This window comes from Rhodobacter sp. Har01 (assembly GCF_020564565.1).
GTDB lineage: Bacteria > Pseudomonadota > Alphaproteobacteria > Rhodobacterales > Rhodobacteraceae > Pseudogemmobacter.
On record NZ_JAJCTD010000006.1, the window covers coordinates 54,779 to 107,936 of the forward strand.

Genomic DNA, 53,158 nt, shown 5'->3' on the forward strand with positions numbered 1-53,158 from the left:
TGCCGGAACGGCGCCGGTTTCGCCCCGTGCCGGTCGAGCCAGCGGATTGCGCTTCGGGCGCCAAGGATGCCGGCGGTCATGGCCGCCAGAAAGATCAGCACCCCGGTGTTGCCGGTGCCCAGCATCGGCAAGGCGCCGCCGGGGCAAAAGCCGGTGATCCCCCAGCCGATGCCGAAGACGGCCGAGCCGCCCAGCAGGCGGGCGTCAATCACCCTGGACTTCGGCAGGTGGAAAGCCCTGTCCAGCAAAGGCGCGGGGCGGCGCAGGACAGCGCGATAGCCAAGGTAGGTGACGGCAAGCGCCCCACCCATGACCAGGATCAGGCTGGGGTCCCAGCCGCCGGCGAGATCGAAGAAATTGAGGACTTTGGCCGGGTTGCCCATGCCCGAAAGCACGATCCCGCAGCCGAAGACCAGGCCGATCAGAAGGGCGGAGAGGATGCGCATGTCTCAGGCCGTCAGATGCCGAAGGGCATAGACCGTCAGCCCGGTGAACAGCATGAACGTCGCCGTCGCCACGATGGACCGGATCGACAATCGGGCCATGCCGCAGACGCCGTGGCCCGAGGTGCAGCCGCCGCCGAACGTGACCCCGATGCCCACCAGAAGCCCACCCAGAACCATGAGGCCGCTGCCGACCGGAACCTGCACGGCGGGCATCTGGCCACTGAGAGCCCAGAACAACCCCGGCGCTGCGGCCATGCCGGCAAGCAGGGCGGCGCGCCAGGCCCAGTCGCGCAGGGTCTCGGGGAAGAACACCCCGGCGACGATGCCGGTGGCGCCGTAGATCCGGCCCAGCGTGGCCATCAATAGCACCGAAGCGGTGCCGATCAGCAGGCCTCCGGCCAGCGAGGCCCAAGGGGTGAATTCGGTTTCCATGGCCAGCAGCGGTCCTTGCCTGTAAGCCGTGCCCCTCTGCCTTGTTTTCCTGGCGAAGGCCAGAGGCATGAAAAAGGGGGCGAAGGCTGCTCATCCCTTCGCCCCCCAGTCCGGACACCGCGGTCAAGGGCCTGCGGTGCCGTCCCCGGGCCCCAAGCGGCCCGGAAACCCTGTGTCAGCGGCCGCGGTCCTCGCGCACCTCGAACCCGGCTTCGCGCAGGCAGTCGACGCCGTAGATCCGGTCCCATTTGCCGTAGATGCGGGCCTCATGGCTGCAATGGCGGGGCAGCTTGGCGCGGACGCCTTCGTCGCGCAGGCAGCTTTCGGGATAGACCGTCACGCTGCGGCGCTGGCCGTCGATCTGGATGGCGCAGACGGCGGGGATGCGGGGACGGTCGGCCTTGTGCTTCTTCTTGTGCACCGGCGCGGGGGCGGGCTTGCGGTCATTGTCGTTCAGTTCGTTCACGATGGCGCCCAGCACGATGATGCCCAGAAGTGCCTTGGCCAGGTCGTCGCTGCGCTTGTCGGCGCGGGCCGGAAGGGCGCTGGCAAGAACCAGCGCCAGCACCGCGGCGGCGGCGGCGAGGCCGGCGAAGAAGCGGCCGGGCGCGGGGGCGGGAACAGCGCGCGAGATGCGGGCGGCGGGGATGATCCGGGGCGGGTGCATTGCGGCCTCCTTGTCAGAATTGTTGTTTGTGTTCTGGGGGTTCGCCAGGCCGATCCGGGCCGTGGGAACCTTGAGGACAGCATCCGGCCAATCGCGCCGGACAGGCAATATCGCCGCGGTGTTATGCGATAGCAGCCGGGGGCAGGGGCGTGGATATTGAATATCCGGGGGCTTGTGCGCAGAGTGCGTCAGGACGAGCAGTTCTGCGCCATGGAGCCGGACAATGAAGAGCCTGATGATCTTGATCGCAGTCGCTGCGCTGACGCTGGCCGGGCCGGCGGCAGCGGAATGCTATGCCGATTACAAGGCCAAGAAGAAAGATCCAACCAGGTATCACTACGGTGTGGCGCAGATCAGCGACGCAAATTGCAGCGTGGGGGCCGCGTTGGGCGAATTGGCGCCGCGTCTTGCCGGCGACGGCTGGACCTTGCTGGACGTTGTATCCACATTCGGGCCCGAGGGTCTGGAGAAAAGGAAAGCGAATGCCGGGGAGTATTTCCTCCGTTACTGACAGCCTGAGGCAGGGCAACCGCGTGGTTGCCTTCGGCATTGCCGGCATCGTGCTGATCCTGTTCGGAGTGGCGCTGTTCCTGTTCCTGAACCTGCCCGACGCCAACGCCTTCAATGCCCGGGTCGAGCGGATTTTCGTCGAGAACGATGACCTGACTTCGGGCGCCGAGATCAAGCTCTTGGAAATTCTGGCGCAATCGGGCACCTCGTTCTCGGAAGTTCTGATCAGCTACCGCGTTGTGATCTTCGTGCTGCTGGTCTTTTCCACCGCCCTTCTGGTGGCGGCGCTGGTGTTTCTGGTGATGATCATCGCGCTGAACCGGCGGATTTCGGCGATACAACGGTCGGGCATCCAGGTGGCCAGCCTGATGATTTCTCGCGAGGCGCGGGCCGTCTACATCAACGACCTCGAGTTCCAGTTGACCGAGGCCGCGCTGGAGACGCTGAGCGTTCTGGCCGAGGCGCGGATGGATGACGAGGTGTTGACCGGGGCGCAGATCGAGGCGGTGATCTCTGGCCGCAACGAGGTGGACTGCGACGAGGCGGCGGGGGCGACGCGGGTCAAGCGGCTGCGCGACACGCTGGGCAACCAGCTGGTCAGCGAGCTGCTGGTCAAGACCATCGCGCGGCGCGGCTATGTGCTGGCGGTGGGCAAAGAGACGATTCGGATGATCTGACCCGATCACAGGGTTAACGAGCTGATTCCGCAAAGAATTTCATGAATGGTCTGCGTTTGGTCCACGTCTGGCTGACGTATGGCAGGCGTATGGCTGCTTTTGCCGCCGCGGCGGGTGAATGCGGCGGGCGTCATGCAACCTTCAAGAGCCTTGCATAGGGGAAATGGGGGGCCTAAGGAACGCGTTTCCTGTTGGTCCCTTGACCGCCTTGGGGGATGCGATGATCCAGACACCCTATTACCTGATCGACCGCGCCCGGCTGGCCCGGAACATGGCGGTGATGGACGAATTGCGCGTCGCCTCGGGGGCGAAGTGCCTGCTGGCGCTGAAGTGCTTTGCGACCTGGGGCGTGTTCGGCCAGATGCGGGCGCACATGGACGGGACCACCAGTTCCAGCCTGTACGAATTGCGGCTGGGGCGCGAGGAGTTCGGCGGCGAGACCCATGCCTATTCGGTGGGCTGGGCCGACCATGAGATCGCCGAAGCGGTGGGCTATGCCGACAAGATCATCTTCAATTCCATCGGGCAGCTTGAGCGGTTCGACAATGCCTCGGCCCATATCGCGCGGGGGCTGCGGCTGAACCCGCGGTTTTCGACCAGCGGGTTCGACCTGGCCGATCCGGCGCGGCCGTTCAGTCGCCTGGGGGAATGGGATGCCGGCAAGATCAAGCGGGTGATGGACCGGATCAGCGGCTTCATGATCCACTACAACTGCGAGAACGCCGATTTCGACCTGTTCGACCGGCAGCTTTCGCAGATCGAAGAGGAATTCGGCGGGCTGCTGCGGCGGTTGAAGTGGGTCTCCCTGGGCGGCGGCATCCACTTCACAGGCGAGGGTTATCCCGTGGCGAAGCTGGCGGCACGGCTGAAGGCGTTTTCCGACCGCTTCGGGGTGCAGGTCTATCTTGAGCCGGGCGAGGCGGCGATCACCGGGGCGGCAAGCCTTGAGGTGACGGTTCTGGACGTGATGAACAACGGCAAGGACCTGGCCATTGTGGATTCCTCGGTCGAGGCCCATATGCTGGACCTGCTGATCTATCGCCAGCCGGCGAAGATGGAGACGGAGGGCGAGCATCCGTTCATGATCTGCGGCAAGTCCTGTCTGGCGGGCGACGTGTTCGGCGAGTTCAACTTTCCCAAGCCCTTGCAGGTGGGCGACCGGCTGAGCATCACCGATGCGGCGGGATACACCATGGTCAAGAAGAACTGGTTCAATGGCGTGAAGATGCCGTCGATTGTCATCCGCGAACTGGACGGCAGCCTGACCGTCGCGCGCGCCTTCGGTTACGCCGATTACAAGGCGTCCCTGGGCTGACCGCCCTTCCCCGACATGCGAGGAGGTTTCCGATGAAACGGAATGTTCTGATCATTGGCGCCGGCGGCGTGGCGCAGGTGGTGGCGCACAAGGCGGCGCAGCACAACGACCGGCTGGGGGATCTGCACATCGCCAGCCGCACGGTGGCGAAGGCGCAGGCGATCATCGACAGCGTGCAGGACAAGGGCGCGATGAAGGTGCCGGGGGTGTTCGTGGCCCATGCCGTGGATGCGATGGATACCGGCGCGGTGGCGCATCTGATCCGGCATACCGGCTGCCAGATCGTCATCAACGTCGGCAGTTCCTTCGTCAACATGACGGTGCTCGAAGCCTGCATCGAGACCGGCGCGGCCTATATGGACACCGCCATTCACGAAGACCCCGCGCAGATCTGCGAGACGCCGCCGTGGTATGCCAACCACGAGTGGAAGCGGCGCGAGCGGTGCCGCGCGGCGGGGGTGACGGCGGTGCTGGGCATCGGCTTTGACCCCGGCGTGGTGAACGCCTGGGCGCGGGTGGCCGAGGGGATGCTGGACCGGATCGACAGTATCGACATCGTGGACATCAACGCCGGCAGCCACGGCAAGTATTTCGCCACCAACTTCGACCCCGAGATCAATTTCCGCGAGTTCACCGGGACGGTGTGGTCGTGGCAGGGCGGGGCCTGGGTGCCGAACGAGATGTTCGAGGTGGGCAAGGACTGGACCCTGCCGGTGGTGGGGCCGCAAAGGGCCTATCTGACCGGGCACGATGAGGTGCACAGCCTGTCGGCGCGCTATCCGCAGGCGGATGTGCGGTTCTGGATGGGCTTCGGCGACCACTACATCAACGTCTTCACAGTGCTGAAGAATCTGGGGCTGCTGAGCGAGCAGCCGGTGCGCACGGCCGAGGGCCTTGAGGTGGTGCCGCTGAAGGTGGTCAAGGCGGTGCTGCCCGATCCGGCCAGCCTGGCGCCGACCTATACCGGCAAGACCTGCATCGCCGATGTGGTGCGGGGGGTGAAGGACGGCCGGCCGGTCGAGTTGACGATCTACAACGTCGCCGACCATGCCGAGGCCTATGCCGAGGTGGGCAGTCAGGGCATTTCCTACACCGCCGGCGTGCCCCCGGTGGTGGCGGCGCTGCTGATCGCGGACGGCACCTGGGACGTCGGCCGCATGGTCAATGTCGAGGAACTGGACCCGCGACCCTTCATCAGCCTGTTGAACGGCATGGGCCTGCCCAGCCGGATCATCGACGGGCAGGGCGACCGGCTGCTGACGTTCTGAGGCGTCACTGCCCCAGGTAGCGGGCCAGCGTAGCGGCGGTTCCGTCCTGCCAGAGGCGGCCCAGCGCGTTGGTGAAGGCTGCCCGGAAACGCGGATCGTCGGCCACATCGCCATAGATCGCCCGCTGCGACAGCCAGGCGGCGGGGTCGGCCTTGGCTTGGCGAGCCAGTGGCACCAGCATGTCCCAGTTGGGGTCGTTCGGAGCGATCACAGTGCCGTTTTCGGTTGTGCCAAAGCAGTAGCGGCACCACAGCGCCGACACCAGCGCCAGGCCGTCGACCGGGCCGCTCGCTGCCAGAGCATCACGGATCGAGGGGACGATGAACTTGGGTTGGCGGTTGGAGCCGTCGAGGCAGAGGCGGCGTTCGGTGTCGGCGACCTCGGGGTTCGAGAAACGCTCGACGATCAGGGCGTAGTAGGCGGCAAGGTCGGTGCCGGGCACCGGGGGCACATAGGGGATGATCTCCTCGCGTTCCACCTTGTGCAGCAGGCCGCGGATCAGCGGGTGCGCCATGGCCTGATGCACGAATTCAACATCCATCAGCCCGCCGGGATAGGCGATGGTGGCATGACCGCCGTTCAGGATGCGGATCTTCATCTTCTCGAAGGCGTGGACGTGGGGGGTGAAGGTGACGCCGACCTTCTCCAGCGCCGGGCGGCCCTGCGGGAAGTGGTCTTCGACCACCCATTGCCGGAACGGCTCGCAGGTCACCGGGACCGGGTCGTCGGCTAGGCCGAAGGTGGCCGCGATGGCGCGTTCGCGCGGGCCGGTGGCGGGGGTGATGCGGTCGACCATGCCGTTGGGGAAGGCGACGTTGGCGCGGACCCAGGCGGCAAGGGCGGGGTCGGACAGTTCGGCCAGGCCAGCGACGGCGGCGCGGGTGACGTCGCCGTTGCCGGGGATGTTGTCGCAGGACAGTACGGTGAAGGGCGGGTGGCCCGCGGCGCGGCGGGCCTTCAGCGCGGCGACGATGGCGCCAAAGGCGGTGCGGTGGGGGCTTGCCGCATCGGCGGCGATCTCGGAGGCTTCGGGGTCGAAGGCGCCGGTTGCCGGGTTGATGAAATAGCCGCCCTCGGTGACGGTCAGGCTGACGATGCGGATCTCGGGGCGCGACATGGCGGCGATCAGCGCGGCGTTGTCGGGCTGGACCTCGATGAAATCGACCATGGCGCCGATGCGGCGGGCGGTCTTGCCGGCCGGGTCCAGCTCGATGATGGTCGAGAGGCAATCCTGCGATTTCAGCGCGTCGCGCATGGCGGCATCGGCGGGGCGGACGCCGGCGCCGAGGATGGCCCAGTCGTGGCCCTGCCCCAGCGCGAAGAGGTCGTCCAGATAGACCGCCATGTGGGCGCGGTGGAAGTTGCCCAGCCCGATGTGGACGATGCCGGGCGTCAGACGGCTGCGGTCATAGGCGGGCAGGCTTGCGGTGGGGGTCATGTGCGGGCCTCAGACGGTTTTCAACATGCCGCCGTCGACATGGTAGGTCGCGCCGGTGCAGTAGGACGCGCGCGGCGACAGCAGGAAGGCGATGACCTCGGCCAGCTCCTCGGGGGTGCCGAAGCGGCGGATGGCGGCGTGTTCGTCGGCGACGCCTTGCAGGTAGGCCTGCCAGTCGCCGCCGGGGGCCAGCTTCTTCGCGGTGTTGATCCAGTCGGGGGTGAGGATCAGGCCGGGGTTCAGGGTGTTGACGCGGATGCCCATGGGAATGAACTCGGTCGACATGGTCTTCGACAGCATCATCAGCGCGGCCTTGGTGGTGTTGTAGATCGGCTCATACCAAAGTGGCTGGACGGCGCAGATCGAGGCGTTGTTGAGGATCGCGCCGCCGCCATGCGCCTGCATCTGCGGCACCAGCCCGCGCGCCAGCCGCACCGCGGCCATGACGTGCAGGTTCCAATAGGACAGCCACTTGTCATCCGGCGCCTGAAGGATGGTTTCGTTCGAGCCGGTGCCGGCGTTGTTGAACAACAGCACTGCCCCGCCCATCTCGGCCGCCGCCTTGACCACGGCGGCGCAGCCTTCGGCGGTCGAGACATCGGCGGCGACCGACTGCGCCTCGGTGCCGAAATCGGCCAGGATGCGGGCGGCTTCGCCGGCGGCGCGGGCGCCGTCACGCGCCGCGATCAGCACGCGGGCGCCTTCGCGGGCCAGCGTGCGGGAGGCGGCAAGGCCGATGCCGATGGAACCGCCCGAGATGACGGCGAGTTTTCCGGTGAGTCCAAGATCCATGGTCATGCCATCCAGTTGCCGCCGTCCACGCCGAAGCACTGGGCGACGATGTATTTTGCCTCATCCGTGGCGAGGAAGACCGCCATGCCGGTCAGGTCGGCGGCGGTGCCCATGCGGCCGAAGGGAACGGCGGCGCCGACCTCGCGCTTCTTCTGGCCCGGCGCCTTGCCTTCGTATCTGGCGAAGAAGGCGTCGACGCCGTCCCAGTGTTCGCCATCCACCACGCCGGGGGCGATGGCGTTGACGTTGATGCCGTGGCGGATCAGGTCCAGCCCGGCGGATTGAGTCAGCGAGATGACGGCGGCCTTGGTGGCGCAGTAGACGGCCACCAGCCCCTCGCCGCGGCGGCCGGCCTGGCTGGCCATGTTGATGATGGTGCCCTGCCCGCGCGGGATCATGTGGCGCGCGGCGGCCTGCAGACAGAACAGCGTGCCGGCAACGTTGACGGCGAACAGACGTTCATAATCGGCGCGGGTGATCTCGGCGATGGGCGCGGCGCTGAAGAGGGCTGCGTTGTTGATCAGGATATCCAGGTGGCCCATGCGGGTGACGGCCTCAGCAAAGGCGGCGTCAATGCTGTCCTGGCGGGTGACGTCCAGCGCGATGGCATGGGCTTGCGGGCCGATGCTGTTCGCGGCCTTGCGGGCGGCGTCGATGGCGATGTCGGCGATGGCCACCTGCGCGCCTTCGGCCACGTAAGCGCGGGCGAATTCCAGGCCAATGCCGCGGGCGGCGCCGGTGATCAGGGCGGTCTTGCCTTGCAGTCTCATCGGATGGCCTTTCCGTCGGCATCGAAGCGGTGGATCTTGTCGGGTTCGGGGTTCAACCGGATGCGGTCGCCATGGTGGACGCCGATCTCGCCGCCGGCGCGGACGTTCAGCACGCCGATGCCGTCCACCTGCACCTTGACGAAACTGTCGGAGCCGAGGTGTTCGGACAGCTGCACCGTGCCCTCCCATGGGCCGGAGCCGACACCGATATGCTCGGGCCGGATGCCGATGGTCCGGGCATTGTGGCGGGCGGCCTCGGCGCCTTCGATCAGGTTCATCTTCGGGCTGCCGATGAAGCCCGCGACGAACAGGTTGTCGGGGAAGTGATACAGGTCCAGGGGACTGCCCACCTGCTCGATCCGGCCGGCGTTCAGCACCACGATCTTGTCGGCCATTGTCATCGCTTCGACCTGGTCGTGGGTGACGTAGATCATTGTCGTCTTCAGCGCCTGGTGCAGTTCACTGATTTCCTGCCGCATGGTCACCCGCAGGGCGGCATCCAGGTTCGACAGCGGTTCGTCGAACAGGAACGCCGCCGGTTCGCGCACGATCGCGCGGCCGATGGCGACGCGCTGGCGCTGGCCGCCCGACAACTGGCCGGGGCGGCGGTCGAGGTAGGCGGTGAGGTTCAGCACTTTCGCGGCGGCCTCCACCTTCTTCGCCTGCTCGGCTTCGGAAAGCCCAGCCATCTTGAGCGGGAAAGCGATGTTCTTGCGCACCGTCATGTGCGGGTAAAGCGCGTAGCTCTGGAACACCATCGCCAGGCCGCGGCGAGCGGGGGGCAGGTCGGTGGCGTCCTTGCCGTCGATCAGGATTTGTCCGGCGGTGGTATCCTCCAGCCCCGCGATCAGCCGCAGAAGGGTGGACTTGCCGCAGCCCGAGGGGCCGACGAAGACGACGAACTCGCCATCGCGGATTTCCAGGTCCACGCCGGGGATGACATGGACATCGCCGAACGATTTGCGGACCGATTTGAGGGTGATCTGTCCCATGTCTTCCTCACTTCACCGCGCCGAAGGTCAGGCCGCGGACCAGTTGTTTCTGGCTGAACCAGCCCAGGATCAGGATCGGCGCGATGGCCATGGTCGAGGCCGCCGAAAGTTTCGCGTAGAACAGGCCCTGCGGTGCGGAAAAGCTGGCGATGAAGGCCGACAGGGGTGCTGCCTTGGTGGTGGTCAGGGTGATGGTCCAGAATGCCTCGTTCCAGGCCAGGATGACGTTCAGCAGCAGCGTCGACGCGATGCCGGGCAGCGCCATCGGCGTCAGCACATACAGGATTTCCGACCGCAGGCCGGCCCCGTCCATCCGCGCGGCTTCAAGGATTTCGCCGGGGATTTCCTTGAAGTAGGTGTAGAGCATCCAGGTGATGATCGGCAGGTTCATCAGCATCAGCGCCAGGATCAGGCCGGTCTTGGTGTCGAACAGGCCCAGCCGCTGGAACAAGAGGTAGATCGGGATCATCACCGCCACGGCGGGCATCATCTTGGTCGAGAGCATCCACATCAGCAGGTCCTTGGTGCGCTTGCCGGGCACGAAGGCCATGGCCCAGGCGGCAGGAATGGCGACGGCCAGGCCCAGAAGGGTGGAGCCGATCGAGATGACGACCGAGTTCCAGAAGAACCGCGGATAGTCCGAGCGCGCCCAGACCTCGGCATAGTTCTCCAGCGTCCAGCTGGCCGACAGCAGCTCTGGCGGGTTGGCCACGGCCGAGGCTTCGGTCTTGAAGCTGGTCAGGATCATCCACAGCACGGGGAAGAAGATCAGCAGCGCCACGCCCCAGGCGGCGAGGGTGGTCAGGATCATTCGGCGGGGGGATGAGGCGCGGGCCATCGGTGTCTCCTCACGCGTCCAGGTTCTTGCCGATGCCGCGCATCAGGAAGTAGGCGACGATGTTGGCCAGGATCACCGCGATGATCCCGCCGGCGGCGGCGCGGCCGATGTCCTTGGCGGCGATGGCCTGCTTGAAGATCATGTAGGGCAGCGTGGTGGACGCAGACCCAGGCCCGCCCTGGGTGGTGGTGAAGATCTCGCCGAAGATGCCCAAGAGGAAGATGGTCTGGATCAGGATGACCACGGTGATCGCCCGGGTCAGGTGCGGCAGGATGATATGGCGAAAGCGCGAGACGGCACCGGCGCCGTCCATTTCGGCCGCCTCAAGCTGTTCCGACGACAGCGATTGCAGCGCGGTGAGAAGGATGAGCGTGGCGAAGGGCAGCCATTCCCAGGAGACGATGCCGATGACCGACAGCATCGGGTAATTCTCAAGGAACAGGATCGGTTGCGCGCCGAAGCCGCGGGCGAAGGCAGCGAACAGCCCGTTCTGCGGGTGCATGAACAGGTTTTCCCAGATCGAGGCGGCGACGGGCGGCATCACGAAGAAGGGCGCGATGACCAGGATGCGCAGCACGCCCTGCCCCTTGACAGGCTGGTCGATGAGAAGGGCAATCAGCGTGCCCAGGACCACCGTGATCACCAGCACGCCGCCGACCAGGGCGAGGGTGTTGAAGATCGCCAGCCAGAAGTCGGGCGAATTCAGGAACCAGGTGTAGTTGTCGAAGCTGGTCCAGCGGGTCCGGTCCGGCGTGAGCAGCCGATAGAACCGGAACGAGTAATACAGAGTCATCGCCAGCGGAACGATCATCCAGACAAACAGCAGGATGACCGATGGGGCAACCATCAGGCGCGCGGCCAGACGGGTGGAATGCGTGGACATGGCTCGGGTCTCCAAAGGCCAGGGGGCCGGGCCGAGCTTGCGGGCCGCAAAGGACCCGCAAGCCGGGAGGACGCCTTGGGCCGGCCGGAACCGGCCCGGCGCGTTTGCCTACTGGATGTAGCCCGAGGCCTTCATCTCGTCGGTGACGGCGGTCTGGGCTTCGGCCAGCGCCTCATCGGCGGTCTTCTGGCCCGCAAGTGCTGCCGAGAAGATTTCACCCACGGTGGTGCCGAGACCCTGGAATTCCGGGATCGCCACGAACTGCACGCCGACATAGGGCACCGGCTTGACAGTCGGCGCGTTCGGATCGGCCGAGTTGATCGAATCCAGTGTCATCTTGGCGAACGGGACCTTGGCGTATTCCTCATTGGCGTAGAGCGAGGAGCGCGTTCCCGGCGGCACGTTGGCCCAGCCTTCCTTGCTGGCGACCAGCGCCAGATAGTCCTTGTTCGTGGCCCAGTTGATGAAGGCCTTGGCGGCATCCTGCTTCTGGCTGGATGCCGGAATCGCCAGCGACCAGGCCCAGAGCCAGTTGCCACGCTTGCCCAACCCGTTGTCGGGGGCCAGGGCGAAGCCCACCTTGTCGGCCACGGTGCTGTCCTTGCCGGTGACGAAGCTGGCGGCCACGGTGGCGTCGATCCACATGCCGCACTTGCCTTGTTGGAACAGCGTCAGGTTTTCGTTGAAGCCGTTGTTGCTGGCGCCGGGCGGGCCGTAATTGTTCATCAGGTTCAGATAGAAGTCGAGTGTCGCCTTCCATTCCGGCTGGTCGAACTGCGGCATCCAGGCCTCGTCGAACCAGCGCGCGCCGAACGAGTTGGACATGGCCGTCAGGAAGGCCATGTTCTCGCCCCAGCCGGCCTTGCCACGCAGGCAGACGCCGTAGACGCCGGTCTCGGTGTTGGTCATCGCCTTGGCGGCGGTCTCGATGTCGGCCCAGGTCGGCGCGTCGGGCATGGTCAGGCCGGCGGCTTCCATCAGGTCGGTGCGATACATCACCATCGAGCTTTCGCCATAGAACGGCGAGGCCATCAGGTTTCCGTCAACCGTCAGGCCGCCACGGATGGCGGGCAAGAGGTCATCCACGTCGTATTCGGCGGGCAGGTCGTTGAGGCTGACCAGCCAGCCCTGCTTGCCCCAGATCGGAACCTCGTAGGTGCCGATGGTCAGCACGTCATACTGGCCGCCGCCGGTGGCGATGTCGGTGGTGACGTTCTGGCGCAGGACGTTTTCCTCAAGCGTCACCCATTCGACCTTGATGTCGGGGTTCTTGGCATAGAAGTCGTCCATCAGACCCTGCATGCGGATCATGTCGCCATTGTTCACGGTGGCGACGGTGATGGTGGTTTCGGCCATCGCAGCGCCGGACAGCGCAAGCAAAGCCGTCGCGCCCATTAGCGCGCGCAGCGATACAGTCATGGTTTCCTCCCTTGGCAGCGATTGAGCATTTCATCGCCTACCGAAAAAATGCTCACCCAAATGCCGAATCGTCAAGCGTGTTCTTCACGCTCCGTTACAAATCCGTGCAGACGGGTGCGTTTGTTGGGCAGAACTCAGCCGGCCAGCGCCAGAACGGCGCGCGCAGTGGGCTCGTCTGTCACCAGACCGTTGACAATGCGTGAGGTCAGGGCCCCGACGATGGCGGGCGCCTTGGTCTCGCCCGCTGCGATGCCGATGGCCGGACGGTCAAGGCCAGGGTCCACCCGCACGCCGCCGGTGCGGCGGTTGGTGCCGAGGTCAAGGTAGCGTCCGGCGCGGTCGAAGACCCAGCCGGCCACCTCGCCCGCCGCGCCGGCGGCCTGCATCTCATCAAGTTCGGCGCGGGAAACGAAGCCGTCCTTCAACAGTGGCGCGTCTTCGGACATCTGGCCGATGCCGACAAAGATCACATCCGCCCGCTGTGCCAGTTCGACCACCTTCTTCACCGGCGGCAGGGCGTGAAATGCATCGTTCTCTTCCGGCGTCGTGCTGATCACCGGCACCGGCATCGGGTAATGCGGCGCGTGCACCTTGTCGGCCAGCCGCATCACCACGTCGAAGAAGCTGGCCGAACCGTCCGGAGCAATGTTGCCGATCAGCGAGACCAGGCGATGATGCTCGGCCACGATGCCATCGGTCAGTGCGTCCACCATGCCGCGCATCGCCCGGCCGGTGCCCAGAGCCAGCACCAGCGGCCTGTCCATCCTCAGGAAGCGCTCGAACTCGGCCGCGGCGGTGGGGGCGATGCTGCGCACGCCGTCGCCGCCAGGCCCCAGGCCGGGCGACACCCGACATCGTTGCAGCCCGAACCGGGCGGTCAGCGCATGTTCAAGATCAAGGCAGGCGCCGATGCGGTGGTTCAGCCGGACATGGATCAGCCCTTCCGCCATGGCGCGAGACACCAGGCGCTGCGCACGCTGGCGGCTGACCCCCAGATCCTGGGCGATCTGGTCCTGCGTCAGGCCGCCGACGTAGTACAGCCAGCCGGCCCGGGCGGCTTCGTCCTGCAAGCTGGGTTCGGGATCGGGGCGGCTGCTCATGGGGGTCCCGTCATGGTTGGGTCAATCTGGAAGAAATCGGCAAAGGAATCAAACCGGCGGTGCGGGCGGGCGTCCTCGGTCTCTTGCGCGTCGGTTCCGCGCAGGTGGCTGCCGCCGGTAAAACGCCAGACCTGCATCCCTGCCGCAAGGCCCGCGCGCAGGCCGGTCAGGCTGTCCTCGATCACCAGTGTCCGTGCCGCGTCGGCGCCACAGACGCGGGCCGCATGCAGGAACAGGTCTGGCGCGGGCTTGCCGTTCGCCACCATCGAGGCGGTGAACAACCGAGGCCCGACCAGATCGCCCAGGCCCACAAGCCGCAGCGACATCTCGGCCCGCTTCGGGCTGGAGGAGGTGGCGACGCAGAACGGCACCCGCAGCCGGTCCAGCACTCCCTTTACCTGCGGCATGATCCGCAACTCGCGCTCGAAGGCGGCCAGCAGGCGGGTGCGGTAGTCGGCTTCAAAGGCGGTCGGCAGGTCCAGGCCAAAGTCTTGCCGGATGGTGGCCATCACGGTGGGGTAGCTGCGGCCCAGGAAATGCCGGGCCACATAGGGCAGGTCGATCCGTACGCCCAGGTCGGCCAGCGCCTCGACCAGCATGGTGGCGGATATGATCTCGCTGTCGATCAGCACTCCGTCGCAATCGAAGATGACCAGATCCAGCACGTTTCCCTCGGCGCAGCTTGCGCGGCAGCTAATCAGACTGTCCCGGGAATGGACAGACCATCAGGCGCGCAGCTGGTTCAGGATCGCGCCATGCAGCGCCGGCGGCGCGGCGATCACGCCGGGCGCACGGGGATGCGGCGCGTTGAAGCGAAGCGGGGCACCGGAGCGGTCGGTCACCCGGCAGCCGGCACGTTCGGCGATCAGGCTGCCGGCGGCGATGTCCCATTCCCAGGCCTCGCGGAAGGTGAACATCGCGTCATGCCGCCCCTCGGCCACGCGGCACAGCCGCCAGGCCAGCGAGGTGCGGAAGCTGCGCTTGAGGTCAGGCACGCCGCCGGGCCAATGCTCGGGCGCCATCGCGGCACGGGTGGCCAGCACGTCGGCGCCGGTCAGGTCGGTGCGTTGGCTGACCGCAACCGGCGCGCCGTTGCGGCTGGCCGGGCCGCCGGTGATCGCGGCATAGGTCAGGCCGCGCGCCGGCAGATGCACCAAGGCCGCGGTCACCGCGCCAGCGCTTGCCACGGCCAGCGAAACGGCGAAGCCGTCTTCGCCGGCCAGGAAGGCGCGGGTGCCGTCGATCGGATCGACGACGAAGACCTGATCGCAGGCCAGCCGGGCGAGGTCGTCAGGGGTTTCCTCGGACAGCCAGCCATAGCCGGGCCGGGCGTTGCACAGCCATTCCTTGAGGATGGCGTCCACCGCCAGGTCGGCCTCGGACACCGGGCCGTGGTCTCCGCCCTTGTCCCAGGCCTTGGGGTTGCGCTGCCAGAACGACATCGCCACGCGGCCCGCCTCGGCCGCAGCTTCGGCCAGAAGTGCCAGGTCGGCCTCGGGCGTGGTGTCAGGCGCCGGCAAGGGTCATCCCGTCAATCAGGATCGAGGGCACCCGCAGCGTCAGGTGCGACCGCGCGTCGTTCGCCGGCACGATGCGCAAGAGCATGTCGCGGAGGTTGCCGGCCACGGTGCATTCGTTCACCGGATGCGAGATGCGGCCGTTCTCGACCCAGAACCCCGAGGCGCCGCGGGAATAGTCGCCGGTGGTGGGGTTGATGGTCTGGCCGATCATGCCGCAGATCAGCAGGCCTGTGCCCATCGCGGCCAAGAGGTCGTCGCGCGACTGGGCGCCCTGGGTCAGATCGACATTGGTGGTCGAGGGCGAGGGCGGCGCGGTGGGGCCGCGGCTGGCATTCGCGGTGGATTGCAGGCCCAGCCGGCGGGCGGTGGCAAGGTCCAGCACCCAGGTTTGCAGCACGCCGTCCTGCACCAGCGCCTTGGCCCGCGTCGGCAGGCCCTCGGCGTCGAACGGGCGCGAGGCGCCGCTGCGCGGACGCAGCGGGTCCTCGGTCAGCCACAGGCCGGCGGGCAGAACCTGTTGCCCCATCAGCCCGCGCGCCCAGCTGGCGCCTCGGGCAATGGCGCTGCCATTGATCGCCGACAGCAGGTGGCCGATCAGGCTGGAAGCGACCCGTTCGTCATAGACCACCGGAAAGCGGCCGGTCGGCGGCTTGACGGCGCCAAGGCGGGCGTGCGCCCGTTCGGCGGCCAGGCGACCCATCGCCTCAAGGTCGGGCAGGTCGGCGCCGTGGGTGCGGGTCTCGCCGGCCCAGTCACGTTCCATCCCCGTGCCAGAGCCACAGAAGGCGGTGACACTGCGGGAATGGCTGGTGCGGGCATGGCCGCCGGCAAAGCCGTTCGACTGCGCCAGGAACACCTCGCGGCGCGAAAAGGCGGCAGTGGCCTCGGCCTGGGCCACGCCGCCGGCCGCCATCGCCGCGCCGTCCAGAGCGCGGGCGGCCTGTTCCAGCGCTGCGGGCAAAGGGTCGGGCGCCGGATCACAAAGGTCGAGGGCGGCCAGGTCCCAGCCGCGGGCGGTCTGGTCGGGGTCGGCCAGGCCGGCGGACGGATCTTGCGGCGCCTCGCGCGCCATGGCGACGGCGCGTTCCGCCAGGGCGGCGAGGGTGGCCGGCGCGATGTCCGAAGCCGAGACGCAGGCCTGCCGCCCGCCGATCAGCACGCGCAGGCCGACCTCGGTGCCTTCCGAACGCTCGGCCTGTTCCAGCCGGCCCTGACGGTAGTCGATGTTCAGCGCGGCGTCGGTGACGGCCAGGGCATCGGCCGATTCGGCCCCGGCCTTGCGGGCGGCGTCCAGAAGCGCGGCGGCAAGGTCCGGCAGGGCGGGGGTGGGCATCGGCGGCAGGCTCCTTCGCGACGGCGCGGGTTGGGTGTCAGGTAGTCTGCCCGGCGCCGGGCCGCAAGGCGACGGCCCGTCAGGAAGAAAGCACAGGCGGGGCGCCGGCGACAGCGCCCCGCCCCGGTCTGTTCAGCGGATCATTGCAGCTGCTGGCCGTTGACGAACAGGTGCTTGTCCTTGAACTCGACCTCGGACACCAGCTCGTCCGGCCCGGCGCCGGGCTTGGCGAACATCGCCAGACCCATGCGGACGCCCATCACCTCTTCTTCCGGGATCAGCCCCATCGACACGGCGGTGTCGATCAGCGCATTGATGCCCTTGAGGTTGGCGGTGATCTTGCCGGTCGGCGCCGGAAGGCCGCCGTAGGTCATCAGGTCGGAGTTGTCGAAGGTCAGCGCGCCGGTGGCCGCGATCTCGCCGCCCAAGGCCTTGAGCAGAAGCTGCGGCAGGTCGAGCGAGGCCAGCTCCAGCGGCGGTGCGGCCTGGTCCTGCACCGCCGGGTCCATGATGTCGGCGGTCCAGCGCCCCTTGCCCTTGAGATCAAGGATCAGCGTCGCCGGGTCGCGCTTGAGCTGGCTGCCCGGGTCGAACATGGCCCAGAGGCCGTCGGCCGCGGTCAGGTCGGCCAGCTTGAACAGCATGGTGAAATCCTGCGGCGTGTCTGTCATGGCGACCGGCAACATGACGCCGAAGGCCAGCTCGCCAAAGGCGCTTGAAACCTCGGGCAGCGGCATGTCGGGGCCGGTGACGGTGCCGTCAAAGCCGGTAATCGCAAAGCCGTAGTCGACCCGCGCGCTGTCGATGGCGACCTTGCTGGTCAACCCGCCAAGCGTGGCGTCGATGGTGGTGGTCTTGCCGCCTTCGACCACGTTGCCCTTGACGGTGACCGGGCCGATGTTCGAGGTGCTGTCGACCATGAAGCCGGCCTTCAGCGCCTGGGACATGTTGGCCATCATTTCCTGGCCGACGAAGGTGCCCTTGGTGGTGCCCGAGGTTTCACCCACGGTAATGGCGAAGGTGGCTTCGGTGTCGGTCGCGGGTTCCTTGGCGACCACGTCGATGGTGGTCGATGCGGCCTTGCCCGAGCTGTCGATGCCGGTGATGCCGGCGCCGGGGGTCACGGCGTATTTGCCGGCAACGCCGGTCATTGCGGCCTTGATGGTCAGGTCGATCGCTTCGCCCGAGCTCTTCTTGAAGCCATCCGCCGTCAGCCCGTAGGTATCGGCCGAGAAGTCGTAGCTGGTCGCCTCGGCCGTGCCCGAGGCGATCATCCTGAGGCCGTCGGTGGGGGTGGTGACGTTGAAGGACGCCGGATCGTCGGACTCGCCGCCGGTCAGGGTGAAGGGATAGCTGGTCGGCAGCGTGATCTCGACCGTGCCGTCGCCCAGGTCGCGGAAGGTGATCTTGTCGAAGACGGTCGAGACGGTCGAGGCATCGTCGGAATTCGTCAGCGTCCAGGTCACGCCGGTCGCTTCCAGCGTGTCGCCGTTGCGGGTGGTGGCGCCGCCCGTCAGCGCGCCCGAGCCGGAGAGGACGGCCTGCCAGTTGGTCCAGACCTCTTCGGGGGTGACGGCCAGAGCGGCGGAGGACGAAAGCAGGAGGGCGAGCGCGGTCGAGCCGGAAAGCTGCCAGTGTTTCATGACGAAAGCCTCATGGGTGAAATGTTGGCGCATGGTTTCCCGCGGAAGGGGCTGCGTCAAGGGGTTGCAGGCTGGTGGGGGACCGTGTGCCGCGCTATTGGGGCGCAAAGCGCGATGCGGAGGCGGGAATGATCGAGGTGCGCGACGAGGATCGGCTGCGGGTGGTGCGGCTGGCGCGGCCGGACAAGGCAAATGCGCTGACGGGCGCGATGCTGGCGGCGGTGGCCGAGGCGGCGGAAGGGGCGGCAGCGGCGGGCGCGCAGGCGCTGGTGCTGACCGGCGAGGGTCGGGTGTTCTCGGCTGGGGCCGACCTTGAGGCGGCCCGCGCCGGGCTGGCGACCGATCCGGTGTGGGAACGCGCCTCGGGCGCGGTGGCGGCCTTCCCGGGGCTGACGGTGGCGGCGCTGAACGGCACGCTGGCGGGCGGCGCCTTCGGCATCGCGCTGGCCTGCGATTGCCGCATCGCGGTGCCGGGGGCGAATTTCTTCTATCCGGTGATGAAGCTGGGCTACCGGCCGCAGCCGTCGGACCCGGGGCGGCTGGCGGCCCTGGTGGGGAGTGCGCGCGCGAAGATGATCCTGATGGCGGGCGGCAAGATCGGCGCGGATGAGGCGCTGGCCTGGGGCCTGATCGACCGGATCGTGATGCCCGAGGGGCTGATGCAGGCCGCAAGGGACCTGTGTGCCGATGCGCTGGCAGCCACGGCGGCGCATGTCGCGGCGATCAAACGGATGATCTGAGGCGCCCCTTCCGGAAAGGTGGGCGGTTCGGTCATCTTGTCTGCGGCCGCATTCCTTGGCACAGGAAGAAGCAGTTGGGCCAGACCGCAAGGAGCCAGGCATGGGCGACGCGCCGGATTTCGCAGGCCGGGTGATGCAGTGGCTGGAGCAGGCCTGGGCGGTGGCGCTGGGCTGGCTGACCTCGCCGGCGGCCTGGTCTCAGTTCGCGCTGCTGGTCGTGGCCTTCTTGGCGGCCAAGCTTCTGGAACGGAAGATCGCGCCGGTGCTGCGCCGTCTTGGCACGCCGAAGGACGACGACGAGGGCCGGATCGCGCAACTGCGCCGGCTGGCGCTGCGGTTCCTGCCGCTGTTGCTGCCGCTGTTCGCCTATGGCCTGACCGCGGCGGGCGAGGGGGTCACCCGGGCCGCCTTTGACAGCGGAGAGGTGATCGCCTTCGGCAAGCGGGTGTTCCTGTTCATCGCCGCGCGCATCCTGGTGCGCGAGGTGCTGGCGGACGGGTTCCTGCGCATCTTGGGCCGCTATGTGCTGATCCCAGTGGCGGCGCTGTATGCGATGGGGGTGCTGGACGACATCACCGCCCGGCTGGATGCGACGCAGGTCAATCTGGGCAACATCCGGTTCTCGGTTCTGACGCTGATTCGTGGCGCCATCGCCGGGTCGCTGCTGTTCTGGCTGGGCGCCTGGTCGAACCGGCAGTCGGCCGACTTCATCAAGGCCCAGCCGGCGCTGCGCCCGGCGATGCGGGAACTGGCGATGAAGGCGGCCGAGGTGGCGATCTTCGGCGCCGCCTTCCTGCTGCTGATGAGCATCATGGGCATCGACCTGACCGCGGTGGCGGTGCTGGGCGGCGCGCTGGGCGTGGGCATCGGCCTCGGCCTGCAGCAGATCGCGGCGAATTTCGTTTCCGGCATCATCCTTCTGGTCGAGGGCCAGACCACGGTGGGCGACTACGTCGAACTGGACGGCGGCGAGAAGGGCACCATCGTGAAGATGACCGCCCGCGCCTGCGTTCTGGAGACCTTCGACGGCAAGTGGATCGTGGTGCCGAACGAGCATTTCGTCACCACGCGGGTGGTGAATTACTCCGACCAGGGCAGCGCCAACCGCTACGAGGCGGCGTTCTCGGTCAGCTATGAGACCGACATCAACCTTGTGCCCGAGATCATCGAGCGCGCGGTGGCGGCACTGCCCTTTGTGCTGAAGGCCCCCGACGGGCCGGACTGCGAGTTGAAGGGGTTCGGCGAGTCGAGCGTGGATTTCGCGGTGGAATACTGGGTGAACGGCATCGACGACGGCAAGAACAAGTACGGCAGCCCGGTGCTGTTCGCGATCTGGAACGCGCTCAAGGAAGCGGGGATCGAGATGCCCTATCCGCACCGGGTGGTCGAGTTGAGGGGGGGAACCGGTGTCTGACGCCCTGGTCATCGGCGCCGGGCCGGCCGGGCTGATGGCGGCCGAGGAGCTGTCGCGGGCCGGCCGCAGGGTGGTGGTGGCCGAGGCCAAGGCCTCGCCCGCGCGCAAGTTCCTGATGGCGGGGAAATCCGGGCTGAACGTGACCCGCGACGAGGCGCTGGAGGGTTTCATCGCCCGCTATGATGCGGGCTGGCTGGCGCCGATGCTGGCCGAATTCGGGCCTGTCGAGGTGCGCGACTGGTGCCGCGGGCTGGGGCAGGAGGTGTTCACAGGGTCCTCGGGGCGGGTGTTTCCGAAGGCGATGAAGGCCTCGCCCCTGCTGCGGGGCTGGCTGCGGCGGCTGGACGGGGCGGGGGTGGAATTCCGCATGCGCTGGCGTTGGGCGGGGTTTGCCGGCGAAGGCTGGCGGTTCGAGACGCCGGAGGGCGAGCGGGTGCTGACGCCGCGCGTGGTGGTGCTGGCGCTGGGCGGGGCCAGCTGGTCCCGGCTGGGGTCGGACGGGGCCTGGGTGCCCTGGCTGCGTGAGCGGGGCGTGGAGATCGCGCCGTGGAAGCCGGCGAACATGGGGCTCAAGGTGATCTGGTCGCCGCAGATGGCGCGGCACTTCGGGGCGGCGGTCAAGGGGGCCTGCCTGCGGGCCGGCGAGGTGACGTCACGCGGCGAATTCGTGGTCTCGGCGAAGGGGCTGGAGGGCGGTGGCATCTATGCCGTCAGCCGCGCGGTGCGCGAAGGGGCGGCGCTGGAGCTGGACCTGATGCCGGACGTGCCCGAGGCCGAGGTGGCGGCGCGGCTGGCCCGGATGAAGCCCGGCGAAAGTGCCACGAACCGGCTGCGCAAGCTGGGGCTGTCGCCGGTGGCTTCGGCGCTGGTGATGGAATGGGGGCGCGGGCAGCCGCTGGCGGTGGTGAAACACCTGCCCGTCCGCCACGCCGGTCCGCGGTCGCTGGACGAGGCGATTTCGGTCGCGGGCGGGATCACCCGCGCCAGCCTGACCGAGGGGCTGGAACTGCGCGCCCTGCCGGGGGTCTTCGCCTGCGGCGAGATGCTGGACTGGGAGGCGCCGACGGGGGGGTATCTTTTGACCGCCAGTTGGGCCACCGGGCGCTGGGCGGGGCGGGCGGCGGCGCGGGTCGGATAGCGCGGCGGGGGTTTTGCACCCCCGCACCCCCGCAGGATATTTAGGGACAGATGAAAGCAGGGCCCATCAACGGCTGAGGCCGCCGGGCAGGTCGGGCATGTCGAGCGCGCTGAAGCCGTAGTGGCGGAGCCAGCGCAGGTCGGATTCGAAGAAGGCGCGGAGGTCGGGGATGCCGTATTTCAGCATCGCGATGCGGTCGATGCCCATGCCGAAGGCGAAGCCCTGCCACTGGGTCGGGTCCACGCCGGCGGCCGCCAGGACCTTGGGGTGGACCATGCCGGAGCCGAGGATCTCCATCCACTTGTCGCCCTCGCCGATGCGGAGCTGGCCGCCGACGTTGGAATAGCGGATGTCGACCTCGGCTGAGGGTTCGGTGAAGGGGAAGTGGCTGGCGCGGAAGCGGAGTTCGACGCGGTCGACCTCGAAGAAGGCGCGGCAGAATTCTTCCAGCGTCCACTTGAGGTTGGCCATGCTGATGTCGCGGTCGATGGCCAGGCCTTCGACCTGGTGGAACATCGGCGTGTGGGTCTGGTCCATGTCCATCCGGTAGACGCGGCCGGGGGCGATGACGCGGATCGGCGCGCCCTGGGCCTGCAGGGCGCGGATCTGCACCGGGCTGGTGTGGGTGCGCAGCACGTGGGGCGGGCGGTTGTCGCCCGTCGCACGGGCCATGAAGAAGGTGTCGTGCTCTTGCCGGGCGGGATGCTCGGGCGGGATGTTCAGGGCGTCGAAGTTGAACCAGTCGGATTCGACCTGCGGCCCTTCGGCGACCGAAAAGCCCATGTCGGCGAAGATCGCGGTCAACTCGTCCATCACCTGGCTGACCGGGTGGATGGTGCCGACGCGGCGGGGGCGGCCGGGAAGGGTGACGTCGAGCCATTCGGCCCGCAGGCGTTCGTCAAGGGCGGCGTCGCCGAGGGCGGATTTCTTCGCGCGCAGCGCGGCGTCGATCTCGTCCTTCAGGGCGTTGAGGCTGGCGCCGGCGGCCTTGCGGACGTCTGGGTCCATGCGGCCCAGGGTGGCCATCAGGGCGCTGATCTCGCCCTTCTTGCCCAGGGCAGCGACGCGCACCTCTTCCAGCGCCGCCTCGTCGGCGGCGCCGGCAACGGCCCCGATGTATTTGCCACGGATTTCAGTCAGGTCCATCGCGCAAAGCCCCTTGGTCTGGCCGCGACGGGGTTAGCGGGAGACAGGCCGCGATGCAAGGGCCGGGGCAAGGTCTGGGGCAAGGGCCGGGGCAAGGTCTGGGGCGGTCAGCGCAGGTGCGCCTCAAGGAAGTAAAGCTGCTTGTCGAGGTCGGCCGAGACCCCGGTCAGCAGGTCGGCGGTGACCATGTCGTTTTCCTCTTCCGCCGTCTCGATGCCGTCGCGGGCGGCGTTCGAGACCTGGGCCAGGGCTTCGGCAAGCGCCTTGACCACGGCCATGCCGTCACGGGTGGCTTCGGGAAACTCTTTCAGGCGGGTCGCGCCGGCGGCATCGGAGAGGCGGCCACGGACAAAGCCGCCCAGGGCGGCGGTGCGCTCGGCCAGGGCGTCGATGTGGGTGATCAGCACGGCGTGCAAGCTGTCGAAATGCGTGTGCAGGGCGATGAAATGCGGGCCGGTGACGTTCCAGTGCGCGTGCTTGGTGCGCGCGGCCATGTCGGCCAGATCGGCGACAAGAGCGTTCAGCAGCACTTCGACGCGCTGGCGGTTGGGGCGGCCGATGTCGATGCGGGTGGCGGTCTGGGCGGGCATCGCGAGCTCCTTGCTATGTGCGCAGACACAACGGCGGGGGTGCCATCCGGTTCCACGCCGTCATGCGGGCCGGGCCTCTGGGGCATATTGCGCGGCAAAGGCGGCGTCGGCGGGGATCGGGCGGATGATGTCGATCAGCACGCCGTCGGGGCCTTGCAGGATGAAATGGCGCTGGCCAAAGGGCTCGTCTCGCAAGGGCAACAGGATGGGCAGGCCGGCGGTGCGCAGGCGGTGCCATTCGGCATCGACATCCTCGACCTCGAAGTTCAGCAGAACGCCGGTGGCGGTGGCCGAACGGGCGGCGGCGGGAATGGTCGGGTGCCCTGCGGCCAGAATGGCCAGGTTCACTGCGGGGTCATGGGCCGATTGCAGGTGGACGTACCAGTCGGCCGTGAACAGGCGGACAAAGCCGAAGTGGGTGGTGAAGAGGGCGGCTGCGGCGGCGACGTCGGCGCTGGACAGCACGGGATAGACGCTGGTGGTCTGCATGGCTTTCCCTTTCCCTCGGATTCGCATACACTATGCATGTAAATAACATACAGGGTGCATGTATGCAACAAGCGACGCGGGTGCCGAACAAGGATCGGTCAGACCGGATGCGCGCTTTGCTGCTGGCGACCGGGCGACAGTTGTTCACCGCAAAGGGCTATGCCGCGACAGGCACGCCCGAAATCGTGGCGGCGGCCGGGGTCACGCGCGGGGCGCTGTATCACCACTTCGCCGACAAGGCGGCGCTGTTCGAGGCGGTGATCCGGGCCGAGGCGCAGGCGGTGGCCCAGGCCATCGAGGCCGCAGAAGACCAGGGCGCCGATCCGGTCGAGGCGCTGGTTGCGGGCGGGCGGGCGTTCCTGGCGGCGATGGCCTGGCCGGGGCGGGCGCGGCTGCTGCTGGTCGAGGCGCCGGCGGTGCTGGGGCCGGTGCGGCTGGCCGCGATCGACGCCGAAGCCGGCGGGCGCACGCTGGTTCAGGGGCTGCGGGCGGCGGGGCTGAACGGGCCGGTGGATGAAACGGCGCAGCTTCTGTCGGCGGCGCATGACCGGGCGGCGCTGGCAATTGCAGCAGGCGCGGACCCCGGGCCCTGGGCCAAGGCGCTGGAGCGGCTGGTGCGCCGCTGCGTCGCGCAATGAAAAACCCCGCCCAAGGGGGGCGGGGTCTTCCGAAAGCGGTGGCCTGAACGGATCAGGCGGCCAGGGCGGCGCGGGCCTTGTCGGCGATCACGTTGAAGGCCTCGGGCTCATGCACGGCCAGATCGGCCAGGACCTTGCGGTCAACCTCGATCCCGGCCTTGGACAGGCCGTCGATCAGACGCGAGTAGGTGAAGGCCGGGTCGAACAGACGGACGGCGGCGTTGATCCGCTGGATCCAGAGCGCGCGGAAGTTGCGCTTCTTCACCTTGCGGTCGCGGGTCGCGTACTGGTTGGCCTTGTCGACCGCCTGGGTGGCGGTGCGGAAGTTCGTGGACCGGGCGGCGTAATAGCCTGCGGCCTGCTTGATCACCTTGCGGTGACGGGCATGGGTGACCTTGCCGGATTTGACGCGGGACATGTTTCGCTCTCCTTACCGGTTGTAGGGCATGTACTTCTTGACGATGCTTTCGTCGCTGTCGCTGAGGATCATGGTCCCCGTCGACTGGCGCGTGAACTTCGTCGTACGCTTGATCATGCCGTGGCGCTTGCCGGCCACACCGGCCTTTACCCGCCCGCTGGCGGTAAAGGAGAACCGCTTTTTCGCAGCGGATTTCGTCTTCATCTTGGGCATTTCCAACTCCAGTTGCTTCGCGCGCGACTCGGCATGCCACATCCGCCGGCCGCGCGGTTCTTTCCGAAGCCGCCCCTATAGGCGGCAAGCCGGCAGGGCGCAAGAGGCAATCGGGGGGCAATCGCGGGGGTCAGTTCACGTAGCGACCGATTACCGACATCATGGCCGTGGGAATGTCGGCGAAGGTATAGCCGCCGGGCTTATGCGTCAGCGCCGCGACGATCAGCCCGCCGCCGGCGATCAGCAGGATCGACCCCACCCGGGGCGCCCGACCCTCGGTCCAGGCCGACAGCAGCGAGGGAATCGTCAACACCACCAGCAGGATGCCGATGGTCAGGAGCAGGTCGGTATCCATCATGCCTCGCTGAGTGCCGATGCTGCACGTAAGCTTAGCCGGGGTCGACTTTCGAAATCAACCGTTCGTCGCAAGGCGCCACGCGCAGGATGTTCGTTGTGCCTTGAACGTTGAACGGCACCCCGGCGGTGACGACGATGAAATCCTGCTCATGCGCGAATCCGTCGGTCAGCGCGGCATGCACGGCCGACAGGACGGCGCCCTTGAAGCGTTGCTGTTCCGGCACGATCACGCAATGCGCGCCCCAGGTCAGCGCGATGCGCCGCGCCGTCTGAACCAGCGGCGTCAGCGCGATGATCGGCACCTGCGGGCGTTCGCGGGCGACCAGGCCGACGGTGGTGCCGGTCTGGGTAAAGCAGGCGATGGCCTTGATGTTGGTGGCCTCGGCGATTTCGCGCGCGGCCGAGACGATGCCGTCTGCCACCGTCTCGCGCCGCACCACGCGGCTGGCGGCGATGATCGAGCGATAGGTCGGGTCCTTCTCGACCGACATGGCGACATTGTCCATCGTCCGAACCGCTTCGACCGGGAACTTGCCGGCGGCGCTTTCGGCCGAAAGCATCACCGCATCGGCGCCCTCGTAGATGGCGGTCGCCACGTCCGAGACCTCGGCCCGGGTGGGCATCGGGTTCTCGATCATGCTTTCCAGCATCTGGGTGGCCACGATCACCGGCTTGGCAGCGGCGCGGGCGCTGCGCACCAGCTGCTTCTGGATCGGCGGCACCGAATGCACCGGCAGTTCCACCCCCAGATCGCCGCGTGCGACCATGATGCCGTCCGAGACCGCGAGGATGGCGTCGAAGGCCTTGACCGCCGCCGGTTTCTCGATCTTGGACAGGATGGCGGCGCGGCCCTTGGCCAGGGCGCGGGCCTCGATCACGTCTTCGGGGCGCTGCACGAAGCTGAGCGCCAGCCAGTCCACGCCCAGTTCGCAGGCGAACTCCAGGTCCTTGCGGTCCTTTTCCGACAGCGCGGCCAGCGGCAGCACCACATCGGGCACGTTCACGCCCTTGCGGTTCGAGATCGTTCCGCCCACCACCACGGTGCAATTGGCGAAGTCGGGGCCGCAGGTCTTGACGATCAGGCGGATCTTGCCGTCGTTCACCAGCAGTGTGGATCCGGGTTCCAGGGCCGCGAAGATTTCGGGGTGCGGAAGTTGCACGCGGTCGCCGTTGCCGGGCGTCGGATCTAGGTCCAGGCGGAAGCTGTCGCCATCCTCAAGATCATGCGCCCCACCTGCGAAAGTGCCGACGCGCAGCTTCGGCCCCTGCAGGTCGGCCAAGACGCCGATCGGGCGGCCGGTGTCCTGTTCGACCTGGCGGATGATGGCGTGGCGCGCGCGCTGTTCGTCATGGGTGCCATGGCTCATGTTCAGACGGAACACGTCGGCACCGGCCTCGAACAGGGCGCGGATCATCTTGTAGTCGCTGGAAGCGGGCCCGAGCGTGGCCACGATCTTCACGTTGCGGTGGCGGCGCATCTGCCATCCTCCTGCTTGCATTTCGTGTTCATGGTGGGCCGAGGCGCCTTATGGCGCAAAGCACCGCAGCCCGCAACGCGGTTTTGCCTGAGGCTGGCAACTCTTTGGTTTTACCGTGGCAAAGCGCACTTTACGGGGCCGCAGGCTTGGCCTAACTGCGGTTGGCGGGGGTGCGAAGGGGGGGTGGCGGTGGCGTTCGGGATCGAGGGCGAAGGCAGGCCGGGGCGCTGGCTGGTGACCTGCGACCACGCCTCGAACCGGGTGCCTCCTTGGGTGGCCGGGGGTGATCTGGGCCTGCCGGCGGCGGACATGGCGCGCCACATTGCCTGGGACCCGGGCGCCGCGGGGGTGGCGCGGGCGCTGGGCCGGCTGCTGGACAGCCCGGTGATCCGGTCCGATTTCTCGCGCCTGGTGATCGACCCGAACCGGGGAGAGGACGACCCGACGCTGGTGATGCGGCTGTATGACGGGACCATCGTTCCGGCGAACCGGCGGATCACGCCGGCCGAGATCGAGGAGCGGCTGGCGCGGCTGTACCGCCCCTATCACGCCGCCTATGCCCGGCTGGCGGTGCGGCGGCCGGACACGGTGATCCTGGCCATTCACAGCTTTACCCGCTGCCTGGCTGGCCGGCCGCCGCGTCCCTGGCAGGTGGGAGTGCTGTATTCCCACCTGGACGAGCGGCTGTCGCGGCCGCTGATCGCCCGGCTTGCGGCCGAGCCGGACCTGTGTGTCGGCGACAACGAACCCTATTCGGGCCACCTGCCCGGCGATGCGATCGACCGGCACGCCCTTGCAACGGGCCGGATGAATACCTTGATCGAGCTCAGGAACGACCTGATCGTGTCGGCCGAGGGGCAAGAGACCTGGGCGGCCCGGCTGGCCCCGATTCTGATCGCCGCGCTGGAGGATGCCGATGGATGACGCCACCCGCACTGAACTGGAGGCCGCCGCCTTCCGGGAACTGATGCATCACCTGATGATCAAGCGGCCGGATGTGCAGAACATCGACCTGATGAACCTGGGCGGGTTCTGCCGCAACTGCCTGTCGCGCTGGTATCAGGAGGCTGCGGCGGCACGCGGGATCAAGCTGGGCAAGGACGAGGCGCGCGAGATCGTCTATGGCATGCCGTACGCGGACTGGGTGGCGCAGCACCAGACCCCGGCGACGGATGAGCAGAAGGCGGCCTTCGAGGTGGCCTATCGGGAAAACGTCGGCCCGCGCGAGTGACGCCACGGGCTGGCGTTACAGGCCAAGCGCCCGCAGCGACGCGGCCACGCCCACGCCGGCAACGGCGGCGCCCACATCGCTGCGGGTGACGACGGTCAGGCCGATGGCGGCGGCCAGCGCCAGCGCCTCGGTCAGCCCGCCGGCGGCCAGGGCCTGGGCGGTGATGCCGGCCATCACCGCCAGAGGCGTCGCCTTCAGCGCCGCGTCAAGCCGGTTCGACGGCGGCAGGAAGCGCATCGCCACGTAGCCCGCAAGGCGGCAGAACAGGCTGGCGGCGGCCATCACCAGCAGCATCTGCCAAAGCGGCGGGGTCATCTCAGCACCCCCGGCCGGGCGGTCAGCGCGGCGACGGCGGCGCCGGCCAGGCCCGCGGCGATGATGCCCCAGCCGTTGCCGGCCAGCCGGGTCACCAGCAGGGCCGCCGCGGCGCCGACCGCGACCGGCACCAACGCCGCGCGTGACCGCACCATGGCGGCCATCATCGCGGCGGCAAAGCAGGGCAGCATCAGGTCGGCCCCCAGCGCCCTGGGGTCGGGCAGGATGCCGCCGAACAGCACGCCGACCAGCGTGCCCGCCAGCCAGGCGGCGTTCAGCGGCACGCCGGTTCCGGCAAGGTAGGCGCGGTCCTCCTCGCCCTTCTCGGCGGCGCGCATGGTGGCGATCCAGTTGGCATCGCCGATCAGCAGCAGGCTGGCATAGGCGCGCATTGGGCCGGCCTTCGACAGCCAAGGCTGGATGGTCGCCCCGAACAGCAGGTAGCGGGCGTTGATCACCAGCACGGTGGCGGCCAGCGTCCAAAGCGTGGCCTCACCCGCCGGGATCAGCGACATCGCCGCCAGCTGCGCCGAGCCGGAGAACACCGTACCGCTGATCGCCAGCGCCCAGCCCCAGCCAAGGCCCGCCTGCGCGGCGACCAGCCCGAAGGCCACGCCGTAGATGAAGATCGCGGTGCCCAGCGCCAGCCCGACGCGGAAGCCGCGGCGGAAGCCGGCCCAGGTGAACGGAGCGCGCACCCCTTAGACGGCGGCCTTGCGCATCTCGTCCAGGTAGATCTCGCGCAGGCGGGTGGCGACGTTGCCGGGCGTGCCGGTGCCGATGGCCGCGCCGTCGATCTCGACCACCGGCATGACGAAGGCGCTGGCCGAGGTGATGAAGGCCTCATCCGCCTGTTTCGCCTCATCGACGGTGAAGTTGCGTTCTTCCACTTCCATCTGCGCCTCGCGGGCGAACCGCAGGACGGCGGCGCGGGTGATGCCGTGCAGGATGTCGTTCGACAGCGCCCGGGTGATGATCCGGTTGCCCTTGACGATATAGGCGTTGTTCGAGGTGCCCTCGGTCACGCAGCCGTCTTCCACCAGCCAGGCGTCATCGACGCCGGCCGCCTTGGCCATCATCTTGCCCATCGAGGGGTAGAGAAGCTGCACGGTCTTGATGTCGCGGCGGCCCCAGCGGATGTCGGGGATCGAGATCACCTTCCAGCCGGTTTTCGCCACTGGATTGTCGGCAAGCCCGGCCTTGGCCTGGGTGAACAGCACCACGGTGGGCGGCGTGCCCGCGGGCGGGAAGGCAAAGTCGCGGTCGCCGGGGTTGCCGCGGGTGACCTGCAGGTAGACCATGCCCTCGTCGATGCCGTTGCGGGCGACAAGTTCGCGGTGGATGGCCAGCCATTCGTCGGGCGTGTGGGGGTTGGTCATCGCCAGTTCGTCCAGGCTGCGCTGCAGGCGGGCGCAATGGCCGGCGAAGTCGATCAGCTTGCCGCCGAGGACCGATGTCACCTCGTAGACCCCGTCGGCCATCAGGAAGCCGCGGTCGAAGACCGAGACCTTGGCCTCGGTTTCAGGCAGGTAGTCGCCGTTCAGATAGACGGTGCGGGTCATGGATCATCCCCAGAGGGCGGGCGAGGCCGGGTGAATGCAGCGGTCGTCGTAGGTGACCGGGTGGGCGCGGTCTTCCTTCAGATCGGTCGGGCCGTCAAGGTCGGACCAGTCGGCGCCCTGTGCGACCAGAATGGCCGGGGCCATCGACAGGCTGGTCGAGATCATGCAGCCGACCATGACGCGGAAGCCAAGGGCACGGGCGGCGTCGCGGGCGCGCAGGGCTTCGGTCAGGCCGCCGGTCTTGTCGAGTTTCAGGTTCACCACGTCGTAGCGGCCGACAAGGCCCGCCAGCGAGGCCGCGTCATGGGCGGATTCATCGGCGCAGACCGGCAAGGGGCGGGCGATTTCGGCCAGCATCTCGTCGACGCCTTGGGGGAGGGGTTGTTCCACCATCTCGACACCGAGGCGGATCAGGTGCGGGGCGAGGTCGGTGTAGACCTCGGGCGTCCAGCCTTCGTTGGCGTCGACGATCAGCCGCACGCCGGGTGCGCCCTGGCGGACGGCCTCAAGCCGGGGCATGTCGTCGGGGGTGCCGAGCTTGATCTTCAACAGCGCCCGGTGGGCGTTGGCGGCTGCGGCGGCGCGCATCTTCTCGGGCGTGTCCAGCGACAGGGTGAAGGCAATCTCCACCGGCTGCGGCTGGGGCAGGCCGGCGAGGCGCCAGACCGGGGTGCCGGTCTGTTTCGCCTGCAGATCCCACAGCGCGCAGTCCACCGCGTTGCGGGCGGCGCCGGGCGGCAGCGCCGATTGCAGGGCTTCGCGGCTGATGCCGGGCGGCAGGCCTTCGATCTGCGCCGCCACGCTCTCCGGGCTTTCGCCGTAGCGGGCGTAGGGGACGCATTCGCCCCACCCGGTGACGCCGCCGCGGGTGACGCGCGCGGTCAGCACCCGCGCCTCGGTCTTGGAGCCGCGGCTGATGGTGAAGGGGCGGTTGAGGGGGAAGGTCTGGGGCGTGACGGTGATCATGGTCAAGTTGTCGGGGCTTCACGGGCAGCGCGCAAGGCCCGCGCTGCGATGCTGCAGGTGCGAATTCAGGCTTGAAGGCAGCCGCGCAAGAATATATCGCGGGCGCAATCATCCGCGTAACTTGATTGCCCGAAGGAAACCCGATGAGCTTCCGCATCCAGCCTGCCGCCCCGGCCCGCCCCAACCGTTGCCAGCTGTTCGGCCCCGGCTCGCGGCCCGAACTGTTCGAGAAGATGGCGACCAGTGAGGCCGATGTGGTGAACCTGGACCTTGAGGATTCGGTCACCCCGGCCGACAAGCCGCAGGCGCGCCGCAATATCATCCAGGCGATCAATGACATCGACTGGGGCAAGAAGACCCTGTCGGTGCGGATCAACGGGCTGGACACGCCCTATTGGTATCAGGACGTGGTCGAGGTGCTGGAGCAGGCCGGCGATCGCATCGACCAGATCATGATTCCCAAGGCCGGCTGCGCGGCCGATGTCTATGCTGTGGACGCGCTGGTCACGGCGGTGGAACGCGCCAAGGGGCGGGTGAAGCCGATTTCCTTCGAGGTCATCATCGAGACGGCGGCGGGGATCGCCCATGTCGAGGAGATTGCGGCCAGCAGTCCGCGGATGCAGGCGATGAGCCTGGGGGCGGCCGATTTCGCGGCCAGCATGGGGATGCAGACCACCGGCATCGGCGGCACGCAGGAAAACTATTACATGCACCGCGAGGGGCAAAAATACTGGGCCGACCCCTGGCACTGGGCGCAGGCGGCCATCGTCTCGGCCTGCCGGACCCATGGCGTGCTGCCGGTGGACGGGCCGTTCGGCGATTTCAGCGACGACGAGGGCTTCCGGGCGCAGGCGCGGCGGTCGGCCACGCTGGGCATGGTGGGCAAGTGGGCGATCCATCCCAAGCAGGTGGCCCTGGCGAACGAGGTCTTCACGCCGTCGGAAAAGGCGGTGACCGAGGCGAAGGAAATCCTGGCGGCGATGGAGGCCGCAAAGGCCGCCGGCCAGGGCGCGGCCACCTACAAGGGCCGGCTGATCGACATCGCGTCGATGCGGCAGGCCGAGGTGATCGTCCGGCAGGCCGAGATCATCGCCGGGGTCTGAAACGGGAATCGTTGACAGGTTGCCGCAAGTTTGCGCAGCCTTGACGCAAGGAAGCCTGCAAGGCGGGCGTTCGGCAAACACACCCGCGCCGCGACCATGGGGAGAGGAGGCCCCACGCGGCAAATCGGGAGGAGGTGCGCGCCCCGTGGCCCAGGCCGCGGGGCGTTGCCGTTTCCAAGGGGGCGCGGTGCGGCCCGAGTCGGGCTGGTTGCATCCCGGGCGCGAAGGCCGCATCCTTCGGTGCGGTTCCCGGAACGACGGCATGATCCCAGCGCCCTGCGAAACACCTGACTGCCGGCCCGGCCCCGCGGGACGCTGCCCCCCTGCGCCAGGGCCGGGGGAATGAAGGCCCTGGCCATCCGTCCACTGGCCGATTCCGCCGTGACGCTGGAGCTGGCCGATGAAGTGGGCGCCGCCGCCGCGGCCCGGGTCGCGGTCGCCGAGGCCGCCATCCGCCGGGCGATCCAGCTGAACCACCTGCCGGGCGCGTCCGAGGTTGCCGGTGCCTTCTGTTCGGTGACCGTGCACTACGATTGCCTGCAGACCTCGCAGGCCGATCTGGTCGCGGGTCTCCAGCGCCTGCTGGCCCGGCTTGAACCGGCGGACCACCCGGCAGGGCGCAGCTGGCGGCTGCCCTGCTGCTATGATGCCGAGGCCGGCATCGACCTGGCCGATCTGGCCACTGCCCTGGGCCTGCCGGCAACCGAGATCGTCGCGCGCCACGCGACCGTCCGGTTCCGCGTCTATGCGCTGGGGTTCCTGCCCGGCTTGCCGTTCATGGGCGACCTGCCGGCGGACCTGTCGCGCCCGCGGCGGGCCGAGCCGCGGACCCAGGTGCCAGCCGGGTCGGTGGCCATCGCCAACCGGATGTGCGTGATCTACCCCTGGGTCAGCCCCGGCGGCTGGCACATCGTCGGCCAATGCCCGGTTCCGCTGTTCGACATCCGCCGCCCGGTGCCGGCCCTGCTGGCGCCGGGAGACACGGTGCAGTTCCGTCCCGTCACCCGCGCCACCGCCGAGGCCCTTCGGCACAGGGCCGAAGCCGGCACGCTGGACCTTGCGGCCCTGTGTGAAGGGGATGCCGATGCCTAGCCTGCGGGTGCTGGTGTCCGGGGCCCGGACCATGGTGCAGGATCAGGGCTTTCGCAATGCGCGGTCGCTGGGTGTGCCCGGCTGCGGCGTCCTTGACCGCGAGGCGCTGCAGCTGGTCAACGCGCTGGTCGGGAACCCGCCCACAACCGAGGCGCTGGAGGTGGCGCTGCTGTCGCCGGTGCTCAGGGCCGAAGGCGGCGCCGTCCGCCTGGCCCTGAGCGGCACGCTGCGCGGGCGGGTGCAAGGCCAGGACGGAGGGTCCCGAACGGTGCCGCCCTGGACGGCAACCAGTCTTGCCGCGGGCGAGACACTGCACCTGGCACCGCCCGACCGCGGCGGAACGGGGCTGATCGCCGTGCGGGGCGGCTTCGACCTACCGATGGTTCTGGGCAGCCGGTCAACCTGCCAGAGGGCCGGGTTCGGCGGCTTTCACGGACGCGCGCTGCAGGTCGCGGACGTGCTGACCCTGGCCGCAGGGGAGGCAGCGCCCGAGACCCAGGACCTGGTCCTGACCGATGCGCCGCGGCGGGCGCCGGGGCCGATCCGCGTGGTTCCCGGCCCCCAGTCCGAATGGTTCCCGGCGGCCGAGTTCGACCGCTTCCTTGGCGGACCCTACCAGGTGTCGCCGCGCTGCGACCGCATGGGACTGCGGCTTGACGGGCCGGCGCTGAGCTTTGCGCCGGGCCGCGGCGGCGACATCATCTCGGACGGCATCACGCCTGGCGCGGTCCAGGTCCCGGGCAACGGCCTGCCCATCGTGCTCTTGGCCGACGCACAGACCACCGGTGGCTATCCGAAGATCGCGACCGTGATCGGCCTCGATCTGCCCCGGCTTTGCGCGCTTGGCCCCGGCGACAGCCTGCGCTTCGCGGCGATCACCGTGGCGCAGGCCGAAGCCCTGGCCCGCGCGCGGCTCAACGAATTGCTGCGCGCCGTGGCCAGCATCGGGCCGCCGCCGGGCGCTGCCACCTGGACCGAAGGGCTGTCGCGCGCCAACCTGATCGGCGGCATTGTCGACATGGGGCGGCCGGACCATTTTCCCGGCCACCTGCCGGAGGATGAGAGGAAGGACCCGACATGCGGCTGAACCTCAATGCCGATCTGGGCGAAAGCTGGGGCGCCTATGCCATGGGCAACGACCGCGCCATGCTGGAGATCGTCGCCAGTGCCAACATCGCCTGCGGCCTGCACGGCGGCGAGCCCCGGGTGATGCAGGAAACCCTGCGACTGGCCCGCGGCCAATCGGTCAGCGTCGGGGCGCATCCGGGCTATGCCGACCTTTACGGCTTCGGCCGGCGACCTCAGAGCCTGTCCGAGGACGATCTGGCGGCGCTGGTCGCCTATCAGATCGGCGCCCTGGCGGCGATTGCAGGCAGCGAGGGCTGGCCAATCACCCATGTGAAGCCGCATGGGGCGCTGAACAACCAGGCCTTTGCCGATCTGGGCATGGCTCGGATCATCGCCCGCACGATCCAGCGTTTCGATCCGGCACTGATCCTTCTGGCGCCGGTCTTTTCACAACTGGCGCGCGCCGGACAGGAGGCCGGACTTCGTGTGGCGCTTGAGGTCTTTGCCGACCGCACTTACGAGGCGGACGGCCAGCTGACGCCGCGCGGCGTTCCGGGTGCGGTTCTGCACGATCCCGCAGCCGCCCGCGACCATGTGCTGGCGATGGTGGACCGGGCCGGCGTCACCGTGCGCGACGGCAACATTCTGGAAACCCCGTTCCACAGCATTTGCGTTCATGGCGACGGCGACGCGGCGGTCTCGATCGCGCGCGCGGTGCGCCAGGCCCTGGAAGCAGCCGGCCATTCCATCCTTCCAATCCCGGCGCTGGTGGCGTGATCGCCGCGGCCATGCGACGGACAGGGCATCGTTTCGGCAACAGAAGGATCAAGAACGGGACACAGACTCTTGGATGGACAGCAAATCATTGCTACAACACAAATTGAAAACGATGGCGGACGAGGGGAATGATGCGGCTTTCGTGCCCGAACTGCGACGCGCAGTACGAGGTGCCCGAGGACGCCATTCCCCTGGGCGGCCGCGATGTGCAGTGCTCGAACTGCGGGCACACCTGGTTTCAGCGTCCGCTCGAGGCCGAAGAGACGCAGCCTGAAGCGGCTGGGGCCGAAGCGGCCGCCCCCGCAAGTGACACCCTGACCGCAGCTGTTGCCGCCCCTGCCGAAGCGGTTGAAACACCGCCCGAGCCGGAGCGCGTGCCCGCTGTCGAGCCTGTGCCCGAACCGGCGCCAGAACCGGCGCCCGAGACTGTGTCCGAACTGGAGCCCGAGCCTGTGCCCGAACCGGCGGCCGAGGTCCTGGCGGATGTCGCCTCGGCAACGGCCCCGGCCGGTGACGATGCAGTGGATGCGGCACCCGCGGCCGATCCCGAAGCCGCCGCGGTGGCGGCGCTGCTTGCCGGCCCGGTCGAGGACACGCCGCCTGCCGCGCCTGCGGCGGTGCTGGCGGACGATCCCGAGACCGAGGCGGACGAGCCGCCGGATGTGCTGGCGGCCAGGCCGGAGATGGACGACGCGGTGTTGTCGATCCTGCGCGAAGAGGCCGAGCGGGAGACCGAAGCGCGCCGCCACGAGGCGCAGAGAGAGGAGAGCCGGCGGGCCGATGCCGAGGGGCAGATGCAGACGCAGCCCGATCTTGGCGTCGAGGCGGCCGGCTCGGCGATGAGCGTGGCGCAGCGCCGACTGGCGATGCTGAAGGGCGAAGACCCGGATTCGCCGATCCCGCCGCAGGCCAAGCCGGCCGCGCGGCGCGACCTTCTGCCCGACGTCGAAGAAATCAACTCGACCCTGCAGCCAAGCGAAGAGACGATCGACCCGGATGCCGCGGTGGACGCCCTGCCCGACCTGACCAGAGGCGGGTTCCGCAGCGGCTTTGTGCTGATGGTCTTCCTGGCCGTGGTGGCCGCGGCGCTGTATGTGATGTCGCCCAGGCTGATCGCGGCCATCCCCAGCCTTGACGGCGCCCTGACCAGCTATGTGGGGTTTGTCGATGGCCTGCGCGGCGGGCTTGACCGGTTGATGGACAGTGCGACGCGGATGCTGACCGGCGGCAACTGACTCCCCCGCGGGTGGCGTCGGTTCAGAACATGTCCAGCAGGCGCTTGAGGTAGTCCAGCTCTTCCGTGGGCCGTTCGGCTTGCCCCGAGCGGCGACGAATCTCGTCCAGCAGGTCCTGCGCGCGCTTGTCGGGGTCGTTCTGGACCATGTTCTTGTCCGAACCGATGCGCGCGGCATCACCCGGTTCGCGGCCCAGCGGATCGCGGCCGGACGGATCGGCGCGGCCGGCCTCTTGCGTGCCGCCGTTTTCCTGGCCCTCGCGCTGTTCCTGCGCCAGCGCCTCGCCAAAGTCCTTCAGGCCCTCGCGCATGGCTTCCATCGCGTCGGCCTGGTTGTCCAGCGCGCCGTCAAGGTCGCCCTCTTCCAGCGCCCGTTCGGCCTGGCGCATCGCCTCTTCGGCGCGGTCCAGCGCGTCGCGGCCGGCCTCGCCCTGTTCGGTGCCGTCGCCAGGCAACTGGCGTTCCTGCAACTCGTCCAGCCGGTCGCGCAATTCGCGCTGACGGTCGGACAGGTCGCCCGGGTCCTGCCCCGGCTCCTGGCCCGGTTCCTGTCCGGGCTGGCCGCCGTTCTGGCCTTCCTGCAGGTCGCGCCAGGCGTCATCCGACAGGTCTTGCTGATCGCGCAGCGTATCGCCCAGGTCGCGCATGGCCTGTTGGCCGGGGCCGCCCTGGCCTTCGCCGCCCTGACCCTGGCCCTGGGTCACCTGCAGGTTCTCCATCAGCTGGCGCAGCTGTTCCATCAGCGCCATGGCCTCGGCGGTCTTGCCTTCTTCCATCAGGCGCTGGATCTCGTCCAGCATCTGCTGCAACTGGTCGCCGGTGATCTCCTGGCCCTCCTGGCCCGGCATCTGCTCTTGCGGGTTGCGCTGCGCTTCTTCGCCCAGTTCGCGGGTATAGTCCCGCATCGCCTGCTGCATTTCCTTCATCAGTTCGTCGATTTCTTCCGGCGAGGCGCCGTTCTTGATGGCTTCCTCAAGCCGGTCCTGCGCGCGCTGCAGCCGGTCATAGGCGCTGTTCAGATCGCCTTCCTCGAACATCAGGGCGATGGTCCACAGCTCTTCGGCCATCGCATCGCGGCCCTCGGTGGTCAGGGCACCGGCCGACTTGTCCAGTTGCCGCAGCGCCACTCGCAGCCGCAGATGGGCATTTTCCGACCGGACAAAGCCTTCGGGCCGGTGGGTGACGGCGCGCAAGAGGTCGACCACGCGATCGGCGTTGACGCGGTTCCAGATCAAGTCGCGCCGCATCTCGATCACCGCGGCGGCGACCGGGTCAAAGAAGCGGCGGCCGGGCAGGGCCACGGAATAGGGCTTGGCCTCGACCGTCTGGCCGGCGGCATCGGTCACCGCAAAGACCATGGTGACCGGCATGTTCGACAGCACATGCTGCGACAGATCGTCGATCAGGATTTCGCTGAAGTCGGCCCGGTCGCCCTTGACCGGCATCGGCAGGTCAAGCACCACTGGGGCGATGGGTTCGGGGTCGGGCCTCAGCCCGTGGCGGCGGTCGATGGCGGCCAGGTCCAGGCTGATCGTCACCTGCCCGGCCACCACGCCGTAATCGTCGGTGGCCTTGAAGCCCTGCTTGAAGCGCCCGTCCGCTTCGCGCCCGATCTCGCCGGCGATTTCCACTGCGGGCTGGCCATCTGGAATGGCCACGATGTCCCAGGCGCGGCCGCCCTTGCCGTCGATGGCCAGCTTGCCCGACTGGCTGACGGTCAGGTCGGTCAGCGCCGACAGCCCGTCGGGCGGGGCGGCGGCGGCTTGCGGTCTCGCGGGGTCGGCGGCAGGGGGCGGGGTGACCTGGGCGATGGTCTGGTCAACCGTCAGGCTGCCTGTGGGGCCATAGACACGAATCTGGATGCGGGTGCCGACGGGCACCTCGACTTTGCCCTCGGCCAGGTCGTTCAGGTACAGTGTCGGCTTGCCGGTATAGGCGGGCGGCTGCGCCCAGCCTTCCCAGGTGGGGCCGCCGGGCATTGCCTCGGCCGGGGTGGGGGCCAGACCGGCGACCGAGGTCACCCGCCAGAACGAGCCGAAAAGCGCTGCCATGACGGCGGCGGTCAGGGCGACGTAGCGCAAGCTGTAGGGGTCGCGGGACGACAGTTTCAGGTCGGGCGCCACGGGCTTGGCGGTTGCCGCGCGGGCGGCCATGCGGGCCTTGTGGGCCTGCCAGACGGCCAGCGAGGCCGGGTCGTCGGCGCCGATGGCCTGCGTATCGGTCAGCGCGGCGATGGGGCGGCCGGGCAGGGTGGCGTCCAGCCGATCAAGCGCCTCGGCCTCGGTCGGGCGGCGAAAGCTGCGCAAACCGAAGATCAGGGCGACCAGCGCCGCAAGGCCGGCAAGACCGGCGCCGATCTGCACCCAGAGCAGCGGCCCCAGGTCCTGCAGGCCGAAGGCCGCGGCGGCAAAGGCCAGCAGCAGGATCGTCCACAATGGCCAGAAGGCGCGCGACAGGCGTTCGGCCCAAAGGCCAAGCAGGGTCAGCCGGCGGGGCCAGACAAGGGCAGGAAGGGCCGTGTTGTCGGGTCTTTCCGCCGCCATGCCGCCAGATCCCTTTGGCTGCTTGCGCTACAGCCAGGAAGGAAGCTTATCGCGGCCAAGGATTTCGTCAAAGGTCGGCCGTTCGCGAATGACAGCGAATTGATCGCCCTGCACCAAGACCTCGGGGATCAGCGGGCGGCTGTTGTATTCGCTGGCCATCACCGCGCCATAGGCGCCGGCACTGCGGAAGGCGACCAGGTCGCCTTCCGCCAGCAGCGGCAGGTCGCGGCCGCGGGCGAAGGTATCGCCGGTCTCACACACCGGGCCGACCACGTCGAAGGGCTGCGTCGGGCTGCCGGGGGCGGGTTCGGCCACCGGCAGGATGTCGTGGTGGGCGTCATACATCGACGGGCGGGCAAGGTCGTTCATCGCGGCATCGAGGATCAGGAAATCGCGCCCCTCGCCTTCCTTGACGTAAATCACCTGCGTCACCAGGAGGCCCGAGTTGCCCGAGATCAGCCGGCCCGGCTCGATCTCGATCTCGCAGCCCAGATCGCCCAGCGTGCGCTTGATCATCCATCCGTAGTCGGTGGGCAAGGGCGGCGCCTCGTTTGATCGGGTGTAGGGGATGCCAAGCCCGCCGCCGAGATCGAGCCGGGTGATCTGGTGGCCGTCCTCGCGCAAGGCCAGGGTCAGTTCGCGGACCTTGAGGAAGGCGGCCTCGAAGGGGGCAAGGTCGGTCAGCTGGCTGCCGATATGGACATCGACGCCCACCACCTTCAGGCCGGGCAGCGCCGCGGCCTCGGCATAGACGGCGCGGGCCTTGGCGATGGGAATGCCGAACTTGTTCTCCGACTTGCCGGTGGCGATCTTGGCGTGGGTCTTGGCGTCGACGTCGGGGTTGACGCGCAGCGCGATGGGGGCGGTGGTGCCCATGGCGCTGGCGATTGCGGAGATCGCCCGCAGTTCGGGTTCGGATTCGACGTTGAACTGGCGGATGCCGCCTTCCAGCGCGGTGCGGATTTCCGCCCGGGTCTTACCGACGCCGGAAAACACGATGCGGCTGCCTGGCACGCCGGCGGCCTTGGCCCGCAGGTATTCGCCGATGGACACCACGTCCATCCCGGCGCCCAGATCGCCGAGGGTTTTCAATACGGCGACGTTCGACAGCGACTTGATGGCGAAGCACACCAGATGCGGCAGCGGCGACAGCGCCTCGGTGAACAGGCGGAAGTGCCGGGTCAGCGTGGCGGTGGAATAGACGTAGAACGGCGTGCCGACGCTGGCGGCGATGTCGGGGATGGCCACATCTTCGGCGTGCAGGATGCCGCCCTGGTACAGGAAATGGTCCATCGTGCCCCTCGTGCCGGCTGTTGCGGCGGTGTTAGCAGAACAGCCGCGGGGCGCCAACCTGGCCCGGGGCCGGGCGGCTGCGCAGCCACAGATACAGCGGCAGGCCGCAAGAGACGCCAATGCAGAAGGTGGCCGGAATGGCCAGCAGGTTCAGCCAGGCCTTGCGATAGATCGTTTCGCCCAGCACCCAGACGGTCAGGGTGACGGCGGCAATGGTCAGGTCCCAGGTCAGGCCGGTGGTCGAAGCGTTGACATACCAGGCGTCGATCAGCCCGCCCAGGCCGGTGCCGGTTTCCCGCATGTGGCGCAGGAACCAATACATCGGATGGACGGCGCCCCAGATCGCAAGGGCAAGGAATAGAAGGCGCATGGCGGGCTCCGCTGTAGGTTGGCCGGAAGGTAGCGGCGGACGGCCTGGCGTCCAGGCCTAGCGGCCGGCGGTGCTGGCCGAAACGGCCTGGCCGGGCGGCAGCGGCGGGCCATCGGCCCCGCAGGCGGCAAGCAGCAGCGCCAGTGCCGGCAGAAGGCGGGTCATGCGCGCGCTCACGGCGACTGCACGATGATGCCGCCGCCGTGTTCCAGAACCTCGGACATGTCGGCGCCCATCGGGACGGGCTTGGCGGGCATGCCGGAGGCGCAGGCCGCAAGGCAGAGGGCCAGCAGGATGGGGGCTAGGGGGCGCAGGGCGGTCGGGCGGTTCATGCAGGTCCTCATGGCGAATAGGAAATGGTCCCGCCGCCCTCGAGGCCGGCAGAGACGCTGGGATACACCCGGGCGCCATTCGGGCCGATGGAAAGGCCCGCGTTCAACTGCGGGCCGACACAGGCGGCAAGGGCAAGCGGCAGGGTCAGAAGGGCAAGGCGCATGGCTTTATCCTATCAGGGCGCGGGCCGTCACGCCAAGGCCGCCGTCCAGCGGGCGATCTGGGCGCGCACCTGATCGGGCGCGGTGCCGCCGTAGGATGTGCGCGAGCGGACGGAGTTCTCGACCCCCAGCACGGCGAAGACGCCTTCGGTGATGCCGGGGTGGACCGATTGCATGTCGGCCAGCGACAGGTCGGGCAGGTCGCAGCCCCTGGTCTCGGCCAGGGCGACCAGGCTGCCGGTGATGTGGTGCGCCTCGCGGAACGGCAGGCCCAGGGTTCGCACCAGCCAGTCGGCCAGGTCGGTCGCGGTGGAAAAGCCCGAGGCGGCGGCGGTGCGCAGGGTGTCGCGGTTGGCGGTCATGTCGCCGACCATGCCGGTCATCGCGGCCAGACCCAGCATCAGCGAATCGGCGGCGTCGAAGGTCTGTTCCTTGTCTTCCTGCATGTCCTTGGAATAGGTCAGCGCCAGCCCCTTCATCACCGTGAACAAGGCCACCGTGGCGCCCAGGATGCGGCCCAGCTTGGCGCGCAGAAGCTCGGCCGCGTCGGGGTTCTTCTTCTGCGGCATGATGCTGCTGCCGGTGGTCCAGCGGTCCGACAGGCGGACGAAGCGGAACTGCGCGGAAGACCAGATCACCAGTTCCTCGGCAAAGCGGGAAAGGTGCATGGCGCAGATGCTGCTGGCGGCCAGGAACTCCAGCGCGAAGTCGCGGTCGGAAACCGAATCAAGGCTGTTTGCCGTGGGCCGGTCAAAGCCCAGCGCGGCGGCGGTCATCTGGCGGTCGATGGGGAACCCCGTTCCGGCCAGCGCGGCGGCGCCGAGGGGGCATTCGTTCATGCGGCGCCGGGCGTCCTGGAGCCGGCTACGGTCGCGGGCGAACATCTCGACATAGGCCATCATGTGGTGACCCCAGGTCACCGGCTGGGCGGTTTGCAGATGGGTGAAGCCGGGCATCACCCAATCGGCCCCGGCCTCGGCCTGCTTGAGGAACGCTTGCATCAGCGTGGTCAGCCCGGCAACCGCCGCATCGCACTGGTCGCGGACCCAGAGGCGGAAGTCCACCGCCACCTGGTCGTTGCGCGACCGTCCGGTGTGCAGCCGCTTGCCGGGTTCTCCGATCAGCTCGGTCAGGCGGGATTCCACGTTCAGGTGGATGTCCTCCAGCTCGGTGCGGAACCGGAACGAGCCGGCCTCGATCTCTGACAACACCGTGAGCAGGCCTTCCCCGATGGCCTGCGCATCGCTATCGCTCAGAATGCCCGTCGCCGCCAGCATGGCGGCATGGGCGCGCGAACCGGCAATGTCCTGCGCGTAAAGCCGCTGGTCGAACCCGATCGAGGCGTTGATCGCCTGCATGATCGCGTCCGGCCCTTCGGCGAAGCGCCCGCCCCACATCTGGTTGGCGGACCGGGATTTGTCGGAAGCGGTCATCGGAGGGCCTGCGGAATTGGAGACGGCTGTGCGGAAACTGCTCGCGGTGCTTTATACGGCCTTGGCGCTTGGTGCAAACGGGGCCCTGGCCGATGTGGCCGCCCTGCGCGACGGCGACATGAAGAAACTGGCGCTGCATGAAGCAGCGGTGGCAATACCCGAGGTGGCCCTGGTCACGATGGACGATGCGCCGGCCAGCCTGGCGGACTTCCACGGCAAATGGGTGGTGCTGAACTTCTGGGCGACGTGGTGCCCACCCTGCCGGGCCGAGATGCCCAGCCTGGACGCGCTGCAGGCGGCGCTGCCGGACCTGGCAGTGGTGCCGGTGGCAACGGGCCGCAATGCGCCGGAAGGCATCGCGCGGTTCTGGGCCGAGGCCGAAGTGCAGCACCTGACCAGCTTGCGCGACCCGAAATCGGCACTGGGCAAGCAGATGGGCGTTCTGGGCCTGCCGGTGACGGTGATCCTGAATCCCGATGGCCAGGAGGTCGCCCGGCTGATCGGCGATGCCGACTGGTCCAGCGACAGCGCCAAGGCCGTGCTGGCGGCGATGATGGCGGGCAACTGACCGCCGGACATTGCCCCGGGGTCAATGCAATGCGCGTTCGGCCGCCACCCCCAGCCGCAGCAGCCGGTCTTCGTGCCCCGGTGCGGCCATCAGCGAGATGCCGCAGGACGGCTCGCAGGTGGGCAGGGTCAGGGCGCACAGGCCCATCAGATTGCCGATGCGGGTGTTGCGCAGCGCCAGCAGGTTCTCGGTGACGTAGTAATCCTGGTCGGTCATCAGCCGGTCCGCATTTGGCGGCAGGATGGGCGAAGTGGGCAGGATCACCGCGTCAAAGCCCGCCGTGCGGTCGTGCCAGACCCGGCGCAGCACCTCTAGCCGCCGCCAGGCCGCGACATAGTCTGGCGCGGTGACCGCGGCGCCGGCGCGGAACCGCTCAAGAATGCGGGGGAACATCTTTTCCGGCGCCTTCTCGATGGTCGCGGCCCAGATGCCGTAGGCTTCGCCGGTGAAAAGCGGCACCGTCAGCGCCATGGCCTCGGTGACTTCGGGGGCCTTGATCCGGCTGATCCGCGCACCCGCGTGCGACAGCCGCACGCAGGCATCGTCGAACCCGTTGCCGGGGCGTTCGCGCAATTGGTCCAGGGCAACGGTTTCCAGGATCGCCAGCCGCGCGCCGGTCAGGTCGGCGCCCTCCAGGTCGGTGGGGGTGCGGCCCTCCATCGCGCCCAATAGCAGGGCGCAGTCCTCGACGGTAAAGGCGATCGGGCCGACGGTGTCGAAGCGTTCGCACAAGGGAACGACGCCGGTCAGCGGCAGCCGGCCGGCGGTGGTCTTCAGCCCGACCAGGTCATTCCAGGCCGCCGGTATGCGGACCGAGCCACCGGTGTCCGACCCGATGGCGGCCGGCGCCAGGCCGAAGGCGACCGAGGTCGCCGCGCCGGAAGAAGACCCGCCCGGCACCGCCTGGTCATCGTTCAGGCAGGGAGGCGTGGCGGTGACGGGGTTCAGGCCCAGGCCCGAGAACGCCAGTTCCGACATTTGGGTCTTGCCCAGGCAGACCAGACCCGACAGCGTGGCGGTTTCCAGCACCGCGGCGTCGCGCAGCGGAATGCGGTTGCGCAGCAGCGCGCTGCCGGCCTCGGTCGCCACCCCCGCGGTGTCGAACAGGTCTTTCCAGCTGACCGGCACGCCGTCGAGGATGCCCTTGCGCAGGCCGGTCTTTGCCCGGGTAGCGGCACCCATCGCCTCGCCCCGGGCACGCGTCTCGGTGGCGCGGGCATAGATCCGAGGGGCCAGCGGATGGGCGGCGATCTTGTCCAGGAAGGCCTCGGTCAGTTCGACCGGGTTGATGCGGCCCTCGCCGATCGAGCGGCCAAGATCGGCCGCCGACATGTGGAACCAGGTTCCCTTCATCCGTCACCCCGCGTTGCGTCCGGGGACCGTAGCGGCTGCGGGCCGCATGGACAATCCCGGGCCGTGGGGCTACTTCACCGGGATGGAAATCCAGGCGGATGTGCTGATCGCGGGTGGCGGGCTGAACGGCCCCGCCCTGGCTTTGGCCTTGGCACGGTCCGGGCTGACGGTGGCAGTGATCGACGCGAGGCCGGCCACGGCGCGGGCAGAGGCGGGTTTCGACGGCCGGGCCTATGCGCTGGCCATCGCCTCGAAACGGCTGCTGGAAGGCATCGGCGTCTGGCCGCGGGTGGCGGCGCAAGTGCAGCCGATCCTCAAGATCAAGACGTCGGACGGCCGTCCCGGTGAAGGCCCGGCGCCGTTCTTCCTGACCTTCGATGCCGACGAGATCGAGGAAGGCCCGATGGGGTTCATGCTGGAGGACCGGTTCCTTTACGCAGCCTTCCTTGCGGCGATGCAGGCGACCGAAGGGATCACGCTCTTTCCCGGCGAGACGGTGGTCGCGCAAGAGGTGACGGCGGCGGGCGTGGCGGCGAAGCTGGCCTCGGGGCGGACCTTGGCGGGGCGATTGCTGGTCGGCTGCGACGGGCGCGGCTCGGGCGTGGCGGAACGGGCCGGGATCAAGCGGATCGGCTGGGGCTATGGCCAGACCGCGCTGGTGACGGCGGTGCACCACGAGCGGGACCACGAGGGGACGGCGTACCAGTACTTCATGCCCTCGGGTCCGCTGGCCATTCTGCCGCTGCCGGGGGGGCACCAGTCCTCGATCGTCTGGTCCGAGGCGGATGCAGTGGCCGCCGAGATCCAGGCGCTGGACGATACCGGGTACCTTGCGGCCTTGCAGCCGCGGTTCGGCGGGTTCCTGGGCGAGATCGCGCTGGCGGGGGAGCGGTTCACCTATCCGCTGAGCCTTTCGCTGGCCGAGCGGTTCGTCGCGGACCGGGTGGCGCTGGTGGGGGACGCGGCGCATGGGGTGCATCCGATTGCGGGGCAGGGGCTGAACCTGGGGCTGCGCGACGTGGGCGCCCTGGCCGAGGTGGTGGTCGATGCGGCGCGGCGGGGCGAGGATATCGGGTCGGCGGTGCCTTTGGGCGAGTATCAGCGGTGGCGGCGGTTCGATGCGACGGCGCTTGCGCTGGGGATGGACGCGGTGAACCGGATCTTTTCCAACGACAACCCTCTGCTTCGGATGGGGCGGGATCTGGGGATGGGGGTCGTGAACGCCCTGCCGGGGCTGAGGCGGCGGTTCATCCGGCAGGCGGCGGGGCTGGAGGGGGAGCTTCCCCGGCTGCTGGCGGGCAAGCCTTTGTAGGTTTGGAGCCGCAAAGGATTCCCCCCATGTCCCATGATGGGACACTTCCTCGGTCGTTTGAAATCAATGGGTTATGAATCCATTTTCATGATTTGTTAAGGATTGGGGGTTTTGTGTGTCCGGCAGACTGCTGACCGCAAGGGGGAAAGGTGCCTGTGAACTCGCGGCATTGCACCTGCAGAAACCGTCCATGGCGGCCATTCGGCATCGTCATCCGAGCGACAGAAACGCGCAGTTTGCGGACTGTGCCCGCCGCTAGCATTCTCCGACCCCACCAGCCGGTCACTGTCTTCTGATCACTCAGCCGTGGGCTCCAGCGCTTCAAGCACGCGCCGCTCCTTGACCAGCCGCCCGTTCCGTTTCGTGCGGATGAACTTCACCTGAGCCCGGACGGGTTGCAGGAGAAGCCGCTCCTTGAATGCCACGTCCGATGTGTATTTAAAGGCCAGGTCCTCAGAAACGGCGCCCTCCATGGTGCCCTCGAGCAACTTCAGCTCAAACTTGCGTGCCTCAGGCAGGACGCCCAGGAGCACCCCGTCGACCGGGACCACTTCCTCAGTCATCTCCACCTCGCCCAGGCGACGGGACAGGCGACCAACATCATCAATGGAGAGGGCCAGCCGCCGCTCGTCACCAACAATGCGGGTGCTTGCGCCAGCGTCAAACAGGACCTTGGCGAACTTCTGCACCGCAGCTACCAGGCGCGGCTGGGTCAACTCCAGGGTGGCCTCAAACTCCGCATCAGTCCCAGCGCTGAGGTTGGTGATGAGCTGGGTCGTGTCCTCGACAGCCTCCTTGAGGTGCGAAGGCAGCATCTCCTGTTGCTGGGGCGGTAGCTCTTCAAGGATGAAGCCCATGGAGCCGTGAACCAGGTCGCGGATGAACAGGCGGGCCTGGTCGCCAGCGGGCAGCCTCCCGCGCTCAGACAATTCCACACCATTGTGCGAGGCAAGCGCCAATGTCACTACCTTCTGGTAGCTGTCCAGCGCCTCGGTCGTGAAGTCCAGCCGAATGTCACCCGAACCAATGACCGGGTTGCCGTCAAAGATCACGGCGACAGAGGCGTAGCTGGAGCGGCCAGCCGCGAGAGCAGCAATTTGTTGATCAATGTCCGCAAGGCGGCTTTGCCACATTAGGCGCGCAGTGCCCCATGGGCTGTCGCCAGCCTCAGTGATCTGCCGCTCTACATAGCGCCGGTCAGCCTCTAGGGCCTCGATTGAGAGCAGGACGGGCATCACGGACCCCCAAGCTGGGACAGTGCGACCTGGTCAGCGGCGGGGTCAAGGGCGAGCCCGGCGAAGCCCTTCCAGGCGAACGTGTCGCGCTGATGTGAGAACAGCCCATACCAGTAGATGATGTCGCCGATGAGGTTCATCGGCTGCGCCTGCCGCTCCTCAAACAACACGGCATAGGTGTCCAGGCTGAACCTCTGCTTGTTAAGGTCGCGGTTGGCCACCTCGGCATTCCAGAACGGGAGCCCCGTCGCCTGCCATGCCGCAGGGTCAGTCAGATACCTGGGCGGCGCGCTCAGGATGCTGAACACGTCAATGTCGCTTGGGTTCCGGTTCAGTGCCTCCACGTTTTCCACGAAGCTGCCGTCAATGAACTGGATGCCGCCCACATAGCCCTCCTGCGCGAGGAGCGCGCGGTAGGCGATGAGGTTGCGCAACAGTTGTTGCCGGTGGGGTGTCGTGCCGAATGCGGCCGCAAGCTCCGGCATCGTGACCCAGTAGGGCGAGCGGTCGTGAGTAGCGGCGTCCGCGCCAACGAATGGTGGCAGCAGGCCCCGCAAGTCGAACGAGGGCAAGGGCACGGCGAAGCCCTCCCAGCTTGCTGTGATTGAATGCGTTCATGCACCATCGCGTCCAAATGGTAAACAACACGTTCCGAAGCGCTGTCTCGATCTCGCAAAAAAAATATTGCGGCGGCGCGGACGAGTGGCCGCTTCAGGGCGTGGCACTCGATGATGCGAAACGCAGCTCCGGGCCGACTCCGCCCCCCTCACTCCACCTGCCGCGCCTCGCTCACCAGCATCACGGGGATGCCGTCTCGGATCGGAAACGCCAGGTGGGCGGCTTTGGAGATCAGCTCTTGTCGCTCGGCGTCGTAGGTCAGGACGGCGTGGGTCAGGGGGCAGACGAGGGATTCCAGCATGCGGCGGTCGGGGGTGACGGGGTCGGTCATTGGATCAGGTCCTCGGAGGATTTGCCGCCGCGGAGGGCGAATTCGATCAGGGTGACGAGGGTTTCGCGCCGGGTCGACAGGCTGGGCGCCTCGAGCAGGGCCTGTTTGTCCTCGGGCGAGAAGGGGCAGAGCATCGAGATGGCGTTGACCAGCAGTTCCGGCTCGGCCTGTTTCAGGCTGTCCCAGTCGGAGGCGAGTTTCTGCGAGGCGAAGTAGCGGCCGAGGGTGCGCAGGAAGGCGGGGCGGTCGAGGCCGGGGTCGGATTCGGGGAGGCCGAGGTCGCGGGCGAAGGGGGTCCAGTCCACCGTGCAGCGGCGGTAGGGGGCGAAGCCCTGCACCTCTTCGCGGAGGCGGAAGCGCGAGATGCCGGAGAGGGTGATCATGTAGCGGCCGTCTTCGGTTTCGGAAAAGCCGGTGATGCGGCCGGCGCAGCCGATGGCGTTGAGGCGTTTCTCGCCGGACGGGGTTTCGCGCGGGCAGATCATGCCGATCAGCCGGGCGCGGGTCTTCAGCGCGTCTTCGACCATGGCGAGGTAGCGCGGTTCGAAGATGTGCAAGGGCAGGCGGGCGCGCGGGAGGAGGAGCGCGCCCGGAAGCGGGAAGATCGGGATGAGGTCGGGGAGGTCTGCGGCCTGGATCATGGGCTTTGACATAGGCCGCGACCGCGATCAGGCAAAGATCATCGAGGAAAGGCGGCGGCGGCCTTTCAGGACGATGGGGTCTTGCGGTTTCAGGGCGTCGAAGAGGGTGAAGAGCTGGGTGCGGGCGGCGCCGTTGTTCCATTCGCGGTCACGGCGGAAGAGGTCGAGGAGTTCGTCGACGGCTTCCTCGACCTTGCCGGCGGCGTTGAGGGCGATGGCGAGGTCGAAGCGGGCCTGGTGGTTGTTGGGGTCGGCCTGGACGGCGGCGCGGAGTTCGGCCTCGGGGCCGGCATTGGCGGCCTGGCGGGCGAGTTCGAGCTGGGCCTTGGCGGCTTCGACATCCTTGGATTTGGCGATGGCGGGCGGGGCGGCGGCGAGGAAGGCTTCGGCCTGGTCAAGGTTGCCGGCGGCAAGGTGGGTGCGGGCGAGGCCGGCGTAGGCGGCGGGGTTTTCCGGTTCCTCGCCGAGGATGGCGGCGAAGGTTTCCGAGGCGTCGGCCAGCGCGCCTTGGGCGAGCATGTCCTCGGCCGCGGCAAGGGCATCGGCCAGGCCGCCGTCACCGGCCATGGCGGCGAGTTTGTCGACGAATTTCTTGACGTCCGAGGGCGGCAGCGCGCCCTGGAAGCCGTCGACCGGCTGGCCCTGGAAGAAGGCGTAGACGGTGGGGATGGATTGGACGCGCATCTGGGCGGCGATGGCCTGGTTGCGGTCGACGTCGATCTTGACCAGGCGGACCTTGCCCTTGGCGGCGGTGACGGCGGATTCCAGCGCCGGGCCGAGGGTCTTGCAGGGGCCGCACCAGGTGGCCCAGAAGTCGACGATGACGGGCACCTCGCGCGAGGCGTCGATGACGTCGGCCATGAAGCTGGCCTCGGTGCCGTCCTTGATGATGTCGGCGGGGGCAGGCGCGGCGGGGGTGTCGCCAAGTCCAAGCATGTCGTCCCTCATCTGGCAGGTTTGGCGTCTATATGAGGCCTGGGGGGCCGGGTGCCAAGGGGGCAGGTCAGGCGAGGGCGGCGCATTCGGCGTGGGCGGGGCAGGTGACGAGGTGGTCGTTCACCAGGCCGGTGGCCTGCATGAAGGCGTAGGTGATGGTGGGGCCGCAGAAGGTGAAGCCGCGGGCCTTGAGCGCGCGCGACATGGCGCGGCTTTCGGGGGTTTCGGTGGGCACCTGGGAGGAGTGGGTGACGCGGGGTTGCAGGGGGGTGCCGCCGACGAAGGACCACAGGAAGGGGGAGAAGCCTTCGGCGGCTTCGATGGCCAGGTAGGCGCGGGCGTTGCGGATCGTGCCCTCGATCTTGCCGCGGTGGCGGACGATGCCGGGGTCGGCCAAGAGACGGGCGACTTCGGGTTCGCCCCAGGTGGCGATGACCTCGGGGTGAAAGCCCTGGAAGGCGGCGCGGAAGCTGTCGCGCTTGCGCAGGATGGTGATCCAGGCCAGGCCGGCCTGGAAGCCGTCGAGGACCAGCTTTTCCCACAGTGCGCGGGGGTCACGCTCGGGCCGGCCCCAGTCGGTGTCGTGGTAGGACACATAGAGCGGGTCGGTGCCGCACCAGGGGCAGCGGTCTTGAGACATCGGGCACCTTCGGAAAATCGGGCAAGTTCGAGACAAATACCGAACCTTCAGCCGGGTTTTACCCTTCCCGACGCAGTCTGTCAGCCGGGATGCGAACGACATGGGGCGCAGGGACGCGCGATGAGCTTTCACAGAGGGCCGAAACGGCCGCTTTTCGATCTGGAACCCGACATTGCCTCGCCGCTGGCGGTGGCGGTGTCGTCCGCCGACCGCGAGACCCTGGCGATGGTGCGCGCGGCGCTGACGCTGCGGCGGATGCGGCTGGCTTTCCAGCCGGCGGTCTATTCCGCCGATACCTCGATCATCGGGTTCTACGAAGGCTACATCCGCCTCTTGGACCCGAGCGACCGGGTGATCCCCGCAAAGGACTTCATGGAGGTGGCCGAAACCCAGGAACTGGGGCGCGAAATCGACGTCGCCGCCCTGCAACTGGGGCTGCTGACACTGCAACGCAACCCGGGCATCCGAATCGCGGTGAACATGTCGGCGCGCTCGGTCGGCTACAAACCCTGGACGCACCTGCTGCGGCAGGCGCTGCGGGCGCATCCCGGCCTGGGGCGCGGCCTGATCCTGGAGATCAGCGAAGCCAGCGCGATGCAGATGCCCGACGTGCTGCGACCCTTCATGGAGGATCTGCGCCCGGAGGGCATTGCCTTCACGCTGGACGATTTCGGCGCCGGCGCCACCTCGCTTTTGCTGTTGCGCGACTTTGCCTTCGACATCGCCAAGATTGACGGACGCTTCGTTCGCGGCATCGAACGGCAGTCCGGGAATCAGCAGGTGGTGAAGGCCGCCATCGCGCTGGCGCGCGAGTTCGGCATGTTCCTGGTGGCCGAGGCGGTGGAAACCCCGTCCGAGGCGAACTGGCTGCGCGACCACGGCGTCGGCTGCCTGCAGGGCTATCTGTTCGGCGCGCCCGAGGTGAACCCGGACTTCACCCGCTTTCGCAACGGCCGCAAGCCGGACTGAGACCAAAGCCATATCGCATCTGCGGCAATCTGCTTGCGCAAGTTTGTTGCGCTTGTGATCTTTGCCCCCTAAGGCGAACGTGACGCGCGTTGCGCCGGCTTTCGGGAGAGGGATCAGATGACCAATGTCGTAATCGTTTCGGCGGGACGCACCGCCGTGGGCAGCTTCAACGGCGCCTTTGCCAACACCCCGGCGCATGACCTGGGTGCCGCGGTGATCGAGGCCGTGGTGGCCCGCGCCGGCATCGACAAGGCCGAAGTCGAGGAAACCATCCTGGGCCAGGTGCTGACCGCCGGCCAGGGCCAGAACCCGGCCCGTCAGGCGGCGATCAAGGCCGGCCTGGCCAAGGAAGCCAGCGCCTGGAGCCTCAACCAGGTCTGCGGCTCGGGGCTGCGGGCGGTGGCGCTGGCAGCGCAGCACGTGCAGCTGGGCGACGCGAAGATCGTGGTCGCCGGCGGGCAGGAAAGCATGAGCCTGTCGCCCCATGTCGCGCATCTGCGCGCGGGCCAGAAGATGGGCGACCTGAACTTCATCGATTCGATGATCAAGGACGGGCTGTGGGATGCCTTCAACGGCTATCACATGGGCACCACGGCGGAAAACGTGGCCAGCCAGTGGCAGATTTCCCGCGACATGCAGGACGAATTCGCCCTGGCCAGCCAGAACAAGGCCGAGGCGGCGCAGAAGGCCGGCAAGTTCAAGGACGAGATCATTCCCTTCACGGTGAAGACCCGCAAGGGCGACATCGTGGTGGATGCCGACGAATACGTCCGCCACGGCGCCACGCTGGAAAGCATGCAGAAGCTGCGCCCGGCGTTTTCCAAGGAGGGCACGGTGACGGCGGGCAACGCCAGCGGCATCAACGACGGCGCGGCGGCGGTTCTGGTGATGACCGAGGCCGAGGCGGCAAAGCGCGGGCTCAAGGTGCTGGCGCGGATCGCGTCCTATGCCACGGCCGGGCTTGACCCGTCGATCATGGGCGTCGGCCCGATCTTCGCCAGCCGCAAGGCGCTGGACAAGGCCGGCTGGAAGGTGTCCGACCTGGACCTGATCGAGGCGAACGAGGCCTTTGCTGCCCAAGCCTGCGCGGTGAACAAGGACATGGGCTGGGACCTGGCCAAGGTGAACGTCAACGGCGGCGCCATCGCCATCGGCCACCCGATCGGCGCTTCGGGCGCGCGCATCCTGAACACGCTCTTGCACGAGATGGGCCGCAGCGGCGCGAAGAAAGGTCTGGCGACGCTGTGCATCGGCGGCGGCATGGGCGTGGCCATGTGCCTCGAACGCGGCTGACCGCGGAGATTGCTGCAAAGCAGAAATCGGGTGCGCAATAAAGTTGCGCATCCGTTTTTGTTTCGGTAACAGGATTTCAAACACGAATCCCCGGAGGAGGAAGCATGGCACGGGTTGCATTGGTTACGGGCGGGTCGCGCGGCATTGGCGCGGCGATCTCGGTGGCGCTCAAGGCGGCAGGTTACAAGGTTGCGGCGAACTACGCGGGCAACGATGAGGCGGCGAAGGCGTTTACCGCCGAAACCGGCATTCCGACCTACAAGTGGTCGGTCGCCGACTACGATGCCTGCGTGGCGGGGATCGCGAAGGTCGAGGCCGACCTTGGCCCGGTGGACGTGCTGGTGAACAACGCCGGGATCACCCGCGATTCGATGTTCCACAAGATGACCCCGGGCCAGTGGAAAGAGGTGATCGACACCAACCTGACGGGTCTGTTCAACATGACCCATCCGCTGTGGACGGGCATGCGCGACCGCAAGTTCGGCCGGGTGGTCAACATCAGCAGCATCAACGGGCAGAAGGGCCAGGCGGGGCAGGCGAATTACTCGGCGGCCAAGTCGGGCGACCTGGGCTTTACCAAGGCCCTGGCGCAAGAGGGCGCGCGCGCCGGCATCACCGTGAACGCGATCTGCCCGGGCTATATCGGTACGGAAATGGTCAAGGCCATCGACGAGAAGGTGCTGGCCGAACGCATCATCCCGCAAATCCCGGTGGGCCGTCTGGGCGAGCCGTCGGAGATTGCCCGCTGCGTGGTGTTCCTGGCCAGCGACGATGCCGGTTTCATCACCGGCTCGACGATCAGCGCGAACGGCGGCCAGTTCTTCGTCTGACGCCCGTCGCGCCGCCGCCCGGGCCGCCGTTGCGGTGCCGGGCGGCGGCGGCTAACCTGCGCCCGGCAAGCAAGGACCGAGGCCCAGGTGACCCAGATTCTTTCCCACCCTCCGAAGGGCCGCAAGTTCGACTACGGCCGGGCGGTCGTCTATGCCGCGCAGCAAAGGGGCGTGGCGCCGTGGCGCATCGCGCTTGAATTCCTGCTGTTGTCGCGCGGGGCCGGCAAGCTGACCTCGGACGACTATTTCCTGCACGGCGCCTGGCGGCCGGGGCTGAGCCGGGCCGA

At 68.1% G+C, this 53,158-nt stretch carries 60 protein-coding genes (2 of these 60 cut by a window edge); 21 read left to right on the forward strand and 39 right to left on the reverse strand.

Annotated elements, in window-relative coordinates:
* From LHP98_RS14790 to LHP98_RS14800, 3 genes are all read right to left on the reverse strand, one after another.
* On the reverse strand, nucleotides 1-446 hold the 5' portion of the coding sequence (locus LHP98_RS14790) for a YeeE/YedE family protein (protein WP_227253319.1). It extends 4 nt beyond the left edge of the window; the window shows 446 of its 450 coding nt (coding positions 1-446); its start codon is at nucleotides 444-446; its stop codon lies beyond the left edge, outside the window.
* A gap of 3 nt (nucleotides 447-449) precedes the next feature.
* Entirely contained in the window at nucleotides 450-887 is a 438-nt protein-coding gene (locus LHP98_RS14795; RefSeq protein WP_413687719.1) for a YeeE/YedE family protein, read from the reverse strand.
* A 166-nt stretch (nucleotides 888-1,053) separates the two neighbouring features.
* On the reverse strand, nucleotides 1,054-1,545 hold the full coding sequence (locus tag LHP98_RS14800) for a hypothetical protein (protein ID WP_227253321.1): 492 nt from the start codon (nucleotides 1,543-1,545) through the stop codon (nucleotides 1,054-1,056).
* Between the two features lie 223 nt (nucleotides 1,546-1,768).
* Between LHP98_RS14800 and LHP98_RS14805 the strand changes: the two genes are divergently transcribed.
* The 4 genes from LHP98_RS14805 to LHP98_RS14820 all read left to right on the forward strand — a co-directional run bounded on the left by LHP98_RS14805 (nucleotide 1,769) and on the right by LHP98_RS14820 (nucleotide 5,315).
* The gene (locus LHP98_RS14805) at nucleotides 1,769-2,056 is read left to right on the forward strand and encodes a hypothetical protein (protein WP_227253322.1); all 288 of its coding nucleotides are present in this window, start codon (nucleotides 1,769-1,771) and stop codon (nucleotides 2,054-2,056) included.
* Nucleotides 2,028-2,732 (forward strand): winged helix-turn-helix domain-containing protein, encoded by a 705-nt coding sequence (locus LHP98_RS14810; protein WP_227253323.1) that lies wholly within the window; start codon nucleotides 2,028-2,030, stop codon nucleotides 2,730-2,732. Before LHP98_RS14805 ends, LHP98_RS14810 begins: the two co-directional genes overlap by 29 nt.
* A 220-nt stretch (nucleotides 2,733-2,952) precedes the next feature.
* Nucleotides 2,953-4,047: a carboxynorspermidine decarboxylase gene (locus LHP98_RS14815; protein WP_227253324.1), complete on the forward strand. Its 1,095-nt coding sequence runs from the start codon at nucleotides 2,953-2,955 to the stop codon at nucleotides 4,045-4,047.
* 32 nt (nucleotides 4,048-4,079) lie between these two features.
* Nucleotides 4,080-5,315: a saccharopine dehydrogenase family protein gene (locus LHP98_RS14820; RefSeq protein ID WP_227253325.1), complete on the forward strand. Its 1,236-nt coding sequence runs from the start codon at nucleotides 4,080-4,082 to the stop codon at nucleotides 5,313-5,315.
* A gap of 4 nt (nucleotides 5,316-5,319) precedes the next feature.
* Here the strand turns inward: LHP98_RS14820 and LHP98_RS14825 are convergent, their stop codons facing one another.
* The 12 genes from LHP98_RS14825 to LHP98_RS14880 all read right to left on the reverse strand — a co-directional run bounded on the left by LHP98_RS14825 (nucleotide 5,320) and on the right by LHP98_RS14880 (nucleotide 18,076).
* Nucleotides 5,320-6,753: a mannitol dehydrogenase family protein gene (locus LHP98_RS14825; protein ID WP_227253326.1), complete on the reverse strand. Its 1,434-nt coding sequence runs from the start codon at nucleotides 6,751-6,753 to the stop codon at nucleotides 5,320-5,322.
* A 9-nt stretch (nucleotides 6,754-6,762) separates the two neighbouring features.
* Nucleotides 6,763-7,545 (reverse strand): SDR family NAD(P)-dependent oxidoreductase, encoded by a 783-nt coding sequence (locus LHP98_RS14830; RefSeq protein ID WP_227253327.1) that lies wholly within the window; start codon nucleotides 7,543-7,545, stop codon nucleotides 6,763-6,765.
* 2 nt (nucleotides 7,546-7,547) lie between these two features.
* Nucleotides 7,548-8,315 carry an L-iditol 2-dehydrogenase gene (locus LHP98_RS14835; protein ID WP_227253328.1) on the reverse strand — a complete coding sequence of 256 codons (768 nt, stop codon included), beginning with the start codon at nucleotides 8,313-8,315 and terminating at the stop codon, nucleotides 7,548-7,550.
* Nucleotides 8,312-9,307, reverse strand: coding sequence for an ABC transporter ATP-binding protein (locus LHP98_RS14840; RefSeq protein ID WP_227253329.1), 996 nt, complete (start codon nucleotides 9,305-9,307; stop codon nucleotides 8,312-8,314). Before LHP98_RS14840 ends, LHP98_RS14835 begins: the two co-directional genes overlap by 4 nt.
* Nucleotides 9,308-9,314: 7 nt before the next feature.
* The gene (locus LHP98_RS14845) at nucleotides 9,315-10,145 is read right to left on the reverse strand and encodes a carbohydrate ABC transporter permease (protein WP_227253330.1); all 831 of its coding nucleotides are present in this window, start codon (nucleotides 10,143-10,145) and stop codon (nucleotides 9,315-9,317) included.
* Nucleotides 10,146-10,155: 10 nt separating this feature from the next.
* The gene (locus tag LHP98_RS14850) at nucleotides 10,156-11,028 is read right to left on the reverse strand and encodes a carbohydrate ABC transporter permease (RefSeq protein WP_227253331.1); all 873 of its coding nucleotides are present in this window, start codon (nucleotides 11,026-11,028) and stop codon (nucleotides 10,156-10,158) included.
* Between the two features lie 108 nt (nucleotides 11,029-11,136).
* The gene (locus tag LHP98_RS14855) at nucleotides 11,137-12,447 is read right to left on the reverse strand and encodes an ABC transporter substrate-binding protein (RefSeq protein WP_227253332.1); all 1,311 of its coding nucleotides are present in this window, start codon (nucleotides 12,445-12,447) and stop codon (nucleotides 11,137-11,139) included.
* 134 nt (nucleotides 12,448-12,581) lie between these two features.
* A complete protein-coding gene (locus LHP98_RS14860; protein WP_227253333.1) occupies nucleotides 12,582-13,547 on the reverse strand; it encodes a sugar-binding transcriptional regulator in 966 nt (321 codons plus the stop codon).
* A complete protein-coding gene (locus tag LHP98_RS14865) occupies nucleotides 13,544-14,212 on the reverse strand; it encodes an HAD family hydrolase (RefSeq protein WP_227253334.1) in 669 nt (222 codons plus the stop codon). The genes LHP98_RS14860 and LHP98_RS14865 overlap by 4 nt, the downstream gene beginning before the upstream one ends.
* 60 nt (nucleotides 14,213-14,272) lie before the next feature.
* Nucleotides 14,273-15,067, reverse strand: coding sequence for a 3'(2'),5'-bisphosphate nucleotidase CysQ (locus LHP98_RS14870; protein WP_227253335.1), 795 nt, complete (start codon nucleotides 15,065-15,067; stop codon nucleotides 14,273-14,275).
* Nucleotides 15,054-16,400 (reverse strand): TldD/PmbA family protein, encoded by a 1,347-nt coding sequence (locus LHP98_RS14875; protein WP_227253336.1) that lies wholly within the window; start codon nucleotides 16,398-16,400, stop codon nucleotides 15,054-15,056. Before LHP98_RS14875 ends, LHP98_RS14870 begins: the two co-directional genes overlap by 14 nt.
* A gap of 140 nt (nucleotides 16,401-16,540) precedes the next feature.
* On the reverse strand, nucleotides 16,541-18,076 hold the full coding sequence (locus LHP98_RS14880; RefSeq protein ID WP_227253337.1) for a DUF2125 domain-containing protein: 1,536 nt from the start codon (nucleotides 18,074-18,076) through the stop codon (nucleotides 16,541-16,543).
* Nucleotides 18,077-18,171: 95 nt separating this feature from the next.
* On the opposite strand from LHP98_RS14880, the gene LHP98_RS14885 reads away from it, so the two are divergent.
* The 3 genes from LHP98_RS14885 to LHP98_RS14895 all read left to right on the forward strand — a co-directional run bounded on the left by LHP98_RS14885 (nucleotide 18,172) and on the right by LHP98_RS14895 (nucleotide 21,335).
* Nucleotides 18,172-18,783, forward strand: coding sequence for an enoyl-CoA hydratase/isomerase family protein (locus LHP98_RS14885; protein ID WP_227253338.1), 612 nt, complete (start codon nucleotides 18,172-18,174; stop codon nucleotides 18,781-18,783).
* A gap of 100 nt (nucleotides 18,784-18,883) precedes the next feature.
* Nucleotides 18,884-20,197, forward strand: coding sequence for a mechanosensitive ion channel family protein (locus tag LHP98_RS14890; protein WP_227253339.1), 1,314 nt, complete (start codon nucleotides 18,884-18,886; stop codon nucleotides 20,195-20,197).
* Nucleotides 20,190-21,335 (forward strand): NAD(P)/FAD-dependent oxidoreductase, encoded by a 1,146-nt coding sequence (locus tag LHP98_RS14895; protein WP_227253340.1) that lies wholly within the window; start codon nucleotides 20,190-20,192, stop codon nucleotides 21,333-21,335. The genes LHP98_RS14890 and LHP98_RS14895 overlap by 8 nt, the downstream gene beginning before the upstream one ends.
* A 66-nt stretch (nucleotides 21,336-21,401) precedes the next feature.
* Here LHP98_RS14895 and pheS read toward each other — a convergent pair whose 3' ends face one another.
* From pheS to LHP98_RS14910, 3 genes are all read right to left on the reverse strand, one after another.
* The gene (pheS, locus tag LHP98_RS14900) at nucleotides 21,402-22,481 is read right to left on the reverse strand and encodes a phenylalanine--tRNA ligase subunit alpha (protein ID WP_227253341.1); all 1,080 of its coding nucleotides are present in this window, start codon (nucleotides 22,479-22,481) and stop codon (nucleotides 21,402-21,404) included.
* Nucleotides 22,482-22,588: 107 nt separating this feature from the next.
* Nucleotides 22,589-23,071 (reverse strand): DNA starvation/stationary phase protection protein Dps, encoded by a 483-nt coding sequence (gene dps / locus LHP98_RS14905; RefSeq protein WP_227253342.1) that lies wholly within the window; start codon nucleotides 23,069-23,071, stop codon nucleotides 22,589-22,591.
* 60 nt (nucleotides 23,072-23,131) lie between these two features.
* Complete coding sequence (locus tag LHP98_RS14910) at nucleotides 23,132-23,560, reverse strand: VOC family protein (protein WP_227253343.1); 429 nt, start codon at nucleotides 23,558-23,560, stop codon at nucleotides 23,132-23,134.
* Nucleotides 23,561-23,667: 107 nt separating this feature from the next.
* Between LHP98_RS14910 and LHP98_RS19500 the strand changes: the two genes are divergently transcribed.
* Nucleotides 23,668-24,198 (forward strand): TetR/AcrR family transcriptional regulator, encoded by a 531-nt coding sequence (locus LHP98_RS19500; protein ID WP_264473804.1) that lies wholly within the window; start codon nucleotides 23,668-23,670, stop codon nucleotides 24,196-24,198.
* A 52-nt stretch (nucleotides 24,199-24,250) separates the two neighbouring features.
* Here LHP98_RS19500 and rplT read toward each other — a convergent pair whose 3' ends face one another.
* The 4 genes from rplT to pyk all read right to left on the reverse strand — a co-directional run bounded on the left by rplT (nucleotide 24,251) and on the right by pyk (nucleotide 26,664).
* On the reverse strand, nucleotides 24,251-24,616 hold the full coding sequence (rplT, locus tag LHP98_RS14920) for a 50S ribosomal protein L20 (RefSeq protein ID WP_227253344.1): 366 nt from the start codon (nucleotides 24,614-24,616) through the stop codon (nucleotides 24,251-24,253).
* A gap of 12 nt (nucleotides 24,617-24,628) precedes the next feature.
* Complete coding sequence (gene rpmI, locus LHP98_RS14925; RefSeq protein WP_227253345.1) at nucleotides 24,629-24,829, reverse strand: 50S ribosomal protein L35; 201 nt, start codon at nucleotides 24,827-24,829, stop codon at nucleotides 24,629-24,631.
* 130 nt (nucleotides 24,830-24,959) lie between these two features.
* The gene (locus LHP98_RS14930; protein WP_319638955.1) at nucleotides 24,960-25,187 is read right to left on the reverse strand and encodes a hypothetical protein; all 228 of its coding nucleotides are present in this window, start codon (nucleotides 25,185-25,187) and stop codon (nucleotides 24,960-24,962) included.
* Nucleotides 25,188-25,218: 31 nt separating this feature from the next.
* The gene (gene pyk, locus LHP98_RS14935; RefSeq protein ID WP_227253346.1) at nucleotides 25,219-26,664 is read right to left on the reverse strand and encodes a pyruvate kinase; all 1,446 of its coding nucleotides are present in this window, start codon (nucleotides 26,662-26,664) and stop codon (nucleotides 25,219-25,221) included.
* 189 nt (nucleotides 26,665-26,853) lie between these two features.
* On the opposite strand from pyk, the gene LHP98_RS14940 reads away from it, so the two are divergent.
* Both LHP98_RS14940 and LHP98_RS14945 read left to right on the forward strand, forming a co-directional pair.
* Nucleotides 26,854-27,588: an N-formylglutamate amidohydrolase gene (locus LHP98_RS14940; RefSeq protein ID WP_227253347.1), complete on the forward strand. Its 735-nt coding sequence runs from the start codon at nucleotides 26,854-26,856 to the stop codon at nucleotides 27,586-27,588.
* Entirely contained in the window at nucleotides 27,581-27,895 is a 315-nt protein-coding gene (locus tag LHP98_RS14945; protein WP_227253348.1) for a DUF1244 domain-containing protein, read from the forward strand. The genes LHP98_RS14940 and LHP98_RS14945 overlap by 8 nt, the downstream gene beginning before the upstream one ends.
* A gap of 15 nt (nucleotides 27,896-27,910) precedes the next feature.
* Here LHP98_RS14945 and LHP98_RS14950 read toward each other — a convergent pair whose 3' ends face one another.
* Genes LHP98_RS14950 through dgcA form a run of 4 tightly spaced genes read right to left on the reverse strand, consistent with a single transcriptional unit; the run spans nucleotide 27,911 to nucleotide 30,738 of the window.
* Nucleotides 27,911-28,210: an AzlD domain-containing protein gene (locus tag LHP98_RS14950; protein WP_227253349.1), complete on the reverse strand. Its 300-nt coding sequence runs from the start codon at nucleotides 28,208-28,210 to the stop codon at nucleotides 27,911-27,913.
* Complete coding sequence (locus LHP98_RS14955) at nucleotides 28,207-28,908, reverse strand: AzlC family ABC transporter permease (RefSeq protein ID WP_227253350.1); 702 nt, start codon at nucleotides 28,906-28,908, stop codon at nucleotides 28,207-28,209. The genes LHP98_RS14950 and LHP98_RS14955 overlap by 4 nt, the downstream gene beginning before the upstream one ends.
* A gap of 3 nt (nucleotides 28,909-28,911) precedes the next feature.
* Nucleotides 28,912-29,772, reverse strand: coding sequence for a D-amino-acid transaminase (locus LHP98_RS14960; RefSeq protein ID WP_227253351.1), 861 nt, complete (start codon nucleotides 29,770-29,772; stop codon nucleotides 28,912-28,914).
* 3 nt (nucleotides 29,773-29,775) lie between these two features.
* Nucleotides 29,776-30,738, reverse strand: coding sequence for an N-acetyl-D-Glu racemase DgcA (gene dgcA, locus LHP98_RS14965; RefSeq protein ID WP_227253568.1), 963 nt, complete (start codon nucleotides 30,736-30,738; stop codon nucleotides 29,776-29,778).
* Between the two features lie 143 nt (nucleotides 30,739-30,881).
* On the opposite strand from dgcA, the gene LHP98_RS14970 reads away from it, so the two are divergent.
* The 5 genes from LHP98_RS14970 to LHP98_RS14990 all read left to right on the forward strand — a co-directional run bounded on the left by LHP98_RS14970 (nucleotide 30,882) and on the right by LHP98_RS14990 (nucleotide 36,013).
* Nucleotides 30,882-31,841 carry an L-malyl-CoA/beta-methylmalyl-CoA lyase gene (locus tag LHP98_RS14970; RefSeq protein WP_227253352.1) on the forward strand — a complete coding sequence of 320 codons (960 nt, stop codon included), beginning with the start codon at nucleotides 30,882-30,884 and terminating at the stop codon, nucleotides 31,839-31,841.
* Between the two features lie 342 nt (nucleotides 31,842-32,183).
* Nucleotides 32,184-32,933 (forward strand): 5-oxoprolinase subunit PxpB, encoded by a 750-nt coding sequence (gene pxpB / locus LHP98_RS14975; RefSeq protein WP_227253353.1) that lies wholly within the window; start codon nucleotides 32,184-32,186, stop codon nucleotides 32,931-32,933.
* Nucleotides 32,926-34,020: a biotin-dependent carboxyltransferase family protein gene (locus LHP98_RS14980; RefSeq protein ID WP_227253354.1), complete on the forward strand. Its 1,095-nt coding sequence runs from the start codon at nucleotides 32,926-32,928 to the stop codon at nucleotides 34,018-34,020. The genes pxpB and LHP98_RS14980 overlap by 8 nt, the downstream gene beginning before the upstream one ends.
* Nucleotides 34,011-34,778, forward strand: coding sequence for a LamB/YcsF family protein (locus tag LHP98_RS14985; protein WP_227253355.1), 768 nt, complete (start codon nucleotides 34,011-34,013; stop codon nucleotides 34,776-34,778). The genes LHP98_RS14980 and LHP98_RS14985 overlap by 10 nt, the downstream gene beginning before the upstream one ends.
* A 128-nt stretch (nucleotides 34,779-34,906) precedes the next feature.
* Nucleotides 34,907-36,013, forward strand: a complete 1,107-nt coding sequence (locus LHP98_RS14990; RefSeq protein ID WP_227253356.1) for a zinc-ribbon domain-containing protein — start codon at nucleotides 34,907-34,909, stop codon at nucleotides 36,011-36,013.
* A gap of 22 nt (nucleotides 36,014-36,035) precedes the next feature.
* Here LHP98_RS14990 and LHP98_RS14995 read toward each other — a convergent pair whose 3' ends face one another.
* The 6 genes from LHP98_RS14995 to argH form a co-directional block, all read right to left on the reverse strand.
* Nucleotides 36,036-38,555, reverse strand: coding sequence for a TIGR02302 family protein (locus LHP98_RS14995; RefSeq protein ID WP_227253357.1), 2,520 nt, complete (start codon nucleotides 38,553-38,555; stop codon nucleotides 36,036-36,038).
* 27 nt (nucleotides 38,556-38,582) lie between these two features.
* Nucleotides 38,583-39,848 carry a diaminopimelate decarboxylase gene (gene lysA, locus LHP98_RS15000; RefSeq protein ID WP_227253358.1) on the reverse strand — a complete coding sequence of 422 codons (1,266 nt, stop codon included), beginning with the start codon at nucleotides 39,846-39,848 and terminating at the stop codon, nucleotides 38,583-38,585.
* A 31-nt stretch (nucleotides 39,849-39,879) separates the two neighbouring features.
* Nucleotides 39,880-40,218, reverse strand: coding sequence for a DUF2834 domain-containing protein (locus tag LHP98_RS15005; protein ID WP_227253359.1), 339 nt, complete (start codon nucleotides 40,216-40,218; stop codon nucleotides 39,880-39,882).
* A gap of 173 nt (nucleotides 40,219-40,391) precedes the next feature.
* Complete coding sequence (locus LHP98_RS15010; protein ID WP_227253360.1) at nucleotides 40,392-40,550, reverse strand: hypothetical protein; 159 nt, start codon at nucleotides 40,548-40,550, stop codon at nucleotides 40,392-40,394.
* A gap of 8 nt (nucleotides 40,551-40,558) precedes the next feature.
* Nucleotides 40,559-40,714 carry a hypothetical protein gene (locus LHP98_RS15015; RefSeq protein ID WP_227253361.1) on the reverse strand — a complete coding sequence of 52 codons (156 nt, stop codon included), beginning with the start codon at nucleotides 40,712-40,714 and terminating at the stop codon, nucleotides 40,559-40,561.
* Between the two features lie 27 nt (nucleotides 40,715-40,741).
* A complete protein-coding gene (gene argH / locus LHP98_RS15020; RefSeq protein WP_227253362.1) occupies nucleotides 40,742-42,145 on the reverse strand; it encodes an argininosuccinate lyase in 1,404 nt (467 codons plus the stop codon).
* 37 nt (nucleotides 42,146-42,182) lie between these two features.
* Here argH and LHP98_RS15025 point away from each other — a divergent pair, with 37 nt between their 5' ends.
* Nucleotides 42,183-42,713, forward strand: coding sequence for a TlpA family protein disulfide reductase (locus LHP98_RS15025; RefSeq protein WP_227253569.1), 531 nt, complete (start codon nucleotides 42,183-42,185; stop codon nucleotides 42,711-42,713).
* A 21-nt stretch (nucleotides 42,714-42,734) separates the two neighbouring features.
* Here LHP98_RS15025 and LHP98_RS15030 read toward each other — a convergent pair whose 3' ends face one another.
* The gene (locus LHP98_RS15030; RefSeq protein ID WP_227253363.1) at nucleotides 42,735-44,066 is read right to left on the reverse strand and encodes an amidase; all 1,332 of its coding nucleotides are present in this window, start codon (nucleotides 44,064-44,066) and stop codon (nucleotides 42,735-42,737) included.
* Nucleotides 44,067-44,112: 46 nt separating this feature from the next.
* On the opposite strand from LHP98_RS15030, the gene LHP98_RS15035 reads away from it, so the two are divergent.
* Nucleotides 44,113-45,378, forward strand: coding sequence for a UbiH/UbiF/VisC/COQ6 family ubiquinone biosynthesis hydroxylase (locus LHP98_RS15035; protein ID WP_413687714.1), 1,266 nt, complete (start codon nucleotides 44,113-44,115; stop codon nucleotides 45,376-45,378).
* Between the two features lie 296 nt (nucleotides 45,379-45,674).
* On the opposite strand, the gene LHP98_RS15040 is transcribed toward LHP98_RS15035, so the two are convergent.
* From LHP98_RS15040 to LHP98_RS15065, 6 genes are all read right to left on the reverse strand, one after another.
* Nucleotides 45,675-46,613, reverse strand: a complete 939-nt coding sequence (locus LHP98_RS15040) for a hypothetical protein (protein WP_227253364.1) — start codon at nucleotides 46,611-46,613, stop codon at nucleotides 45,675-45,677.
* Nucleotides 46,613-47,191 carry a DUF6932 family protein gene (locus tag LHP98_RS15045; RefSeq protein ID WP_413687715.1) on the reverse strand — a complete coding sequence of 193 codons (579 nt, stop codon included), beginning with the start codon at nucleotides 47,189-47,191 and terminating at the stop codon, nucleotides 46,613-46,615. Before LHP98_RS15045 ends, LHP98_RS15040 begins: the two co-directional genes overlap by 1 nt.
* Before the next feature lie 188 nt (nucleotides 47,192-47,379).
* A complete protein-coding gene (locus LHP98_RS15050) occupies nucleotides 47,380-47,562 on the reverse strand; it encodes a Trm112 family protein (protein ID WP_227253366.1) in 183 nt (60 codons plus the stop codon).
* Nucleotides 47,559-48,203 carry an LON peptidase substrate-binding domain-containing protein gene (locus LHP98_RS15055; protein ID WP_227253367.1) on the reverse strand — a complete coding sequence of 215 codons (645 nt, stop codon included), beginning with the start codon at nucleotides 48,201-48,203 and terminating at the stop codon, nucleotides 47,559-47,561. The genes LHP98_RS15050 and LHP98_RS15055 overlap by 4 nt, the downstream gene beginning before the upstream one ends.
* A 27-nt stretch (nucleotides 48,204-48,230) precedes the next feature.
* Nucleotides 48,231-49,139: a thioredoxin family protein gene (locus LHP98_RS15060; RefSeq protein ID WP_227253368.1), complete on the reverse strand. Its 909-nt coding sequence runs from the start codon at nucleotides 49,137-49,139 to the stop codon at nucleotides 48,231-48,233.
* Between the two features lie 67 nt (nucleotides 49,140-49,206).
* Nucleotides 49,207-49,779, reverse strand: coding sequence for a DNA-3-methyladenine glycosylase I (locus LHP98_RS15065; RefSeq protein ID WP_227253369.1), 573 nt, complete (start codon nucleotides 49,777-49,779; stop codon nucleotides 49,207-49,209).
* Between the two features lie 120 nt (nucleotides 49,780-49,899).
* Here LHP98_RS15065 and LHP98_RS15070 point away from each other — a divergent pair, with 120 nt between their 5' ends.
* The 4 genes from LHP98_RS15070 to LHP98_RS15085 form a co-directional block, all read left to right on the forward strand.
* Complete coding sequence (locus LHP98_RS15070) at nucleotides 49,900-50,748, forward strand: EAL domain-containing protein (protein WP_227253370.1); 849 nt, start codon at nucleotides 49,900-49,902, stop codon at nucleotides 50,746-50,748.
* 117 nt (nucleotides 50,749-50,865) lie between these two features.
* Nucleotides 50,866-52,041: an acetyl-CoA C-acetyltransferase gene (locus tag LHP98_RS15075; protein WP_227253371.1), complete on the forward strand. Its 1,176-nt coding sequence runs from the start codon at nucleotides 50,866-50,868 to the stop codon at nucleotides 52,039-52,041.
* A gap of 104 nt (nucleotides 52,042-52,145) precedes the next feature.
* On the forward strand, nucleotides 52,146-52,871 hold the full coding sequence (locus tag LHP98_RS15080; protein WP_227253372.1) for a beta-ketoacyl-ACP reductase: 726 nt from the start codon (nucleotides 52,146-52,148) through the stop codon (nucleotides 52,869-52,871).
* Between the two features lie 87 nt (nucleotides 52,872-52,958).
* On the forward strand, nucleotides 52,959-53,158 hold the 5' portion of the coding sequence (locus tag LHP98_RS15085) for a sugar-transfer associated ATP-grasp domain-containing protein (RefSeq protein ID WP_227253373.1). The gene runs 955 nt beyond the window's last position; the window shows 200 of its 1,155 coding nt (coding positions 1-200); the start codon lies at nucleotides 52,959-52,961; the stop codon falls past the right edge of the window.

Bases quoted from the DNA above. Each gene is read 5' to 3' on its own strand.
- LHP98_RS14800 (WP_227253321.1), bottom strand. From the start codon at position 1,545: ATGCACCCGCCCCGGATCATCCCCGCCGCCCGCATCTCGCGCGCTGTT.
- LHP98_RS14805 (WP_227253322.1), top strand. From the start codon at position 1,769: ATGAAGAGCCTGATGATCTTGATCGCAGTCGCTGCGCTGACGCTGGCC.
- LHP98_RS14810 (WP_227253323.1), top strand. From the start codon at position 2,028: ATGCCGGGGAGTATTTCCTCCGTTACTGACAGCCTGAGGCAGGGCAAC.
- LHP98_RS14815 (WP_227253324.1), top strand. From the start codon at position 2,953: ATGATCCAGACACCCTATTACCTGATCGACCGCGCCCGGCTGGCCCGG.
- LHP98_RS14820 (WP_227253325.1), top strand. From the start codon at position 4,080: ATGAAACGGAATGTTCTGATCATTGGCGCCGGCGGCGTGGCGCAGGTG.
- LHP98_RS14825 (WP_227253326.1), bottom strand. From the start codon at position 6,753: ATGACCCCCACCGCAAGCCTGCCCGCCTATGACCGCAGCCGTCTGACG.
- LHP98_RS14830 (WP_227253327.1), bottom strand. From the start codon at position 7,545: ATGGATCTTGGACTCACCGGAAAACTCGCCGTCATCTCGGGCGGTTCC.
- LHP98_RS14835 (WP_227253328.1), bottom strand. From the start codon at position 8,315: ATGAGACTGCAAGGCAAGACCGCCCTGATCACCGGCGCCGCCCGCGGC.
- LHP98_RS14840 (WP_227253329.1), bottom strand. From the start codon at position 9,307: ATGGGACAGATCACCCTCAAATCGGTCCGCAAATCGTTCGGCGATGTC.
- LHP98_RS14845 (WP_227253330.1), bottom strand. From the start codon at position 10,145: ATGGCCCGCGCCTCATCCCCCCGCCGAATGATCCTGACCACCCTCGCC.
- LHP98_RS14850 (WP_227253331.1), bottom strand. From the start codon at position 11,028: ATGTCCACGCATTCCACCCGTCTGGCCGCGCGCCTGATGGTTGCCCCA.
- LHP98_RS14855 (WP_227253332.1), bottom strand. From the start codon at position 12,447: ATGACTGTATCGCTGCGCGCGCTAATGGGCGCGACGGCTTTGCTTGCG.
- LHP98_RS14860 (WP_227253333.1), bottom strand. From the start codon at position 13,547: ATGAGCAGCCGCCCCGATCCCGAACCCAGCTTGCAGGACGAAGCCGCC.
- LHP98_RS14875 (WP_227253336.1), bottom strand. From the start codon at position 16,400: ATGCCCACCCCCGCCCTGCCGGACCTTGCCGCCGCGCTTCTGGACGCC.
- LHP98_RS14880 (WP_227253337.1), bottom strand. From the start codon at position 18,076: ATGCGCCAACATTTCACCCATGAGGCTTTCGTCATGAAACACTGGCAG.
- LHP98_RS14885 (WP_227253338.1), top strand. From the start codon at position 18,172: ATGATCGAGGTGCGCGACGAGGATCGGCTGCGGGTGGTGCGGCTGGCG.
- LHP98_RS14890 (WP_227253339.1), top strand. From the start codon at position 18,884: ATGGGCGACGCGCCGGATTTCGCAGGCCGGGTGATGCAGTGGCTGGAG.
- pheS (WP_227253341.1), bottom strand. From the start codon at position 22,481: ATGGACCTGACTGAAATCCGTGGCAAATACATCGGGGCCGTTGCCGGC.
- dps (WP_227253342.1), bottom strand. From the start codon at position 23,071: ATGCCCGCCCAGACCGCCACCCGCATCGACATCGGCCGCCCCAACCGC.
- LHP98_RS14910 (WP_227253343.1), bottom strand. From the start codon at position 23,560: ATGCAGACCACCAGCGTCTATCCCGTGCTGTCCAGCGCCGACGTCGCC.
- LHP98_RS19500 (WP_264473804.1), top strand. From the start codon at position 23,668: ATGCGCGCTTTGCTGCTGGCGACCGGGCGACAGTTGTTCACCGCAAAG.
- rplT (WP_227253344.1), bottom strand. From the start codon at position 24,616: ATGTCCCGCGTCAAATCCGGCAAGGTCACCCATGCCCGTCACCGCAAG.
- rpmI (WP_227253345.1), bottom strand. From the start codon at position 24,829: ATGCCCAAGATGAAGACGAAATCCGCTGCGAAAAAGCGGTTCTCCTTT.
- LHP98_RS14930 (WP_319638955.1), bottom strand. From the start codon at position 25,187: ATGATGGATACCGACCTGCTCCTGACCATCGGCATCCTGCTGGTGGTG.
- pyk (WP_227253346.1), bottom strand. From the start codon at position 26,664: ATGCGCCGCCACCGCAACGTGAAGATCGTGGCCACGCTCGGGCCCGCT.
- LHP98_RS14945 (WP_227253348.1), top strand. From the start codon at position 27,581: ATGGATGACGCCACCCGCACTGAACTGGAGGCCGCCGCCTTCCGGGAA.
- LHP98_RS14950 (WP_227253349.1), bottom strand. From the start codon at position 28,210: ATGACCCCGCCGCTTTGGCAGATGCTGCTGGTGATGGCCGCCGCCAGC.
- LHP98_RS14960 (WP_227253351.1), bottom strand. From the start codon at position 29,772: ATGACCCGCACCGTCTATCTGAACGGCGACTACCTGCCTGAAACCGAG.
- dgcA (WP_227253568.1), bottom strand. From the start codon at position 30,738: ATGATCACCGTCACGCCCCAGACCTTCCCCCTCAACCGCCCCTTCACC.
- LHP98_RS14970 (WP_227253352.1), top strand. From the start codon at position 30,882: ATGAGCTTCCGCATCCAGCCTGCCGCCCCGGCCCGCCCCAACCGTTGC.
- pxpB (WP_227253353.1), top strand. From the start codon at position 32,184: ATGAAGGCCCTGGCCATCCGTCCACTGGCCGATTCCGCCGTGACGCTG.
- LHP98_RS14980 (WP_227253354.1), top strand. From the start codon at position 32,926: ATGCCTAGCCTGCGGGTGCTGGTGTCCGGGGCCCGGACCATGGTGCAG.
- LHP98_RS14985 (WP_227253355.1), top strand. From the start codon at position 34,011: ATGCGGCTGAACCTCAATGCCGATCTGGGCGAAAGCTGGGGCGCCTAT.
- LHP98_RS14990 (WP_227253356.1), top strand. From the start codon at position 34,907: ATGATGCGGCTTTCGTGCCCGAACTGCGACGCGCAGTACGAGGTGCCC.
- LHP98_RS14995 (WP_227253357.1), bottom strand. From the start codon at position 38,555: ATGGCGGCGGAAAGACCCGACAACACGGCCCTTCCTGCCCTTGTCTGG.
- lysA (WP_227253358.1), bottom strand. From the start codon at position 39,848: ATGGACCATTTCCTGTACCAGGGCGGCATCCTGCACGCCGAAGATGTG.
- LHP98_RS15005 (WP_227253359.1), bottom strand. From the start codon at position 40,218: ATGCGCCTTCTATTCCTTGCCCTTGCGATCTGGGGCGCCGTCCATCCG.
- LHP98_RS15010 (WP_227253360.1), bottom strand. From the start codon at position 40,550: ATGAACCGCCCGACCGCCCTGCGCCCCCTAGCCCCCATCCTGCTGGCC.
- LHP98_RS15015 (WP_227253361.1), bottom strand. From the start codon at position 40,714: ATGCGCCTTGCCCTTCTGACCCTGCCGCTTGCCCTTGCCGCCTGTGTC.
- argH (WP_227253362.1), bottom strand. From the start codon at position 42,145: ATGACCGCTTCCGACAAATCCCGGTCCGCCAACCAGATGTGGGGCGGG.
- LHP98_RS15030 (WP_227253363.1), bottom strand. From the start codon at position 44,066: ATGAAGGGAACCTGGTTCCACATGTCGGCGGCCGATCTTGGCCGCTCG.
- LHP98_RS15035 (WP_413687714.1), top strand. From the start codon at position 44,113: ATGGACAATCCCGGGCCGTGGGGCTACTTCACCGGGATGGAAATCCAG.
- LHP98_RS15040 (WP_227253364.1), bottom strand. From the start codon at position 46,613: ATGCCCGTCCTGCTCTCAATCGAGGCCCTAGAGGCTGACCGGCGCTAT.
- LHP98_RS15050 (WP_227253366.1), bottom strand. From the start codon at position 47,562: ATGACCGACCCCGTCACCCCCGACCGCCGCATGCTGGAATCCCTCGTC.
- LHP98_RS15055 (WP_227253367.1), bottom strand. From the start codon at position 48,203: ATGATCCAGGCCGCAGACCTCCCCGACCTCATCCCGATCTTCCCGCTT.
- LHP98_RS15060 (WP_227253368.1), bottom strand. From the start codon at position 49,139: ATGCTTGGACTTGGCGACACCCCCGCCGCGCCTGCCCCCGCCGACATC.
- LHP98_RS15065 (WP_227253369.1), bottom strand. From the start codon at position 49,779: ATGTCTCAAGACCGCTGCCCCTGGTGCGGCACCGACCCGCTCTATGTG.
- LHP98_RS15070 (WP_227253370.1), top strand. From the start codon at position 49,900: ATGAGCTTTCACAGAGGGCCGAAACGGCCGCTTTTCGATCTGGAACCC.
- LHP98_RS15075 (WP_227253371.1), top strand. From the start codon at position 50,866: ATGACCAATGTCGTAATCGTTTCGGCGGGACGCACCGCCGTGGGCAGC.
- LHP98_RS15080 (WP_227253372.1), top strand. From the start codon at position 52,146: ATGGCACGGGTTGCATTGGTTACGGGCGGGTCGCGCGGCATTGGCGCG.